Origin of the sequence: Streptomyces sp. Root431 (genome assembly GCF_001426585.1) — a bacterium.
Taxonomy (GTDB): Bacteria; Actinomycetota; Actinomycetes; order Streptomycetales; family Streptomycetaceae; genus Streptomyces; species Streptomyces stackebrandtii.
The window spans coordinates 57,431-113,957 of sequence record NZ_LMEI01000011.1 but is presented as its reverse complement, the minus strand read 5'-3'; the positions used below and the strand labels follow the sequence as shown (position 1 = coordinate 113,957).

51 protein-coding genes and 1 riboswitch (1 of these 52 only partly in view) are annotated in these 56,527 nt (G+C 71.7%); of the genes, 31 read left to right on the top strand and 20 right to left on the bottom strand.

Annotation, left to right across the window (positions count from 1 at the left end; translation table 11 throughout):
* Positions 1–41: 41 nt before the first annotated feature.
* The 4 genes from ASC82_RS20140 (at position 42) to ASC82_RS20125 (ending at position 3,453) form a co-directional block, all read left to right on the top strand.
* A complete protein-coding gene (locus ASC82_RS20140; protein ID WP_185909493.1) occupies positions 42–1,091 on the top strand; it encodes a sugar-binding domain-containing protein in 1,050 nt (349 codons plus the stop codon).
* 56 nt (positions 1,092–1,147) lie between these two features.
* Complete coding sequence (locus tag ASC82_RS20135) at positions 1,148–1,576, top strand: ribonuclease domain-containing protein (protein WP_056649873.1); 429 nt, start codon at positions 1,148–1,150, stop codon at positions 1,574–1,576.
* A complete protein-coding gene (locus ASC82_RS20130; RefSeq protein ID WP_056649868.1) occupies positions 1,573–1,905 on the top strand; it encodes a barstar family protein in 333 nt (110 codons plus the stop codon). The genes ASC82_RS20135 and ASC82_RS20130 overlap by 4 nt, the downstream gene beginning before the upstream one ends.
* 105 nt (positions 1,906–2,010) lie before the next feature.
* Positions 2,011–3,453: a GuaB1 family IMP dehydrogenase-related protein gene (locus ASC82_RS20125; RefSeq protein ID WP_056649865.1), complete on the top strand. Its 1,443-nt coding sequence runs from the start codon at positions 2,011–2,013 to the stop codon at positions 3,451–3,453.
* A 447-nt stretch (positions 3,454–3,900) separates the two neighbouring features.
* Here the strand turns inward: ASC82_RS20125 and ASC82_RS20120 are convergent, their stop codons facing one another.
* Complete coding sequence (locus tag ASC82_RS20120) at positions 3,901–4,896, bottom strand: GDSL-type esterase/lipase family protein (RefSeq protein WP_056649862.1); 996 nt, start codon at positions 4,894–4,896, stop codon at positions 3,901–3,903.
* Between the two features lie 368 nt (positions 4,897–5,264).
* Between ASC82_RS20120 and ASC82_RS20115 the strand changes: the two genes are divergently transcribed.
* Together ASC82_RS20115 and ASC82_RS20110 are read left to right on the top strand one after the other, a co-directional pair.
* Positions 5,265–6,755 (top strand): amino acid permease, encoded by a 1,491-nt coding sequence (locus ASC82_RS20115; protein WP_056649859.1) that lies wholly within the window; start codon positions 5,265–5,267, stop codon positions 6,753–6,755.
* A gap of 10 nt (positions 6,756–6,765) precedes the next feature.
* Positions 6,766–7,221, top strand: a complete 456-nt coding sequence (locus ASC82_RS20110) for an Lrp/AsnC family transcriptional regulator (RefSeq protein WP_015032260.1) — start codon at positions 6,766–6,768, stop codon at positions 7,219–7,221.
* Between the two features lie 81 nt (positions 7,222–7,302).
* Here ASC82_RS20110 and ASC82_RS20105 read toward each other — a convergent pair whose 3' ends face one another.
* Positions 7,303–7,869 carry a hypothetical protein gene (locus ASC82_RS20105; RefSeq protein WP_056649856.1) on the bottom strand — a complete coding sequence of 189 codons (567 nt, stop codon included), beginning with the start codon at positions 7,867–7,869 and terminating at the stop codon, positions 7,303–7,305.
* 291 nt (positions 7,870–8,160) lie between these two features.
* Here ASC82_RS20105 and ASC82_RS20100 point away from each other — a divergent pair, with 291 nt between their 5' ends.
* Both ASC82_RS20100 and ASC82_RS20095 read left to right on the top strand, forming a co-directional pair.
* A complete protein-coding gene (locus tag ASC82_RS20100; RefSeq protein ID WP_056649852.1) occupies positions 8,161–8,967 on the top strand; it encodes a carbon-nitrogen hydrolase family protein in 807 nt (268 codons plus the stop codon).
* Positions 8,968–9,027: 60 nt separating this feature from the next.
* On the top strand, positions 9,028–10,725 hold the full coding sequence (locus ASC82_RS20095) for an NAD(P)/FAD-dependent oxidoreductase (RefSeq protein ID WP_056649850.1): 1,698 nt from the start codon (positions 9,028–9,030) through the stop codon (positions 10,723–10,725).
* Positions 10,726–10,762: 37 nt separating this feature from the next.
* Here the strand turns inward: ASC82_RS20095 and ASC82_RS20090 are convergent, their stop codons facing one another.
* From ASC82_RS20090 to ASC82_RS20080, 3 genes are all read right to left on the bottom strand, one after another.
* The gene (locus ASC82_RS20090; protein ID WP_277914792.1) at positions 10,763–11,494 is read right to left on the bottom strand and encodes a DUF5995 family protein; all 732 of its coding nucleotides are present in this window, start codon (positions 11,492–11,494) and stop codon (positions 10,763–10,765) included.
* Between the two features lie 73 nt (positions 11,495–11,567).
* The gene (locus ASC82_RS20085; protein ID WP_056649847.1) at positions 11,568–12,968 is read right to left on the bottom strand and encodes a solute carrier family 23 protein; all 1,401 of its coding nucleotides are present in this window, start codon (positions 12,966–12,968) and stop codon (positions 11,568–11,570) included.
* A 110-nt stretch (positions 12,969–13,078) separates the two neighbouring features.
* A complete protein-coding gene (locus tag ASC82_RS20080; protein WP_056649844.1) occupies positions 13,079–14,302 on the bottom strand; it encodes an MFS transporter in 1,224 nt (407 codons plus the stop codon).
* A gap of 106 nt (positions 14,303–14,408) precedes the next feature.
* Between ASC82_RS20080 and ASC82_RS20075 the strand changes: the two genes are divergently transcribed.
* Positions 14,409–15,545: an ROK family transcriptional regulator gene (locus tag ASC82_RS20075; RefSeq protein ID WP_056649841.1), complete on the top strand. Its 1,137-nt coding sequence runs from the start codon at positions 14,409–14,411 to the stop codon at positions 15,543–15,545.
* Positions 15,546–15,561: 16 nt separating this feature from the next.
* Here ASC82_RS20075 and ASC82_RS20070 read toward each other — a convergent pair whose 3' ends face one another.
* On the bottom strand, positions 15,562–16,215 hold the full coding sequence (locus ASC82_RS20070) for a DUF1326 domain-containing protein (RefSeq protein WP_056649838.1): 654 nt from the start codon (positions 16,213–16,215) through the stop codon (positions 15,562–15,564).
* Between the two features lie 117 nt (positions 16,216–16,332).
* Between ASC82_RS20070 and ASC82_RS20065 the strand changes: the two genes are divergently transcribed.
* Positions 16,333–17,166: a DUF2182 domain-containing protein gene (locus ASC82_RS20065; RefSeq protein ID WP_056649834.1), complete on the top strand. Its 834-nt coding sequence runs from the start codon at positions 16,333–16,335 to the stop codon at positions 17,164–17,166.
* A 9-nt stretch (positions 17,167–17,175) separates the two neighbouring features.
* Here ASC82_RS20065 and ASC82_RS20060 read toward each other — a convergent pair whose 3' ends face one another.
* Both ASC82_RS20060 and ASC82_RS20055 read right to left on the bottom strand, forming a co-directional pair.
* A complete protein-coding gene (locus ASC82_RS20060; RefSeq protein ID WP_056649830.1) occupies positions 17,176–17,916 on the bottom strand; it encodes an SDR family oxidoreductase in 741 nt (246 codons plus the stop codon).
* Positions 17,917–18,071: 155 nt separating this feature from the next.
* Complete coding sequence (locus tag ASC82_RS20055; RefSeq protein WP_056649824.1) at positions 18,072–20,432, bottom strand: chitinase C-terminal domain-containing protein; 2,361 nt, start codon at positions 20,430–20,432, stop codon at positions 18,072–18,074.
* Positions 20,433–20,674: 242 nt separating this feature from the next.
* Positions 20,675–20,804: riboswitch (FMN riboswitch) on the top strand.
* A gap of 172 nt (positions 20,805–20,976) precedes the next feature.
* Between ASC82_RS20055 and ribD the strand changes: the two genes are divergently transcribed.
* The 10 genes from ribD (at position 20,977) to ASC82_RS20005 (ending at position 29,619) form a co-directional block, all read left to right on the top strand.
* A complete protein-coding gene (gene ribD, locus ASC82_RS20050; RefSeq protein ID WP_056649821.1) occupies positions 20,977–22,050 on the top strand; it encodes a bifunctional diaminohydroxyphosphoribosylaminopyrimidine deaminase/5-amino-6-(5-phosphoribosylamino)uracil reductase RibD in 1,074 nt (357 codons plus the stop codon).
* Between the two features lie 2 nt (positions 22,051–22,052).
* Complete coding sequence (locus ASC82_RS20045; protein WP_056649818.1) at positions 22,053–22,661, top strand: riboflavin synthase; 609 nt, start codon at positions 22,053–22,055, stop codon at positions 22,659–22,661.
* The gene (locus ASC82_RS20040; protein ID WP_056649817.1) at positions 22,658–23,293 is read left to right on the top strand and encodes a nicotinamide mononucleotide transporter family protein; all 636 of its coding nucleotides are present in this window, start codon (positions 22,658–22,660) and stop codon (positions 23,291–23,293) included. The genes ASC82_RS20045 and ASC82_RS20040 overlap by 4 nt, the downstream gene beginning before the upstream one ends.
* Positions 23,290–24,567: a bifunctional 3,4-dihydroxy-2-butanone-4-phosphate synthase/GTP cyclohydrolase II gene (locus tag ASC82_RS20035; RefSeq protein WP_056649814.1), complete on the top strand. Its 1,278-nt coding sequence runs from the start codon at positions 23,290–23,292 to the stop codon at positions 24,565–24,567. The genes ASC82_RS20040 and ASC82_RS20035 overlap by 4 nt, the downstream gene beginning before the upstream one ends.
* 30 nt (positions 24,568–24,597) lie before the next feature.
* Positions 24,598–25,083 carry a 6,7-dimethyl-8-ribityllumazine synthase gene (ribH, locus tag ASC82_RS20030; protein ID WP_024760819.1) on the top strand — a complete coding sequence of 162 codons (486 nt, stop codon included), beginning with the start codon at positions 24,598–24,600 and terminating at the stop codon, positions 25,081–25,083.
* A 35-nt stretch (positions 25,084–25,118) separates the two neighbouring features.
* Positions 25,119–25,391 carry a phosphoribosyl-ATP diphosphatase gene (locus tag ASC82_RS20025; RefSeq protein WP_030551960.1) on the top strand — a complete coding sequence of 91 codons (273 nt, stop codon included), beginning with the start codon at positions 25,119–25,121 and terminating at the stop codon, positions 25,389–25,391.
* A gap of 145 nt (positions 25,392–25,536) precedes the next feature.
* Entirely contained in the window at positions 25,537–26,385 is an 849-nt protein-coding gene (hisG, locus tag ASC82_RS20020) for an ATP phosphoribosyltransferase (RefSeq protein ID WP_024760817.1), read from the top strand.
* Positions 26,386–26,431: 46 nt separating this feature from the next.
* On the top strand, positions 26,432–26,884 hold the full coding sequence (locus ASC82_RS20015; protein ID WP_056649811.1) for a PH domain-containing protein: 453 nt from the start codon (positions 26,432–26,434) through the stop codon (positions 26,882–26,884).
* A 291-nt stretch (positions 26,885–27,175) separates the two neighbouring features.
* The gene (locus ASC82_RS20010) at positions 27,176–28,576 is read left to right on the top strand and encodes a hemolysin family protein (protein WP_056649806.1); all 1,401 of its coding nucleotides are present in this window, start codon (positions 27,176–27,178) and stop codon (positions 28,574–28,576) included.
* Positions 28,573–29,619 carry a hemolysin family protein gene (locus tag ASC82_RS20005; protein WP_056649803.1) on the top strand — a complete coding sequence of 349 codons (1,047 nt, stop codon included), beginning with the start codon at positions 28,573–28,575 and terminating at the stop codon, positions 29,617–29,619. The genes ASC82_RS20010 and ASC82_RS20005 overlap by 4 nt, the downstream gene beginning before the upstream one ends.
* On the opposite strand, the gene ASC82_RS20000 is transcribed toward ASC82_RS20005, so the two are convergent.
* On the bottom strand, positions 29,616–31,535 hold the full coding sequence (locus tag ASC82_RS20000; protein ID WP_056649800.1) for an AAA family ATPase: 1,920 nt from the start codon (positions 31,533–31,535) through the stop codon (positions 29,616–29,618). The genes ASC82_RS20005 and ASC82_RS20000 overlap by 4 nt on opposite strands.
* A gap of 309 nt (positions 31,536–31,844) precedes the next feature.
* The gene (locus tag ASC82_RS19995; protein ID WP_056649798.1) at positions 31,845–32,474 is read right to left on the bottom strand and encodes a hypothetical protein; all 630 of its coding nucleotides are present in this window, start codon (positions 32,472–32,474) and stop codon (positions 31,845–31,847) included.
* A gap of 182 nt (positions 32,475–32,656) precedes the next feature.
* On the opposite strand from ASC82_RS19995, the gene ASC82_RS19990 reads away from it, so the two are divergent.
* The gene (locus ASC82_RS19990; protein WP_056649795.1) at positions 32,657–34,060 is read left to right on the top strand and encodes a peptidase C39 family protein; all 1,404 of its coding nucleotides are present in this window, start codon (positions 32,657–32,659) and stop codon (positions 34,058–34,060) included.
* A gap of 49 nt (positions 34,061–34,109) precedes the next feature.
* On the opposite strand, the gene ASC82_RS19985 is transcribed toward ASC82_RS19990, so the two are convergent.
* Entirely contained in the window at positions 34,110–34,706 is a 597-nt protein-coding gene (locus ASC82_RS19985; protein WP_056649793.1) for a TetR/AcrR family transcriptional regulator, read from the bottom strand.
* A gap of 301 nt (positions 34,707–35,007) precedes the next feature.
* Here ASC82_RS19985 and ASC82_RS19980 point away from each other — a divergent pair, with 301 nt between their 5' ends.
* From ASC82_RS19980 to ASC82_RS19970, 3 genes are read left to right on the top strand one after another with little or no spacing between them, the layout of a single operon-like run.
* Positions 35,008–36,447 (top strand): APC family permease, encoded by a 1,440-nt coding sequence (locus ASC82_RS19980; protein WP_242427717.1) that lies wholly within the window; start codon positions 35,008–35,010, stop codon positions 36,445–36,447.
* A 5-nt stretch (positions 36,448–36,452) separates the two neighbouring features.
* Positions 36,453–37,334 carry a carbon-nitrogen hydrolase family protein gene (locus ASC82_RS19975; protein ID WP_056649790.1) on the top strand — a complete coding sequence of 294 codons (882 nt, stop codon included), beginning with the start codon at positions 36,453–36,455 and terminating at the stop codon, positions 37,332–37,334.
* 60 nt (positions 37,335–37,394) lie between these two features.
* Positions 37,395–37,826, top strand: a complete 432-nt coding sequence (locus tag ASC82_RS19970; protein ID WP_242427716.1) for an ATP-binding protein — start codon at positions 37,395–37,397, stop codon at positions 37,824–37,826.
* Positions 37,827–37,833: 7 nt separating this feature from the next.
* Here ASC82_RS19970 and ASC82_RS19965 read toward each other — a convergent pair whose 3' ends face one another.
* Positions 37,834–39,921, bottom strand: a complete 2,088-nt coding sequence (locus tag ASC82_RS19965; RefSeq protein ID WP_242427715.1) for a phospholipase C, phosphocholine-specific — start codon at positions 39,919–39,921, stop codon at positions 37,834–37,836.
* A 139-nt stretch (positions 39,922–40,060) separates the two neighbouring features.
* Positions 40,061–41,281 (bottom strand): RICIN domain-containing protein, encoded by a 1,221-nt coding sequence (locus ASC82_RS31415; protein WP_277914793.1) that lies wholly within the window; start codon positions 41,279–41,281, stop codon positions 40,061–40,063.
* A 1,676-nt stretch (positions 41,282–42,957) separates the two neighbouring features.
* Between ASC82_RS31415 and ASC82_RS19955 the strand changes: the two genes are divergently transcribed.
* Complete coding sequence (locus ASC82_RS19955; protein ID WP_056649787.1) at positions 42,958–43,959, top strand: LacI family DNA-binding transcriptional regulator; 1,002 nt, start codon at positions 42,958–42,960, stop codon at positions 43,957–43,959.
* 24 nt (positions 43,960–43,983) lie between these two features.
* Here ASC82_RS19955 and ASC82_RS19950 read toward each other — a convergent pair whose 3' ends face one another.
* The 6 genes from ASC82_RS19950 to ASC82_RS19925 all read right to left on the bottom strand — a co-directional run bounded on the left by ASC82_RS19950 (position 43,984) and on the right by ASC82_RS19925 (position 50,110).
* Positions 43,984–44,820: a class II fructose-bisphosphate aldolase gene (locus ASC82_RS19950; RefSeq protein ID WP_056649783.1), complete on the bottom strand. Its 837-nt coding sequence runs from the start codon at positions 44,818–44,820 to the stop codon at positions 43,984–43,986.
* Positions 44,811–45,794 (bottom strand): hexose kinase, encoded by a 984-nt coding sequence (locus ASC82_RS19945; RefSeq protein WP_056649779.1) that lies wholly within the window; start codon positions 45,792–45,794, stop codon positions 44,811–44,813. The genes ASC82_RS19950 and ASC82_RS19945 overlap by 10 nt, the downstream gene beginning before the upstream one ends.
* Positions 45,791–46,759: a hypothetical protein gene (locus ASC82_RS19940; protein ID WP_056649776.1), complete on the bottom strand. Its 969-nt coding sequence runs from the start codon at positions 46,757–46,759 to the stop codon at positions 45,791–45,793. Before ASC82_RS19940 ends, ASC82_RS19945 begins: the two co-directional genes overlap by 4 nt.
* Before the next feature lie 88 nt (positions 46,760–46,847).
* Positions 46,848–47,726, bottom strand: a complete 879-nt coding sequence (locus tag ASC82_RS19935; RefSeq protein ID WP_056649773.1) for a carbohydrate ABC transporter permease — start codon at positions 47,724–47,726, stop codon at positions 46,848–46,850.
* Positions 47,723–48,541, bottom strand: a complete 819-nt coding sequence (locus ASC82_RS19930) for a sugar ABC transporter permease (RefSeq protein ID WP_199862587.1) — start codon at positions 48,539–48,541, stop codon at positions 47,723–47,725. Before ASC82_RS19930 ends, ASC82_RS19935 begins: the two co-directional genes overlap by 4 nt.
* Before the next feature lie 294 nt (positions 48,542–48,835).
* A complete protein-coding gene (locus ASC82_RS19925) occupies positions 48,836–50,110 on the bottom strand; it encodes a sugar ABC transporter substrate-binding protein (RefSeq protein WP_242427714.1) in 1,275 nt (424 codons plus the stop codon).
* A 258-nt stretch (positions 50,111–50,368) separates the two neighbouring features.
* Between ASC82_RS19925 and ASC82_RS19920 the strand changes: the two genes are divergently transcribed.
* The 5 genes from ASC82_RS19920 to ASC82_RS19905 all read left to right on the top strand — a co-directional run bounded on the left by ASC82_RS19920 (position 50,369) and on the right by ASC82_RS19905 (position 55,141).
* Positions 50,369–51,403, top strand: a complete 1,035-nt coding sequence (locus ASC82_RS19920) for a LacI family DNA-binding transcriptional regulator (RefSeq protein ID WP_056649762.1) — start codon at positions 50,369–50,371, stop codon at positions 51,401–51,403.
* Between the two features lie 106 nt (positions 51,404–51,509).
* Complete coding sequence (locus ASC82_RS19915) at positions 51,510–52,571, top strand: cobalamin-independent methionine synthase II family protein (RefSeq protein WP_056649759.1); 1,062 nt, start codon at positions 51,510–51,512, stop codon at positions 52,569–52,571.
* Between the two features lie 79 nt (positions 52,572–52,650).
* On the top strand, positions 52,651–53,433 hold the full coding sequence (locus ASC82_RS19910) for an SAM-dependent methyltransferase (RefSeq protein ID WP_056649757.1): 783 nt from the start codon (positions 52,651–52,653) through the stop codon (positions 53,431–53,433).
* A gap of 290 nt (positions 53,434–53,723) precedes the next feature.
* Complete coding sequence (locus ASC82_RS30080; protein ID WP_107105930.1) at positions 53,724–53,873, top strand: SCO1431 family membrane protein; 150 nt, start codon at positions 53,724–53,726, stop codon at positions 53,871–53,873.
* Between the two features lie 95 nt (positions 53,874–53,968).
* Complete coding sequence (locus tag ASC82_RS19905; protein WP_024760810.1) at positions 53,969–55,141, top strand: acyl-CoA dehydrogenase family protein; 1,173 nt, start codon at positions 53,969–53,971, stop codon at positions 55,139–55,141.
* Here the strand turns inward: ASC82_RS19905 and ASC82_RS30415 are convergent.
* A complete protein-coding gene (locus ASC82_RS30415) occupies positions 55,104–55,370 on the bottom strand; it encodes a hypothetical protein (protein ID WP_056649755.1) in 267 nt (88 codons plus the stop codon). The two genes, ASC82_RS19905 and ASC82_RS30415, sit on opposite strands and share 38 nt — an antisense overlap.
* Positions 55,371–55,637: 267 nt before the next feature.
* Here ASC82_RS30415 and ASC82_RS19895 point away from each other — a divergent pair, with 267 nt between their 5' ends.
* On the top strand, positions 55,638–56,527 hold the 5' portion of the coding sequence (locus tag ASC82_RS19895; protein WP_056649753.1) for a hypothetical protein. The gene runs 247 nt beyond the window's last position; only the first 890 of its 1,137 coding nucleotides appear in the window; the start codon lies at positions 55,638–55,640; its stop codon lies off the right edge, out of view.

The following is a 56,527-nucleotide window of genomic DNA, read 5'->3' as shown; positions in this document are numbered from 1 at the left end:
AGTCCAGAGTGTGAACGACAGCCGTATGTGAACAGCGGTACGTGAACAGCAGTGAGGAGATCGCGGTGGCCGGTATGTCGGCGGGACGGTCAGCCCTGCGGATGGGCCCCGCGGAGCTGGTGCAGGCGGCGGCCATGGCGCGCCGCTTCTACCTGGAGGGCAAGTCCAAGATCCAGATCGCCGAGGAGTTCGGCGTGAGCCGCTTCAAGGTGGCGAGGGTCCTGGAGACCGCCCTGGAGCGCGACCTCGTACGCATCGAGATCCGCGTGCCGGCCGAGCTGGACGCCGAGCGCTCCGACGCGCTCCGCGCCCGCTACGGACTCCGCCACGCCGTCGTCGTCGAATCCCCCGCGGAGGGCGAGGACGAGTCGCCCGACCCGGAGAACCTCGGCGAGGTCGCGGCCGACCTGCTCGGCGAGCTGGTCACCGAGGGCGACGTCCTGGGCCTCGCCTGGGGCCGCTCCACCATCCACATGGCGGCGGCGCTCGACCGGCTGCCGCCCTGCACGGTCGTGCAGCTCACCGGCGTGTACGACGCCGGGACCGCCGAGCGCGGCTCGGTCGAGGCGGTACGGCGCGCCGCCCAGGTCTCCGGCGGCGAGGCGCACCCGATCTACGCGCCCATGCTGCTGCCGGACCCGGCGACCGCGGCGGCGCTGCGCAGCCAGACCGGCATCGCGCGGGCCTTCGAGTACTTCGACAAGGTGACGGTCGCCTGCGTCTCCATCGGCTCCTGGGAGCCCGGCATCTCGACCGTGCACGACATGCTCTCCGACGCGGAGCGCGCCCACTACGCCTCGCTGGGCGTCGCCGCCGAGATGTCCGCCCACCTCTTCGACGCCGAGGGCCGCCGCGTGGGCCGCGACCTCGGCGAGCGGTGCATCACCGTCGAGGCGGACCGGCTGCGCCGCATCCCCGAGGTCGTGGCGATCGCCGGCGGGCAGCGCAAGGCGGCGGCCATCGGGGCGGTCCTGCGCTCCGGGCTCGTCACCAGCCTGGTGACGGACCGCGCCGCCGCGGACTACCTCCTGACCGAGTCCAGCCCGGGCACGCACCCGGCGCTCGACCGGACGGACCCCGACGGCAGCTGAGCCGACGCCACGCGATTTCAGGGGCTGGAGCCATCCCGTAACGGTATGTTCGGGACATGTTGCTCCGGCCCCTTCGCGTACTCCTCGCGCTCGTCCTGTGCGTCTTCCTGGCCGGATGCTCCGCCGCGAGCGACACCGTCTCCACGGGGTCGACCGCCGCGGCCCCCGCGACCTCCGCACCGGCCGCCGACGCCACCGGGACCTCGGGGCTGCCCACCGTACGGGCCGCGGACCTGCCGTCCGAGGCACGCAGGACGCTCGGCCTCATCGCGCGCGGCGGCCCCTACCCGTACGCCAAGGACGGCGCCGTCTTCTCGAACTTCGAGCGGCTCCTGCCCCGCAAGGAACGCGGCTACTACCGCGAGTACACCGTGAAGACCCCCGGCGAGCGCGACCGCGGGGCGCGCCGGATCGTCACCGGGCGGGACGGCGAGATCTACTGGACCGACGACCACTACGAGAGCTTCCGGGAGGTGCTCGGATGAGACTCGCCGACGCCGTCGTCCTCGACCTGGCCGGCGTCACGGACAAGGCCGCCCTCATGGACCGGTGCGCCGTGGCCCTGGAGCTGCCCGCGTGGTTCGGCCGGAACTGGGACGCCCTCGCCGACTGCCTCACCGACCTCCCCGCGCCCGTCACCCTCGTCGTCACCGGCTGGCAGGGATACGCCAGAACGCGCCCCCGCGAGTGGCAGACCGCCCAGGACGTCTTCGCCACATCGGTCGACGAGCGCCCCGGTCACCTCACCGTCCTCCTCGCCCTGGGGGAGGGCTTCGTAGGATCCGACGAAGCTCCTCCCGCAAGCCTCGGATGAATCGCCCGGGGCTGGTATTCGTACTGACGTGGGACAATGAACTACGTGCTTTTTCCCCTGGCTGAAATGCCTAGGGGCCGATCCGAACGACTGGGATGTCAGCACGTGCGTTTCCTCAATGACGTCAAGCCGCCCTACGACCTGACGTACGACGATGTGTTCATGGTGCCGAGCCGCTCGGCCGTCGGTTCCCGCCAGGCGGTGGACCTCTCCTCGCCGGACGGAACCGGGACGACGATCCCGCTCGTCGTGGCCAACATGACCGCCATCGCCGGCCGTCGCATGGCCGAGACCGTCGCCCGACGCGGCGGCCTGGTCGTCATCCCCCAGGACATCCCGATCGAGGTCGTCACCGACGTCATCTCGTGGGTCAAGAGCCGCCACCACGTGCTCGACACCCCGATCGTCCTGGAGCCCCACCAGACCGTCGCCGACGCGCTCTCCCTGCTGCCGAAGCGGGCCCACGGCGCCGGCGTCGTCGTCGACGAGCACCGTCGCCCCATCGGTGTCGTCACCGACGCCGACCTGTCCGGCGTGGACCGCTTCACCCAGCTGTCCGAGGTCATGTCGAAGGACCTGCTCCTCCTCGACGCCGACATCGAGCCGCGCGAGGCGTTCAACACGCTGGACCACGCCAACCGCCGCTACGCCCCGGCCGTCGACAAGGACGGCAAGCTGGTCGGCATCCTCACCCGCAAGGGCGCCCTCCGCGCGACCCTGTACACCCCCGCCACCGACGCCGAGGGCAAGCTGCGCATCGCCGCCGCCGTCGGCATCAACGGCGACTTCGTGGGCAAGGCCAAGCAGCTCCTCGACGCGGGCGTGGACACGCTCGTCATCGACACGGCGCACGGCCACCAGGAATCGATGATCGCCGCGATCAAGGCCGTCCGGGCGCTCGACCCGCAGGTCCCGATCGTCGCGGGCAACATCGTCGCCGCCGAGGGCGTCAAGGACCTCATCGAGGCGGGCGCCGACATCATCAAGGTCGGCGTCGGACCCGGCGCCATGTGCACCACCCGCATGATGACCGGCGTCGGCCGGCCGCAGTTCTCCGCCGTCCTGGAGTGCGCCGCCGAGGCGAAGAAGTACGGCAAGCACGTCTGGGCCGACGGTGGCGTCCGGCACCCGCGCGATGTCGCCATGGCGCTCGCCGCCGGCGCGTCGAACGTGATGATCGGCTCCTGGTTCGCCGGGACGTACGAGTCCCCGGGCGACCTCCAGCAGGACGCCAACGGCCGGCTCTACAAGGAGTCGTTCGGCATGGCCTCCGCGCGCGCCGTCAAGAACCGCACGAGCGAGGAGTCCGCCTACGACCGCGCCCGCAAGGCGCTGTTCGAGGAGGGCATCTCCACCTCGCGCATGTTCCTCGACCCGACCCGTCCGGGCGTCGAGGACCTGATCGACTCGATCATCGCGGGCGTCCGCTCCTCCTGCACCTACGCCGGTGCGGGCTCGCTCGCCGAGTTCGAGGAGAAGTCCGTGGTCGGCATCCAGTCCGCCGCGGGCTACGCCGAGGGCAAGCCGCTGCACGCCAGCTGGAGCTAGCACCTGCCGTTTCGCCACGCCGTGGGCCCCTGGGACTCTTCCTGGGGGCCCACGGCGTTTTCTGGCCCGGTGCGGGGCGGCCCCCCCCGCTGCGGACCTCCGCCGTGCTGGGCGGCGCCCCGGCCCGTCGTGCCACCGGACCGGGGCCCCGGAATGCCCAGCCCCTCCGTTTCGGACCGCCGTCGTCCTGGGCAGCACCCCCCGTTGTGGGCATGCGTCCCGCCGGGGCGGGACGGGTGGGCACAACGGGACGGCGCCCCTTGCCGGGCCTAGGCTTCCGCGCCCTGACCCGCACCCCGTGTGCGGCGTACGGGGGGTGCGGTCCAGGCGCAGAAGGCGGAGGCGCCGCGAAGGGCGCCGTCCCGTGTGCCCACCCGTCCCGCCCAGCGGGACGATTGCCCACACGGGGGGTACCGGCCTGCGGGGCGCGGGCCAACGCGGGGGCCCTCACTGGGGCGGGTTCAAGGATCCCCGCAAGGTTTCCGCCACCGCCGTCGCGATTCTGGCGTGGCCCCGGTCGTTCGGGTGCAGGCCGTCCGCCAGGTGTTCCGGGCCCAGTAGGGAGCGGCCCGGGAGGAGCAGGAGGTGGGGGTCGCCCTCGGCCGCCAGGTCGTGGGCCGCGCGTTCCATGGCCCTGCGGAGCTCCGTGAGGGTGGCTCCCAGGGCGTTGCGGGTGTGTTCGGCCTCCGGGCGCAGGACGGGCGAGACGATCAGGAGCGGCGCGGCCGGGTGGCCCCGGCGGACCAGGCCGACGAAGGCCCGGACCGTCGCGTACAGCCAGTCGGCCGTCGCGGGCACCCGGGACCAGCAGTTCGTGCCGAAGGCGAGGGTGACCACCTCGCCCGGGAGCCGCGCGAGGTGCTCGGCCAGCGGGAGCTCGCCGCGCGCCCCGCCCGCGTACCCCAGATTGACCGGGTCGAGCCCGAGCAGCCGTCCCGCCGTGGCGGGCCAGGAGTGCGCGGGGCGGGTCGCCCACCAGCCCTCGGTGATCGAGTCGCCGTGGACGAGCCAGCGGGGCCGGGCCGGGGCGGGGGAGAGGCGGCCGCCGACGGCCCGCAGGGCGAGCGGGACCGGTGACTGGCCCTCCGGGAGGTGGACGGTGAAGACACCGCCGCACGGGGGCAGCGGGAGGCTGACCGTGCCCTCCGGCGCGGGGACGGCGCAGGTCTCGCCGACGAGCCGCCGGCCCTGCCAGAGCGCGAAGCAGTGGCGCAGGGCCGCGAGCGGGTCGTCCGGCTCCGGGACGGCCGCCCGGTAGCGCAGCTCCACCGCGCGCGTCCCGGGCTCCGCCGTGAACTCGACGCGTACGCCGATGGGCAGCGCGGCCCGCTCGGCGATGTCCCACGGGAGCCGTTCCAGATCGGTCGGGTCGGCCCGTACCGGCCGGTCCCCGTCGAGCCAGGCCGTGCCGCGCAGGAAGGGCGCCGGGGCGAGCCAGCCCACCGAGGCCTCCGATCGTGGGGTTGCCGGGGGCTCGCAGCGTGGGTCATCGGGCACGAGGAGTCAAGGCACGTGCACCCGCGCGTGCGGAGGCCCTCGGAGACACCCACCGGAGACCCCAATGTGCCGATTCATGCAGGGGCGCGCAATGTTTCCCCGCTTGTGCCGCGAGCGCGCAATGATCATCCGGCAGTGCGCAACAACCCTGCATTACGAGTGCGAACCACCTCCCCTTAGGCTCGTGCCCCGTACCAGGAGTGGCGGCGACCGCCTGCTCGGCGGTTCCCCTCCCCCCGTGGGCTTGCTTCGGCATGCCCGCGTGCCGCCGTGGTCGTCCCACCGCCTACAGGCAGCGATAAGGAGCCTCCGCAGTGCTGGACCACGGCGCAGCCCCACCGGTCGTCGAATCGACCACCCCCAAGACCTCCGCGCTCGGCGCACTCACCCGGCGCAAGCCGGTGGAACGCCTGGTCATGGAGGGTGGGCAGGGTGAGGGCGGCAGCCTCCGCCGCTCGCTCTCCATGTGGCAGCTGACCATGATCAGCATCGGTGCCACGCTCGGCACCGGCATCTTCGTCGTCCTCGGCGACGCCGTCCCGCAGGCCGGCCCGGCCGTCACCCTGGCCTTCGTGATCGCCGGTCTCACCGCGCTCTTCTCGGCCCTCTCGTACGCCGAGCTGGCCGGCACGATCCCGGTCGCCGGCTCGTCCTACTCGTACGCGTACGCAACGATGGGCGAACTCGTCGCCTGGGTCTGCGGCTGGTGCCTGGTCCTGGAGTACGGCGTCTCCGTCGCCGCCGTGGCCGTCGGCTGGGGCGAGTACGTCAACGAGCTCCTCGACGGCACCATCGGCGTCACCATCCCCGACGCGCTCTCCTCCGCGCCCGGCGAGGGCGGCATCATCAACCTGCCGGCCCTGATCGTCGTCCTGCTCGCGATGGTCTTCCTGCTCGGCGGCGCGAAGGAGTCGGCCCGCGCCAACACGATCATGGTCGTGGTGAAGATCGCCGCGCTCGTGCTCTTCTGCACCATCGGCTTCATGGGCTTCAAGTCCGGCAACTACTCGGACTTCATGCCGCTCGGCATGGCCGGGGTCAGCGCCGCCGGTGCCAGCCTCTTCTTCTCGTACATCGGCTTCGACGCCGCCTCCACCGCCGGTGAAGAGGCGAAGAACCCGCAGCGCGACCTGCCGCGGGCGATCATGCTCTCGCTGATCATCGTCACCGCCCTGTACGTCCTCGTCGCCGCCGTCGCCGTCGGCGCGTGGAACTGGAAGGACTTCGAGGGCTCCGAGGCCTCCCTCGCCGCGATCATGAACGACGTGAGCGGCCAGGCCTTCTGGGGCACGCTGCTCGCCGCCGGCGCCGTCATCTCCATCGCGAGCGTCGTCCTGACCGTCCTCTACGGCCAGACCCGCGTCCTCTTCGCCATGTCCCGCGACGGCCTCGTCCCGAAGGTCTTCGGCAAGGTCAGCCCCAAGACCGGCACCCCGCGGGTGAACACCGTGATCGTCTCGGTCTTCTGCGGTGTCCTCGCGGCGGCCATCCCGCTCGGCGAGCTCGTCGACGCCACCAGCATCGGCACCCTCTTCGCCTTCGCCCTGGTCAACATCGCGGTCGTCATCCTCCGCAAGACCCGCCCCGACATGAAGCGCACCTTCCGCGTCCCGCTCGGCTGGCTCTTCCCGGTCCTCGGCTTCGGCTTCTGCGTGTACAACATGCTCAGCCTCGGCGCCACCACCTGGACGGTCTTCGGTTGCTGGATGGCCGCCGGGCTCGTGTTCTACTTCCTGTACGGAATGCGCCGCTCCCGACTGGCCACCGCGGCGCCCGCAGAATCAGCGGCATCGACAGAGAAGTGATCCACCCGTAGTGCGACTCAACGACCTCGACGAACGCATCGTCCACGCCCTCGCGGAAGACGCCCGCCGCAGCTACGCCGACATCGGCTCGCTCGTCGGACTCTCCGCACCCGCCGTGAAACGGCGCGTGGACCGGCTCAGGGCCGAGGGCGCCATCACCGGATTCACCGTACGGGTGGACCCGGCGGCGCTCGGCTGGGAGACCGAGGGCTTCGTCGAGATCTACTGCCGCCACAACACCTCGCCGGACGACATCCGGCGAGGTCTGGAGCGGTACCCCGAGGTGGTGTCCGCGTCGACCGTCACCGGTGACGCGGACGCCGTCGTCCAGGTCTTCGCCTCGGACATGCGCCACTTCGAGCGCGTCCTGGAGCGGATCGCGGGCGAGCCCTTCGTGGAGCGCACCAAGTCCGTCCTGGTGCTCTCGCCGCTGCTGCGGCGCTTCTCCTCGGGCTCGCCCGCGTAGACCCGCGCGGTGTGGACTGTCGAGGCGGTGCGGGCCGTGGTTCCCGCACCGCCTCTTCGCCGCCCACCCCCGTGGGGCGGTCTACTCGGTCGGGTAGACGAACTCCCACGGCGTGACCTTGAAGTCGCCCGTCCCCTCCTTGACCTTCTCGAACGGCGCGCCGCTGAGGCACGGCTGCACCTTGTCCTTCTGCGGGTCGGCGGTCATCCAGGTGTAGCCGAGCCGGTCGCCGTTGGCGTCGTCGTGCACGGTGACCCCGACGCGCGCCTTCCGGAACTCCTTCACGTCGGTCTTGGTGACGACGCCGGACACGACGGCCACCTTGCCGCCCGTGGCCAGGCAGTCGACCTTCACCTCCGCGTAGCCGCCCCAGTCGCCCTTGTAGTGGCTGAAGCGGAACGTGCCGGTGGCCTTCTGCGGATCCTGCTGGTCCTTGTCGGCGAGATGGGCGTCGAAGGTGAAGGTGATGTCGTCACCGGCCGGCCGGTACAGCTTCGCGGTGCCGGTCAGCGCGGCGGCCTCCTTGACGGTGGCCGTGGCGGCGGCCGGGGCGGGAGCGTCGTCCGCCGAGGCGGCGGCGATGCCCCCGGCTCCCAGGGTGAGCAGGACGGCGGCGGCGACGGCGACGGTCTTGGTACGGCGGTTCATGGCTTTCCCGGTCCTCTCGGCAGGTCGTCCGGCAGGTCTTCCGGACGAGGACAACTCTTCCGCGCGGACCGCGCCGGGACGTCGGGCCGCAGAACGGTCCTCGTCTCCGCCGTGCGGCGGGGAGCCCTACGACCCCGGGCGGAGCCGTACGCAACGAATCGCCGCCGCCCGGGGCGATCGCGCAACGGTTCGTTGGTCGGTCCGCAACGCTGCCGTCTTGTCCCGACGGAGTGCGAAACCGTACCGTTTTTGACGTCTTCCCCCTGTACTTCGACCCCCCGAGGATCACGCATGCCCGCGCTGCGCACCGCCCTGCTCCAGAGCTCCGGCGAGCTCGGTGACGTGGCCGCCAACCTCAAGATCCTCGACGAGGCCGCCGCCCGCGCCGCAGCCGCCGGAGCGGGCGTGCTGCTCGCCCCCGAGCTGTTCCTCACCGGCTACGCCATCGGCGCCGACATCGCGCGCCTGGCCGAGCCGGCCGACGGCCCCTCCGCCCGCGCCGTCGCGGCGATCGCCGTGCGCCACGGCCTCGCCGTCGGCTACGGCTACCCGGAGCGGGACACCGAGCGCCACGGGGTCCTCTACAACTCCGCGCAGCTCATCGGCGCCGACGGCGCCCCGCTCGCGCACTACCGCAAGACCCACCTCTTCGGCGACTTCGAGCTGCAGTGGTTCACCGCCGGCGACCAGGCCGTCGTCCAGACGGAGATCGACGGCATCACCGTCGGCATGATGATCTGCTACGACGTCGAGTTCCCCGAGAACGTACGGGCGCACGCGCTGGCCGGTACGGACCTCCTCCTCGTACCGACGGCGCTGATGCACCCCGCCGAGATCGTGCCCCTGTCCGTGGTGCCGGTCCGTGCCTTCGAGAACCAGCTCTACATCGCGTACGCCAACCGGACCGGCCCCGAGGGCGCCTTCGAGTTCGTCGGCCTCTCCGCCCTCGCCGGCCCCGACGGCACCGCCCGGGCCCGGGCCGGGCGCGGTGAGGACCTCGTCATCGGCGACGTCGACCCCGACTTCCTGGCGGCCTCCCGCGCAGAGAACCCCTACCTCCGCGACCGGCGCCCGGGCCTCTACGGCCCCCTCGTCTGAGCCGCCGGCCCTCCGCCTTCCCGACCTGCCTCACCTTTCCGCGCAAGGAGTCCGTACCCCATGACGTCCACGGTGCCCACGACCGCCGTCCCCCACAGCGACGGCCAGCCGCCCATCACCATGTTCGGCCCGGACTTCCCGTACGCGTACGACGACTTCCTGGCCCACCCGGCGGGGCTCGGCCAGATACCGGCCACCGAGCACGGCACCGAGGTCGCCGTGATCGGCGGCGGCCTCTCGGGGATCATCGCCGCGTACGAGCTGATGAAGATGGGCCTCAAGCCCGTCGTCTACGAGGCCGACCAGATCGGCGGCCGCCTGCGCACCGTGGGCTTCGAGGGCACCGCCACCGAGGGCCTCACCGCGGAGATGGGCGCGATGCGCTTCCCGCCGTCCTCGACGGCGCTCCAGCACTACATCGACCTCGTCGGCCTGGAGACCACGCCCTTCCCGAACCCGCTGGCCGAGTCGACCCCGTCGACCGTCGTCGACCTCAAGGGCGAGTCGCACTACGCCACCACCGTCGACGACCTCCCGCAGGTCTACCGCGACGTGATGAACGCGTGGAACGCCTGTCTGGACGAGGGCGCCGACTTCTCCGACATGAACCAGGCCATGCGCGAGCGCGACGTCCCGCGCATCCGCGAGATCTGGTCGAAGCTCGTCGAGAAGCTCGACAACCAGACCTTCTACGGCTTCCTCTGCGAGTCGGAGTCCTTCAAGTCCTTCCGGCACCGCGAGATCTTCGGCCAGGTCGGCTTCGGCACCGGCGGCTGGGACACCGACTTCCCCAACTCCATCCTGGAGATCCTCCGCGTCGTCTACACCGAGGCGGACGACCACCACCGGGGCATCGTGGGCGGCTCGCAGCAGCTGCCGCTGCGCCTGTGGGAGCGCGAGCCGCAGAAGATCGTCCACTGGGCGCCGGGCACCTCGCTCAGCTCCCTGCACGAGGGCGCCCCGAAGCCGGCCGTGACCCGGCTGAACCGCACCGCCGGCAACCGGATCACCGTCACCGACGCCTCCGGCGACATCCGTACGTACCAAGCGGCGATCTTCACCGCCCAGTCCTGGATGCTGCTCTCCAAGATCGCCTGTGACGACTCGCTCTTCCCGATCGACCACTGGACGGCGATCGAGCGCACCCACTACATGGAGTCCTCGAAGCTCTTCGTGCCCGTGGACCGGCCGTTCTGGCTGGACAAGGACGAGGAGACCGGCCGCGACGTCATGTCGATGACGCTGACCGACCGGATGACCCGCGGCACGTACCTCCTGGACGACGGCCCGGACAAGCCGGCCACCATCTGCCTCTCGTACACCTGGTGCGACGACAGCCTTAAGTGGCTGCCGCTCTCCGCCAACGAGCGGATGGAGGTCATGCTGAAGTCGCTCGGCGAGATCTACCCGAAGGTCGACATCCGGAAGCACATCATCGGCAACCCGGTGACGGTCTCCTGGGAGAACGAGCCGTACTTCATGGGCGCCTTCAAGGCGAACCTGCCGGGCCACTACCGCTACCAGCGCCGCCTGTTCACGCACTTCATGCAGGACCGGCTGCCCGAGGACAAGCGGGGCATCTTCCTCGCCGGCGACGACATCTCCTGGACGGCCGGCTGGGCCGAGGGCGCGGTGCAGACGGCGCTCAACGCGGTGTGGGGCGTGATGCACCACTTCGGCGGCGGCACCGACGCCACCAACCCGGGCCCGGGCGACGTCTACGAGGAGATCGCCCCGGTCGAGCTGCCGGAGGACTGATCCGCCGGAGGACCCGTCCCCGAGAAGGCCACGCGGGTCACGGCCTGGTGAGCGGCGTGAGCAGCATCCGCCCCACCAGGCCCACCGACCGGTCGAGGCGTTCCGTGAACTCCCCGGCCAGCTCCGGCAGCCCGCGCAGCTGCCAGAGCGAGCGAGCCGCCAGCCAGGCCCCGTCGCGGGCCCGGTCCAGGCTCCAGCAGCCGAGCAGATGCGTCAGCGGGTCCGCGATCTCCAGGAGGTCCGGGCCCGGCATCAGTTCCTCCCTGATGCGCTCCTCCAGGAGGACGAGGATGTCGCCGACCCGGTCGAACTCGTCCTCCAGATCGACGGGCGCGCACTCCAGGATCCGGCAGGAGTCGACCACCGCGAGCGCCAGGTCGTGGCCGACGTGGGCGTTGATCCCGGCGAGCGCGAACTGGAGCGGGCGTACGCCGGGGTGGCGCCGGTAGCGGAAGAGCGGACGCCAGCAGGCGGGCGCCGGGCCGCCGGTGGCGACGGTGTCGACCGCCGCGAGGTAGCGCTCGGCGAAGCGCACGTCGAGGGTGGCGGCGGCCCGGCGGTCGGCGAAGGTGCCCGCCTCGATGGCGTGGCGGATCTCCTCGGTGACCGTCAGATAGACCCGGTTGAAGACGGCGACGCCGTCGGCCGGATGCCAGGTGGAGCGGAGCGTCCGCATCCGGTCCACCACGGGGTCGACCGCCAGGAACTGCCCGAGGTCCTGCCGGATGTCCTGCGTGAGGTCCTGCCCGATCTGCTGGGTCTGCGCCATGGGGGCAGGCTCCCAGCCGCCGGGCCCGGAGGGAACTCCCACGGGCCCGGCTTACCCAGAACGGGCGAATCACTCAGTTCTTCGGAGCGGGCTCCTCGCTCGGGGTGCTCTCGTACGAGCTCGTGCCCGAGTCGAGGAGCGGTTCCTGCTCCTTGAGGTGGGCCGGGGCGAAGGCCCGCAGCACGTGGTAGCCGGTGATGACGACGATGGTGCCGAGCGCGATGCCGCCCAGCTCGAAGGTGTCGGTGAAAGTGAGCTTCACGCCGCCGACGCCGATGATGATGCCGGCGGCGGCCGGGACCAGGTTGAGCGGGTTGCGCAGGTCGACCTTGGCGTTGATCCAGATCTGGGCGCCGAGCAGGCCGATCATGCCGTAGAGGATCACGGTGATGCCGCCGAGGACCCCGCCGGGGATGGCGGCGACGATCGCGCCGAACTTCGGGCAGAGGCCGAAGAGGAGCGCGAAGCCGGCCGCGGCCCAATAGGCGGCGGTGGAGTAGACGCGGGTCGCGGCCATGACGCCGATGTTCTCGGAGTACGTGGTGTTCGGCGGGCCGCCGACGGCCGTGGACAGCATCGAGGCGGCGCCGTCGGCGGCGATCGCGGTGCCGAGCTTGTCGTCCAGGTTGTCGCCGGTCATCTCGCCGACGGCCTTGACGTGGCCGGCGTTCTCGGCGATCAGCGCGATGACGACGGGCAGCGCGACCAGGATCGCGGACCACTCGAAGCTGGGTCCGTGGAAGGACGGCAGTCCGATCCAGTCGGCCTTCGACACGCCGGAGAGGTCCAGCCGCCAGTGGTCGGTGATCTGACCGCTCGGGGACATCGAGTGGATCTTGCCGAAGACGAGGTCGAAGATCCAGGAGATGGCGTAGCCGAAGATCAGGCCGAGGAAGATCGCGATCCGCGACCAGAAGCCGCGCAGACAGACCACGGCCAGACCCGTGAACAGCATGACGAGCAGTGCCGTCCACTGGTCCTGCGGCCAGTACGTCGACGCGGTGACCGGGGCCAGGTTGAAGCCGATCAGCATGACGACGGCGCCGGTCACGATCGGGGGCATCGCCGCGTGGATGATCCGCGCGCCGAACTTCCGTACCGCGAGGCCCGCGAGGAAGAGCACCCCGCCGACGACGAGGATCGCGCCGGTCACGGTCGCGCTGGTGCCGCCCGAGGCCCGGATCGCGGCGGCGACGCCGACGAAGGAGAGCGAGCAGCCCAGGTAGGACGGGACGGTGCCGCGGGTCGCGAGGAGGAAGATCGCGGTCGCGACACCGGACATCATGATCGCGAGGTTCGGGTCCAGACCCATCAGTACCGGGGCTACGAAGGACGCCCCGAACATGGCGACGACGTGCTGGGCGCCGAGGCCGGCGGTGCGAGGCCAGGAGAGCCGCTCGTCCGGCCGGACGACGGCCCCGGGAGCGGGTGTTCTCCCGTCGCCGTGCAGAGTCCAGCGCACGCCGAGGTTCATGAGGTCGCTCCCGTTCCGAGGTTCCGGCGGCCGTGTCGCGACCGCAAAAGATCAGCCACATGGTATGCGCCGCGGCCTGCCGGAGTCGTTCGTCCGCCCCTCGGCGGCGGTTACGCGACCGGGCCGGAGCTCTTCGCGGGGGCGCCGTCCGCCTTGGCCGCCGCCTTCGTCCCGCGCGCGCCCGGCCTGAGGACGCCCGCGCCGAGCACGAGACCCAGTGCCAGCAGGGTGACCAGGCCGAACGAGAAGACCAGGGAGGTCGCGTCGGCGATGCCGCCGATCGCCGAGGGGGCGATGAGACCCGAGGTGTACGTGATGGTGGCGACGCCCGCGATGGCCTGGCTGGGGTTCGGGCCGCTGCGGGCCGCGGCGGCGAAGGCGAGCGGGACGACGACCGCGACGCCGAGCCCGATGAGACCGAAACCGGCCATCGCGACGGCGGCGTGCGGGGCGAGGACGACCAGGAGCCCGCCGAGGGTGGCGACGGCGCCGCCGACCCGTACCGTACGGACCGCGCCGAAGCGGTCCACGACGCGGTCGCCGGCCAGTCGTGCCACGGCCATCGTCAGCGCGAAGGCGGTCGTCGACGCGGCCGCGAGCCCGGCCGAGCTGCCCAGCTCGTCCCGGAGGTAGACGGCCGACCAGTCGAGACTGGCGCCCTCCGCGAACACCGCGCAGAAGCCGATGGCGCCGATGATCAGCGCGGCCTTCGGCGGCAGCGAGAACCGCGGCGGCGCCTCCTCGTCCTCGGTGCTGTGGACGTCGAGGACGCCCTGGCAGCAGATCAGGCCGAGCGCGGTGAGGGCGAGGGCCGCGATCAGGTGGTGGGTTCGGGCGTCGCCGCCGATGTGGGCGGCGACCGTGCCGGCGGCCGAGCCGAGCAGCGCGCCCACGCTCCACATGCCGTGCAGGCTCGACATGATGGACTTGTCGAGCCGGTTCTCGGTCTCGACGCCGAGCGCGTTCATCGCCACGTCCGACATGCCCGCGGTCGCGCCGTACACGAAGAGCGCGCCGCAGAGCCCCCAGATGTTCGGGGCCAGTGAGGGCAGCGTCAGCGAGAGCGTCCACAGGGCGAGCAGGCCGCGCAGGGCCGTGCGGGCGCCGAAGCGGTGGCTGATGGCACCGGCCAGCGGCATCGCGAGGGAGGCGCCGAGTGCCGGGAAGGCGAGCGCGAGCCCGAGCTGTCCGGCGCTGACGCCCGCGTGCTCCTGGATCCACGGGATGCGGGTCGCGAAGCTGCCGGTCACCGCGCCGTGGACGCAGAAGACCGCGGCGACGGCGAAGCGTGCCCGCCGCAGCCGCTCGGTGCTGAAGACGGTCTGCGCCGCCATGTGCCCTCCCGGGGTCGTGGTGTGGGCGTAAACTATCAGGGACCCTGCCTGATAAATAGTCCGCAGGGAGAGACCGCACGGGAATCGAGTCTGAGAGGATCGCCGCATGGCCGCATCCCCGAGCACCGCCCGAGCCATCAACGACCGGCTCGCCCTGCGACTGCTCCAGGACGAGGGACCGTTGACGGCCACTCAGCTCAAGACGCTCACCGGACTCTCCCGCCCCACCGTCGCCGACCTCGTCGAGCGGCTCCGGGAGTCCGGGCTCGTCCATGTCGTGGGGGAGTCCGGGGCGGAACGCCGCGGACCCAACGCCAAGCTGTACGGGATCGTCGCCGACCGCGCGCACCTCGCCGCGCTCGACGTGCGCACCCGCTCCGTCTCCGTGGTCGTCACCGACCTCCTCGGCACCACCCTCGCCGAGGCCTCCGCGACCGTCGGCGACGACAGCGGCACGGGCCCGGCCGTCGACACGGCGGTCACGCTCCTGGAGCGCACCGCGAAGGAGGCAGGCGCCGACCGGCTGCACACCGTCGCCGTCGGCGCCCCCGGCCTCATCGACCCGGCCACGGGCGAACTGCGCGACTCCTCGGGACTGCCCGCCTGGCACCGCAGGCTCGTCGGCGTCCTCCAGGAACGCCTGCCGGCCCGGGTCCTCGTCGAGAACGAGACCAACCTCGCCGCCTTCGCCGAACTACGGGAGGGCGCGGCCCGCGACCGCGAGGACTTCGTCCTCCTCTGGCTCGGCCAGGGCGTCGGCGCCGCCGTCGTCCTCGACGGCAGACTGCGCCGCGGGGCCTCCGGCGGCGCGGGCGAGATCGGCTTCCTGCCGGTGCCGGGCACGTCCGGGCTCCCCTCGGCCACCGGCTGCGACGGCGGATTCCACGAACTGGCCTGCACGGCAGCGGTCGAGGCCCTCGCCGCCGAGCACGGCCTCGACCCGTCATCGGCGCTCGCCGACGGCCCCTTCCTCGACGCCCTGGCCGGGCGGCTGGCCGTCGGCGCGGCAGCGGTCGCCTCCGTCCTCGACCCCGGCTGCGTGGTCCTCGGCGGGGAGACCGGCCACCAGGGCGGCACCGCGCTCGCCGCCCGCGTCGAATCGGCGGTCGCGGCCCTCTCCCCGCTGCGTACGGAGGTCCGCCCGACCACCCTGGGCGACACGGCCGTGCTGCGCGGCGCCCTCCTCCTCGCCCGCGACGCGGCGCAGGACGTGCTCTTCGGCTCGCCGCCGGAGCGTGTCTAGAAGACCTCGGGCCGGGTCACGGGCCGGCCCAGTCGAAGGGGATGTGCTTGCTGGAGCGGCCGTCCCAGTTCCACTGGAAGCCGAAGGCGTCGGCGCGGTCGGCCGTTGCCCGGCCCCAGGTCACGACCTGACCCGGTCCGGTCTCCGCCCCGGGGAGGTTCGTCGACTGCACGCGCGCACCCTCCGGCGTCGTCGGCCCCGTGAGGGCTTCCCCGCTCGCCTCGACCCGGCCGGGCACGGACGCCCGCCAGCTCGACAGGTCGTCCGCCACCTCGAACTCGATCGGGGCGAAGTCCATGCCGCGCATCTCCGCGCCGAACATCTCCCCGAACTGCGCGGGCCAGCTGCCCGCCTGACCGCCGAAGATCATCTGCAGCGCCCCGCGCTGCGCCTCGTCGGCGCGCTCGTCGAGGAAGACCGCCGCGTAGGCGTCGGTGTGTTCATGGGCCCACACGTTGCCGACGAAGGAACCGAGCATCAGCACGTTGAGGCCGTCCAGCGGTACGTCGCCGTAGCGTCCGTCGCGGATGTGCCACACCAGGACCCCGTCGCACCGGTCGTACGTGGGCGCCTGGGCGAAGGAGCAGGGGCACGGCACGTCGCACCGGCAGGTGTCGAACCAGTCTCCCGCGGTGTGCCACCGCGGGACGGTCGCCGTCGTCTCGGACATCACGCCGCCTCCTCGGAGGGGGTCCCCACCTCCGATTTTCCTCCCCCGTCCCGTCCGATGCCAGAGCACGGGCGGACAGCTGTCGCGCCCCCGCGGCCACTGTGCTGAGCTGGAGGGGTGAGGCTCGACCGGAAGACCCTCGCGCCGCCCCTGAGAACGGCGAACCTGCTGTCGGCGAGGGACCTCGCGCTCGCCTGGTCCCTGATGGCGACGCTCGCGGTGCTCGCCTGGGTCCTGGTGGTCGCCCAGGCCCGCGACATGGGGATCGAGCCCGGCACGATGGGCATGGGCGTCCCGCTGTTCCTGCTGCTGTGGCTGATCATGATGATCGCCATGATGTTCCCGTCCGTGGCACCGGTGGCCCTCACCTGGGCCCGGTCCATCGGCCGCCGGTCGACCGGCATCGCGCGAGCCTCCCGCCTGACCCAGTTCGTCGGCGGCTACCTGCTGGCCTGGACGGCCTTCGGCCTCCTGGCGTACGGGCTCCTCGCCCTGACCGGCACCCTGGTCGCGGACCACCCCGACGCCGGGCGCTGGATCGGCGCCTCCGCGTTCCTGCTCGCCGGGCTGCACCAGTTCGGCCCGCTGAAGACGGCCTGCCTCCTGCACTGCCGCAGCCCCATGGGCACCCTCGTGCGGTACGCCGGATTCAAGCCCTGGGCCCGGGACCTGCGGGTCGGGCTGCACCACGGCCTGTACTGCGTCGGCTGCTGCTGGGGACTGATGATCGTCCTCGTCCCGCTCGGCGTCATGAACGTCCTCGCGATGGCGGTGCTGGCCGGGGTGATCTTCGTCGAGAAGCTGTGGCGGCTCGGCCCGGTCTTCTCGGTCGTCGTCGGCGTTGCCTTCCTGGCCCTCGCCGTCCTGTCCCTGTTCCAGAGCTGGCCGCTGCCGGGCCTGGAGGAACCGGCGACGCCGATGACGGAGACGGATATGGACATGGCCTGGTGAGCGCCCGGGCTACGGAGCGAACCGGCGCGCCAGGAACTCGTCGAACGTCACCCGGCCCACCGCCCGGTCCGGCGCCAGGTGCTCGCCGCGCCGCAGCCCCCGGTAGGCGCGTCCGGGCAGCGGCACCTCCACGAGGCGGCGCCGCCGGCCGCTCGCGCGCAGATAGGACCCGGCCAGCTCGGCGAAGGTGCGGATCTCGGGGCCGGCCATGTCCTCGACCCGGCCGACGGGAGGCCCCGCGGCCAGCTCGGCGAGGCGCGCGGCCGCCTCCGTCACCTCCAGCGGCTGGTCCCGCACGTCCTTGGGCAGCAGCATCACGGGCGGTTTGGCGAGGCCCTGGAGCAGCCGGAGGATCAGGTCGTGGAACTGGGTGGTGCGCAGCAGGGTCCAGCCGAGGCCCGAGCCCTGGATCATGCGCTCCACGGCGTACTTGGTGCGGTAGTAGCCGAGCGGCACCCGGTCGACGCCGACGATCGAGATGTACAGCAGGTGGGGCACCTCGGCCCGCCGCGCGGCCTCGATCAGGACGCGGGCGGCGTCCCGGTCGCCGCGCAGGATGTTGCTGCAGTGGACGACCGCGTCCACCCCGGCGACCGCCCGGTCGAGCAGGGGGCCGCCCTGCCGAAGGTCGACCGCGTACGGAGGCGAGTGCCTGCTGAGGACCCGCACCTCGTGACCGCCCGCACGCAGCCGTTCGACGACGGGCCGGCCGAGGGTTCCCGTGCCGCCGGTGACCAGGATCGTGCTCATGTCTCCAGCCTGACCGCCCTCGACCCGGTCCGCACACGCGGAGCGCCGCGCCCCGGACAGGGGGGCGCGGCGCTGTGGGAGCCCGGCGGCGGCAAGGGCCGTGAGATTCCGCCGCCGGGGGTCTTTCCGAGGTGGTACGTCGGTGGGTCGGGCACTCAGCAGGCGCCGAGGTCCTTCCAGACGCCCCAGTCGCCGGTCGTGCCCGGCGTCTCGTTCTGGGTCCACCACTGGGCCTTGTACTTGCGGCCGTTGTGGGAGACCTCGTTGCCCGCGTTGTAGATCGTGCCGCCGCAGCCCGTGGGCGGCGTCGTCGGAGGCGTGGTCGGGGGAGTCGTCGGCGGGGTCGTCGGCGGGGTGGTGGGAGGCGTGGTCGGCGGGGTGGTCGGCGGCGTGGTGGAGCCGGGCTCCACGACCGTCGTGCCGCGCGCCAGGTCACCGGCGAGGGCGTACGTCGTGCCGTTGATGTTCACCGTCCAGTTGGAGGGGGTGGACACCGGCAGGTAGTAGTTGAACGCCAGGTCGACCGAGGCGCCGGGGGCCAGCGACTGCCAGGCCGGGAGCTTCAGGGAGACGCGGTGGAAGTCGCCCTTCAGGCCGCCCACGTTGCCGCCCGTGTGGTCGCTGCTGATGACCTTCGTGCCGAAGCCCGACTGGTCGGAGGCGTTGCTCGGCGCCGAGGTGCCGTAGTCGAACTGGAACTCCGTGCCGCCCGGCAGCGCCGTCGCGGTGTTGTTGGTGATCTTGATCTTCGGGGTGATCGGGTAGTTCGAGTCGCCCAGCTTGAACTCGGTGAACTGGGTGTCGATCTTCACGGCCTGCGTCGGCAGCGCCTTGTTGGACTTCTTCGCGCCGTACGGGGTGGCCGCCTTGAACTTGTCGTACATCAGCGAGGTGAGCGTGGAGCCCATCTCGTACTGGCCCTTCGTGGCGTTCCAGGCGTAGTCGCCGGCCATCTCCCAGACCATGGTGCCGCCGATGCCGCGGTCGACCACGTAGTCGGCCTTGGCGGCCACGGACTGCTCGTCCTCGGTGGAGAGGAAGACCTTCTTCTCGGCGTTCCACAGCCACGGCGCGACCAGGGTCGAGTCGTACTTGCGGGCGTAGGTGCCGGTCAGGGTGGTGTTCGCCGGGAAGCCGTACTGCGTGACGTAGTCGCCGACGATCCCCTTCTCGAGGTTCTTGGCGTGCCACATCGGGTTGGAGCCGGCGGGCGACTCCTTGCCCGCGGTGTCCTTGTCGTGCCACAGGTTGTCGATGCCGACGGCACCGTCACCGCACTTGGTCAGACCGGCGCCGGCCGGGCAGGTGCTCGCGGAGGCCTTGCCCCACAGGCCGTCGGTGCCGCCCTGGACGTTCTTGTGGCCGCGGGTGTAGTAGGGCAGGCCGATGTTGATGCGGCCGGCCGGCATGGAGCCGCGGAAGTAGTGGTAGGCCCAGTCGGTGTTGAGGTACCCGATGTTGCCGTACTGCGCCGAGCCGTAGACGTTGGCGGCGGCGAGCTCGCCGTCCTTGCCGTCGTCGAAGAGCGAGGCGTTGGGGCCGACGTACTCGTTCCAGGCGCCGTGCAGGTCGTAGGACATGATGTTGACGTAGTCCAGATACTTCTGCATCTGGAAGGTCTCCATGCCGCGCAGCAGGTAGCCGGAGGAGGGGGCGGCGACGGTCAGCAGGTAGTGCTTGCCGTCGGCGGCGCCGGCCGCGTCCAGCTTCTCGCGCAGGGACTTCATGAGGGCCGCGTAGCCCTGCACGAGCCCGGCGCGGCGCGCGTTCGCGAGCTGCCAGTCGAGCGGGTTGCCGGCGTCCTTCATCGTGGTCGGGTACTCGTAGTCGATGTCGACGCCGTTGAACCCGTACTTGCGGATGAAGTCGACGGACGAGGCCGCGAAGGTGTCGATCCCGGCCTGGTTGACCGAACCGTCGGCGTTGGTGGCCATCGAGTAGAAGCCGCCGGAGTTCACCCGGTCGCCGTTGTCCGCGAAGTAGCCGCCGGTCTCCGCCCAGCCGCCGACCGAGATCAGCGTCTTGACGTTCGGGTGCTGCTTCTTGAACTTGTTGAGCAGGTTGAAGTGCCCCTTGTACGCGTAGGCCGGGTCCATCTCGGCACCCGCGACACCGGGCCAGGTCATCCCGGTGGCGGCGTTGTTCGGACCGTCCGTACCCACGGAGAGCTTGTTGTCGCTGCCGATGTGGCCGAAGGCGTAGTTGATGTGGGTGATCTTCTCCCACGGGATGTCCTTGGCGAGGTACGCGGGCTCGCCGTTCTTGCCGGTACGCCAGCCGGTGAAGTAGCCGATGACGCGGCGCTGGTGGTCCGCGCCCATCTTCTCGCGGCCCTCGGTGTCGTAGACCGAGCAGTACGGGACGTCGACGCCCGGGGTCTTGTACAGCCCGTCGGGGCGACAGGACTCGTTGTCGGCGGCGTACGAGACGCCACCGGCGAGCGAGCTGAGCAGCAGCCCGGCGACGGCTGCGCCGGAGGAGAGCAGCGAGGCTCTTTTCGCGGTGGGGGACAACACGATCGGGTCCTCCTGGGGAGGTCATGGAACACAACGAACAAGGGGGTGGGTCGTGTTGGGCCCGTGGAGTGCGCACGCCGCCGGGCCGTTCCTAGGAGGTGACACGGAGATTAAGAGGACTAGACCAGTGCGTCAATAGGTCTGGACCATCGAAGAGTTCTGTGGGACTCTGTGAGCCAGACCACAGGATCTCGGCCACATCGCTTCGCGCGGCTCGTGGCAGACTGGCCCTGTATCAGCAGCAGCGCACTCCGGGGTCGGTGTAATTCCGAACCGGCGGTATAGTCCGCGACCCGTCCGCAGCCAGCGGCCGGTTGACCAGGTGAAACTCCTGGACCGACGGTGAAAGTCCGGATGGGAGGCAGTGCGCGGCGGGCGACCCCTGTCAGGGGTGTGTCAGCCGTACGTCCGCTGGTCGCCGTATCGGAACCGATCGGCGTCCCCAGAGGACTCGGCCTCGGCGCACCCTGCGCGAGGCGTCTCACCCGCTCTCTGTCGTCATCGACAGCCCCGGAGTCCGTGCCCGAAGAGGCAGGAGGACCCGGTGGCCCAGCAGGCCGACATCACCGCCATGCGACGCGCCGTCGAGCTCGCCGCACGCGGTCTCGGCGCCACCAGCCCCAACCCGGTCGTCGGGTGCGTCATCACCGACGCCTCGGGCCACCAGGTCGGCGAAGGCTTCCACCAGCGCGCCGGCGGCCCGCACGCCGAGGTCCACGCCCTGCGCGAGGCCGGCGTCCTGGCCCGCGGCGGCACCGCGTACGTCACCCTCGAACCCTGCAACCACACCGGCCGCACCGGCCCCTGCGCCCAGGCCCTCGTCGAGGCCGGGATCAGCCGGGTCGTGTACGCGGTCGGCGACCCGAACCCGCAGGCCACGGGCGGTGCCGACACCCTCCGCGCCGCGGGCGTCGACGTCACGGGCGGCCTCCTGGAGGCCGAGGCCGAGGCGGTCAACATCGCCTGGCTCACCTCCGTGCGCCACGGCCGGCCCTTCGTCCGGTGGAAGTACGCCGCCACCCTCGACGGCCGGATCGCCGCCGCCGACGGCACCTCCCGCTGGATCACCTCCGCCGAGTCCCGCGCCGACGTCCACCGGCTGCGCGCCGAGTCCGACGCCGTCGTCGTCGGCTCCGGCACCGCCCGCGCCGACGACCCCCATCTGGCCGTACGGGGCGTCGAAGGCGCCGTACAGCCGCTGCGGGTGGTCGTCGACACCGAGGCGACCGCAGTGAAGCCCGGCGCCCGGATCCTCGACGACGCGGCCCCCACCCTGATCGCCGTCGCCGAGGACGCCGAGTCGGACCTGCCCGACGTCGTACGCCTCCCCAGGGCCGAGCGCGGCCTGTCCGTGCCCGCCCTCCTGGACGCCCTGCACGAGCGCGGCGTCCGCTCCGTCCTCCTCGAAGGCGGCCCCACCCTCGCGGGCGCCTTCGTCGCCGCGGGCGCAGTCGACCAGGTCGTCGGCTATCTCGCCCCGGTCCTCCTCGGCGCGGGCCCGCAGGCCCTCGCCGACGCAGGAATCGGCACCATCACCGAAGCGTTGCGGCTCGACGTCACCGAGACCGTCCGCATCGGCCCCGACATCCGCATCACCGCCACCCCCAAGGAGCGCTGACCGTGTTCACCGGAATCGTCGAAGAACTGGGCGAGGTCGTCGCCGTCGAGCAGCTGGAGGACGCCTCCCGCTTCCGACTGCGCGGCCCCCTGGTCACGGAAGGCGCCCAGCACGGCGACTCCATCGCCGTCAACGGTGTCTGTCTCACGGTCGTCGAGTTCGGCGACGGCGAGTTCACGGCCGACGTCATGGCCGAGACCCTCAAGCGGTCCAGCCTCGGCGCCCTCGCGGCCGGCTCGCGCGTCAACCTGGAGCGGCCCATGGCCGTGGGCGACCGCCTCGGCGGCCACATCGTCCAGGGACACGTCGACGGCACGGGCACGATCCTCGACCGGACCCCGTCCGAGCACTGGGAGCTCGTCAAGGTCGGCCTGCCCGCCCACCTCTCGCGCTACGTCGTCGAGAAGGGCTCGATCACGGTCGACGGCGTCAGCCTCACCGTCGTCGAGGTCACCGACGACTGGTTCACCATCAGCCTCATCCCCACCACCCTCGCCCTGACCACGCTCGGCATCAAGCAGAGCGGCGACCCGGTCAACCTCGAAGTGGACGTCATCGCCAAGTACGTCGAGCGGCTGCTCGGCCCGAACGCCCAGGAGACCGGCAAGTGAACTGGCTCAACTCCGAGGCGTTCACCGTCCTCGACCAGCACATCATGTGGTCCGACATGATCGGCAACATATTCGGGCTCGTCGCCCTCGCCCTCGGCTGGCGCCGCAACGTCTGGACCTGGCCCGTGCAGTTCCTCGCCGGCCTCATCCTCTTCGGCGCCTTCTACGGCCACCTCGCCGGCAGCGCCGGCAAGCAGGCCGTCGTCGTGGTCGTGGCGCTCTACGGCTGGTGGCAGTGGCAGCGCGGCAAGGGGCAGGACAAGGGCGGTGACCTCACGGTGCGCTTCGCCACCTGGCGCGAGCGCGTCGCCATGATCGCCGCAGCCGCCGTCGGCACCGTCGCGGTGGCCCTGCTCTTCGAGGCCTTCCCGAAGCTGTCCTGGGACCCGTGGCCCGACGCCTACATCTTCGTCGGCACCATCGTGGCCATGTACGCCCAGGCCCGGGGCATGGTCGAGTTCTGGTTCGCCTGGCTGCTCGTCGACCTCGTCGGCGTCCCGCTGAACTTCGCCAACGGCTACGCCTTCTCCGGCTTCGTCTACGTCGTCTACGGCGCGCTCGTCCTGTGGGGCATGCGCGACTGGTGGCTGCGCTCCCGCAGCACCACCGTCCTGGAAGGAGCCCACGCATGAGCACGCATCCCCTCTGGGACGCCACCGACCTCGCCCTCGACCCCGTCGAGCAGGCCATCCGTGACATCGCCGCAGGCCGCCCCGTCGTCGTCGTCGACGACGAGGACCGCGAGAACGAGGGCGACCTCGTCATCGCCGCCGAGAAGGCGACCCCCGAGATCGTCGCCTTCATGATGAGCGAGTGCCGCGGCCTGATCTGCGCGCCCATGGAGGACGACGAGCTGGAGCGCCTCCAGCTCCCGCAGATGGTCGAGCACAACACCGAGTCGATGCGGACGGCCTTCACCGTCTCCGTCGACGCGTCCCCCGCGCACGGCGTCACCACCGGCATCTCCGCCGCCGACCGCGCCACCACCCTGCGGATGCTGGCGAGCGGCAGCCACGAGCCCACCGACTTCGTCCGCCCCGGCCACGTCTTCCCGCTGCGCGCCAAGGCCGGCGGCGTCCTCGCCCGCAACGGCCACACCGAGGCCGCCGTCGACCTCGCCCGCCTCGCGGGCCTCCGCCCGGCCGGCGCGATCGTCGAGATCGCCGGTGAGGACGGCGTCATGCTGCGCCTGCCCGAGCTGGTGCCCTTCGCCCGCAAGCACGGCCTCACGATCATCTCCATCGAGGACCTGATCGCCTACCGGCGCTCCGCCGAGCCGACCGTCCGCCGCGAGGCCGAGGTCCGGCTCCCCACCGCGCACGGCGACTTCACCGCGTACGGCTACCGCTCCACCGTCGACGGCGTCGAGCACGTCGCCCTCGTCCACGGCGAGATCGGCGACGGCGAGGACCTGCTCGTCCGGGTCCACTCCGAGTGCCTGACCGGCGACATCTTCCACTCGCTGCGCTGCGACTGCGGCCCCCAGCTCCAGGCCTCCATGGACCGCATCCAGGAAGCCGGCCGCGGTGTCGTCGTCTACCTGCGCGGTCACGAGGGCCGCGGCATCGGCCTGCTTTCCAAGCTCCGCGCGTACGAGCTCCAGGAGCAGGGCCGCGACACCCTCGACGCCAACCTGGAGCTCGGGCTGCCCGCCGACGCCCGCGACTACGCGGCCGGCGCCCAGATCCTCGTCGACCTCGGCGTCCGCGGCCTGCGCCTGATGACCAACAACCCCGACAAGATCGAGGCCCTGACCCGCTACGGCCTCAGGGTCGAGGGCCGCGAGCCCATGCCGGTCCAGGCCGGCGAGCACAACCTCCGCTACCTGCGCACCAAGCGGGACCGGATGGGCCACGACCTGCCCTGGCTGGACGGCTCCCCGGCCTCCACCTGCGGCAACCAGTAATCACGTACGTACGACCGGCTAGGAGAATCAATGAGCGGCAAGGGCGCACCCGTCCTCAGCGTGAAGAACTGCGGCGACCTGCGGGTCGCGGTCATCGCGGCCCAGTGGCACGAGAAGATCATGGACGGCCTCGTCGACGGCGCCCTGCGCGCCCTGAGCGAGCTCGGCATCGACGAGCCGACCCTCCTGCGCGTCCCCGGCAGCTTCGAGCTCCCGGTCGTGGCGAAGGTCCTCGCCGGTCGCGGCTACGATGCCATCGTCGCGCTCGGAGTCGTCATCCGCGGCGGAACCCCGCACTTCGAGTACGTGTGCCAGGGCGTGACCCACGGCCTCACCCAGGTCTCGATCGACACCGGCGTACCCGTCGGATTCGGCGTCCTCACCGTCGACAACGAAGAGCAGGCCCTCGACCGGGCCGGCCTCGAAGGCTCCTCCGAGGACAAGGGCCACGAAGCGGTCACCGCCGCCGTCGCCACCGCCACCACGCTGCGCACGGTCAGCGAACCCTGGCGCTGAGTGGCGCACCCGCACCCCGTACCCTTAGGACCATCATGGCGAACAAAACCTTCGAAGAGCTCTTCGCCGAGCTCAAGCTCAAGGCCGAGACCGGCGACCCGGCCACCTCCCGCACCGCGGAACTGGTGGACAAGGGCGTCCATGCCATCGGCAAGAAGGTCGTCGAGGAGGCCGCAGAGGTCTGGATGGCCGCGGAGTACGAGGGCAAGGAAGCCGCCGCCGAGGAGATCTCGCAGCTGCTGTACCACGTCCAGGTGATGATGGTCGCGCGCGGGATCTCGCTCGACGACGTCTACGCCCATCTCTGAGCACGACCTCCGAGCAAGACCTCTGAGCAGGACCTCCGAGTACGACCTCTGAGCAGGACCTCCGAGTACGACCTCTGAGCAGGACCTCCGAGTACGACCTCTGAGCACGTCTCCCCACCACTCCCAGGCAAAGGAAGCTCACCCCATGCTGCGCATCGCCGTTCCCAACAAGGGTTCCCTCTCCGGACCTGCGTCGGCAATGCTCCATGAGGCCGGCTACCGCCAGCGCAAGGAGTCCAAGGAGCTCGTCGTCATCGACCCCGACAACGAGGTCGAGTTCTTCTACCTGCGGCCGAAGGACATCGCGATCTACGTCGCCTCCGGGAAGCTGGACATCGGCATCACCGGCCGTGACCTGCTCCTGGACTCCGGAGCCAGCGCCGAGGAGATCCTCGCGCTGAACTTCGGCCGCTCCACCTTCCGCTACGCCACGCGTCCCGGCACGGCGAACGGCCCGGAGGACTTCGGTGGCATGACCATCGCGACCTCCTACGAGGGCATCGTCGCCAAGCACCTCGCCGACCAGGGGATCGACGCCTCCGTCGTCCACCTGGACGGCGCGGTCGAGACCGCGATCCAGCTCGGCGTCGCCCAGGTCATCGCCGACGTCGTGGAGACCGGCACCAGCCTGCGCAACGCCGGTCTGGAGGTCATCGGCGAGCCGATCCTGACCTCCGAGGCCGTCGTCGTCCGCCGCCACGGCGCCTCGGACGACCACCCGCAGGTCCAGCAGTTCCTGCGCCGCCTCCAGGGCGTCCTCGTCGCCCGCTCGTACGTGATGATGGACTACGACTGCCGCGCCGAGCACCTGGAGCAGGCCGTCGCCCTCACCCCGGGCCTCGAATCGCCGACCGTCTCCCCGCTGCACAACGAGGGCTGGGTCGCCGTCCGCGCGATGGTCCCCGCCAAGGAGGCGCAGCGGATCATGGACGACCTGTACGAGATCGGCGCCCGCGCCATCCTCACCACCGCCATCCACGCCTGCCGCCTCTGACGGCTACCCGGCCCGTACGCCCCCCGAGGCACGGAGGAAACCCCCGATGTCCCAGTCACCGCTGCCCACCCTCCCGGTCACCTTCCGTCCGGGGCGCACCCGGGCGGTCCTGCTGACCATCGGGACCGTGATGTTCGTCGTCATCACCGTCGTCGCGCTGATGCTGGAGCGACTGGGGCCGGGCGAGCGCGTCAGCTTCGTCTTCACCGCCGCGCTGCTCTTCGGGGTCCTCATCATGCTGAGCCGCCCCAAGGTCGTCGCCGACGACGAGGGCGTCACGGTCGTCAACATCACCCGGACCCGGCGGCTCGCCTGGGCGGAGATCCTCAAGGTCAACCTCCGCCCCGGCGACCCGTGGGTCTTCCTTGACCTGAGCGACGGCACCAGCATGCCCGCGCTCGGCATCCAGCCCGGCATCGCCAAGGAAGCGGCGATCCGGGACGCCCGCGCCCTGCGTGCCCTGGCCGACAGCCGGGGGACGGTCGCCGAGACGGTCTGAGACACGGGGGCGGTTCCGCGGCCGGGGAGCGGGTCCGAGACCCGGCCCCGGCGAACGGATCCCGGGCGGGAGAACCCGGATCCGTCCCCCATCCGGGGCCGACCCCCTGCCACGCGGGGCGTTCGCGTGACTACTCTGGAGGCGGTGGTGCCGAGCGGCACCACCGCCTCGCATGTGCAGGGCCGCCGTCGCGGCCCGCGGGGCCGCCCTTCGACCCGAGGAGTGACTCCCTCCAGCAATGGACGGATCGTCCGGTAGTACCTGCGCCGCCCCCTCCCAGGAGGCGGCGGCATGATCGTCTCCCTGCTGCTGCTCGCAGCGGCCTTTCTCCTGATCCTCGCCAACGGCTTCTTCGTGGCCGCCGAGTTCGGTCTCGTGACCGTCGAGCGCGCCGAGGCCGAGCGGGCCGCGGCCGCCGGTGACCGGCGCGCCCGCACCGTCGTCACCGCGCTGCGCGAGCTGTCCTTCCAGCTCTCCGGCACCCAGCTCGGCATCACGCTCACCTCGCTCGTCGTCGGCATGCTCGCGCAGCCCGCGCTCGCCGGACTGCTGCACGGGCCGCTCACCGCGACCGGACTGCCCGAGGGGGCCGTCTCCGGGGTCTCGGTGGTGATCGGGATGCTGCTCGCCTCCGCCGTCCAGATGGTGGTCGGCGAGCTCGTACCGAAGAACTGGGCGGTCTCCCGGCCGCTCCAGGTCGCTCGCTTCGTCGCCACCCCGCAGCGCCGCTTCTCCGCGCTCTTCCGGCCGGTGATCGCCCTGCTCAACCGGGTCGCCAACCGGCTGGTCCGGCTCCTGGGCGTCGAGCCCACCGACGAGCTGGACTCCGTCCGAACCCCCGGCGAGCTCGTCGCGCTCGCCCGGCACTCCGCCCTGGCCGGCGCGCTCGAACAGGACACCGCCGACCTCTTCGTACGGACCCTCTCGCTCGGCGGCCTCACCGCCGAGCAGGTCATGACCCCGCGCGTGAAGGTGTCCGCCCTGCAGTGGGACGCCACCGCGGCCGACGTCCTCAACCTCACCCGGGCCACCGGCCTCTCGCGCTTCCCGGTCTACCGCGACCGCATCGACGAGATCGTCGGCATGGTCCACCTCAAGGACGCGCTCGCCGTCGCCCCGCACGCCCGGCTGCGCACCCGCGTCGGCCGGATCGCGGTCCCGCCGCTCCTCGTCCCCGAGTCGCTGCCCGCCCAGGCCCTCCTGGAGCGGCTGCGCAGGGAGCAGCCGATCGCGGTGGTCGTCGACGAGTACGGCGGCACGGCCGGCGTCGTCACCCTGGAGGACATCGTCGAGGAGCTCGTCGGCGAGGTCCGCGACGAGCACGACACCCTCGCCGACGGCCGCCCCGAGCTGGCCGCCGCGCCCGCCGAGGACGGCCGGCCCGTCTGGGAGGCCGACGGCTCCTGCCGGGTCCACACCCTGCGCCGGATAGGCCTCGACGTGCCCGACGGGCCGTACGAGACGGTGGCCGGGCTCGTCGCCGACCTCCTCGGGCGCATCCCCGCCCCCGGCGACCGGGTCGAGCTCCCCGGCTGGCGGCTCTCGGTGCGCCAGGTCGACCGCTACCGGGCCGAGCGAGTCCGGCTCGTCCGGACGGGCCCGGGCCCGGAGCCCGGCCCGGACGCGGAGCCGTACGCCGACCCGTGCGCGGTGGACCGCGCAGCCCCGCTGGTCGCGGAGGGCGTCCGATGAGCACCCTCCAGCTTCTCCTCGCTCTCCTCCTGGTCCTGGCCAACGGCTTCTTCGTCGGAGCCGAGTTCGCGCTCGTCTCCGTCCGCCGCAGCCAGATCGAACCGCTCGGCGGGGCCCGCGCCCAGAAGGTCCTGTACGGACTGGAGAACCTGCCGCAGATGATGGCGGCGGCGCAGTTCGGCATCACCGTCTGCTCGCTGACCCTCGGAGCCGTCGCCGAGCCGACCGTGGCCCACCTCCTCGAACCGGTCTTCCACGCCGTCGGGGTCCCGGCGGGCCTGATCCACCCGCTCGGCTACGTCATCGCCCTCGCCGCGGTCGTCGTGCTCCACCTCGTCATCGGCGAGATGGTCCCGAAGAACCTGGCGATGGCCGCGCCCGAGCGGACCGCGCTCTGGCTCGCCCCGGCCCTGGTCGGCTTCGCCCGGCTCTGCCGGCCGGTGACGGTCGCGCTGGGCGCCTGTGCCCGGCTCGTCCTGCGGGCGTTCAAGGTCGAGCCGAAGGACGAGGTGGAGGCGGTCTTCACCCGGACGCAGCTCGGCCGGCTCGTGGAGGACGCCGGACAGGCCGGGCTGCTCGACCCGGCCGAGCAGGAGCGCCTGGAGGACGCGCTCGAACTGGGCAGCCGCCCGGTGACGGACGTCCTCATCGCCCCGGCCTCCCTGGTGACCGTCCCGCCGTCCGTCACCCCTCGCGAGATCGAGGAGCTGACCGTACGGACCGGGTACTCCCGCTTTCCGGTGCGCGCCGAGGCGCGCGGCACCTTCATGGGCTTCGTGCACGTGAAGGACGTCCTCGACCTGGAGGAGCGGGAGCGGGCGGTGCCGCACCAGCTGTGGCGGCCCATGGCGACGCTCCGCGCGGAGCTGCCGCTGGACGACGCCCTCACCGTGATGCGCCGCGCCGCCACCCATCTGGCGCAGGTCGCGGACGGCTCGGGCCGGGTCCTCGGCCTGGTCGCCCTGGAGGACGTCCTGGAGATGCTGGTGGGCGAGGTCCGCGACCCTGCCCACCGCATGACGCCGGCGCCCGCCCCGGCCTAGTACCCCGGGGGCTCCTGCTGCGGGCCGCGGTCGATCGGACCGCGGCCCGACAGCACCTCGCCGTACGCCTGCATCAGGTCGGCGAGCCGGAGGGTCGCGAGGTCGTCGCGGGTCGGCGTGCCCGGGTAGCCGGAGAGGCGCAGGTCCCGGTAGGCGCAGGACTTCTCGTACAGGGTGCGCAGGAAGCGGCCGTTGCCGAGCTCGTCGATCCAGCCCTGCTCCACGACGTGCCCGCTGATCGAGCCGAGCTCGTCGCGGGCCTCGTCGTCCCAGCAGTCGCCGTTGGCCGCGGCCAGGACCTCGCCGATCGCGCTGAGTTCGAGCGGGCGGTACGAGGGGAAGTCGACCCGCGTGGTGAAGCGGGAGGACAGACCGGGGTTGGTGGTGAGCAGCCGGTCCATGCCCTCGGGGTAGCCGGCGAGGATGACCACCAGATGGTCGCGGTTGTCCTCGGCGCGTTTGAGGAGGACCTGGAGGGCCTCGTCCCCGTAGGCGTCGCCCTTGCTGTAGCCCGTGTTGGAGAGGGCGTACGCCTCGTCGACGAAGAGGACCCCGCCGAGCGCCGAGTCGATGAGCTCGTTGGCCTTGACCGCCGTCTGGCCGAGGAACTCGCCGACGAGATCGGCCCGCTGGGCCTCCACGAGATGGTCGCCGCCGAGCAGCCCGAGCGCGTAGAAGACCCGCCCCAGGATGCGGGCGACCGTCGTCTTCCCGGTGCCGGAGGGACCGGAGAAGACGAAGTGGCGCTTGGGCGGCTGGACGGGCAGCCCCTGGTCCGCACGGAGGCGCGCCATCTCCAGCTGTGCGGAGAGCGCCTTGACCTGGCGCTTCACCGGGTCGAGCCCGACCATGCCCTCCAACTCGGCGAGCGCCTCCGCGAGCAGGACCGGGTCGGTGGGCCCGGCGGGGAAGCGCGGCGGCCCCGGCTGCGAGGGCAGCGGCGTCTTCTGACGTACGGTCTCGGGCGGAGCGGCGGGAACGATCGGCGGTACGGGCTCGGGCGCGAGCCGCAGCCCGTCGCCGAGCGGCCCGGCGTCGGGGTCGGCGCCCGGGGCGGTGTCCACCGTCTCCTGGCCGAGGCCGCCGCCGACGGTGCCGAGGGCGACCGTCGCGAGCCCGGACGGGTCGTCCACGCCGTCGTACCCCTCGAAGCCGTCGTACTCGGCGATGGCCGCGAGCCGGGCGGCCGTGTCCATGAACGCCGGGTCGATCCGGTGCACGGCCCGGTAGAGCGGCAGGGCCGCGGCGCTGCGCCCGGTGCCCTCGTGGGCGCGGGCGAGCCAGTAGCGGAGCTCCTTGCGCTGCGGCTGCTCGCTGCGGCAGCGCATCAGGGAGGCCGAGAGCAGCGGCTCCGCCTGGCCGTACATCTCCAGGCGGACCCGGGCCATGCCGCCGAAGAGGCCCGCCTCGATGCCGAGCAGCGGGTCGTCGACGAGGGTCTCCGTATGGCGGACGAGCTGGTCCCAGTCCTTGACGAGATAGGCGCGGCAGGCGTGCAGGAAGCGGACCTGCGGGTCGGTGTCGACCGGGGGGAGCCCGGCGAGCGCCCGGTCCAGCTCCGGCACGTGGCGCCCGTCGAGCCAGTGGGAGGCGTGGGCGAGCAGCAGGTCGCGCGGGCTCTCCAGGACGGGCTGGACCCACCAGCCCAGCCAGTACCAGGAGTTCAGCGTGCGGCGGTGCCGGGCGCGCTGCTCGCCGAACCGTTCTCGATTGCGGTACATGCGCAACAGCGCCGTCGTCGTGTCGACCCGGAGCGCGTGCAGCCCGAGCCAGGCGTCCGCCATCCCGGGATCGATCCGTACCGCCGTCCGGAACTCGTCCTCCGCCTGCGGGTAGGCGCCCATCGTGTAGGCGTCGACTCCGCGCAGCCAGGCGAGCTCGGCGGGGGCCAGTGAGCCCTGCGTGCCGATGTCCATCGGGTCCCCCACAACCGTCTTCGCATGGACGGGATTTGACCGCACCTGCGGGCATCGTACCTGCGCAGGGGGTGTGCGCTTAAGGAGAAGCGCATGATCCGGAAGCAGTGACCCTGGGTGAGCGAAAGAGGTCGCGCAGGGGCTCCGGTGAGGGTGATCGGGGCGGAACGAAGCCCCCGATCACGGGGGAACAACCGGGGGCTTCGTGTCCGCGGCGGCTCCGAAAAGCCGCACATTGAGAACGTAAGACCTGTACGCCCCTTGGGTCAAGCGCAGTTCAGGCACTTGCGGAAGTGGACTTCCGGGCCCTCAATTCACCGACAGGAAGCCGTCACCCTGTGTGATGATCTGGTCCGGGCCCGCTGTCACAGAGGGCCCGGGAAGCCAGTCGTACCCCTCGGGACGCTCCCGTACCAGGGTGTCGGCGAAGGGCCGGGAGGGGTCCTGCGCGAAGTGGCGAGTCTCCGCCAAGGTCCATCCGTCCCAGAAATCGGCTTGTTCCGGGCCGTCCCTGCGCCGCCCCCGGGTCCAGGACTCCTCGGGGCCTCGCTCCATCCACAGCAGCCACGCCAGGAACGGCCGCACGGCCTTCCGGCCCGCGCCGACGCCCTCGACGAGGACGACCGGGGCCGGCGGCAGCGCGCGGGGCTCGCCGAAGTCCCGGCGGTTCCAGTCGTACGGCCGGTAGCGCGCGGTCTCGCCGCGGGAGAGCGGCTCCAGGACCTGGTGACGCAGCCTGCCGGTCCACGCGAAGAGCTCCTCGTGGGTGGCGAGATCGTCGAGGTGGAGGACGGGGGCGTCGCCGAGGGCGGTGGCGAGGCGGGCCGCGAGCGTGGACTTGCCGGAGCCCGCGTGGCCGTCGACCGCGACCAGCCGCACCGGTCCGCAGGAGGGCGGGAGGCGGAGCAGGGCGTGTGCCGCGCGGTCGAGGTCGGTCATGGGCCCAGGGTAGGGGAGTGGCGGACCGCCGCAGGTCAGGGAGGTGCCACCGTCAGTGGTCGAGACCAATATTGGTACGGCGACGCGGCGCGAAGTGCTGGCGGAGGCCCCGCGCGACCGGGATAGTGGGCCCGCGCAGCCCTGTCCGTACGCCCGCCGTTCTCGACTGGGGGTCACCGCCCATGACCAGCTCCACCCCGCGCAGAACCGTCCTCGCCGCGGCTCTCGCGGCCGCCGCGGGAACGGCCGCGGCCGGCGCCGCCCCCGCCTCGGCCGCGACCTCCGACGGCGCCGCCGGAGCGCGCGTCCGCCCGGCTCCGGCCGACGGAGCCGACCGGGGCCACGCCCCGGCACCCGGGCTCGTCGACAACCGCTTCTGGTCCTCGTACACCGACTGGCGGTGCGGCAGCGCGGCCGGGACGAAGGCCGTCGCCGGTCACCGCCCCGGCCTGGTCCTCGCCACCCCCGCGGGCCGTACCGAGTACACCGACCCGCACACCGGCCGGACCTCGGCCTGGGAGTACGCGAGCTGGACCTCGCCCGTGCACGCGTCGACCGTGCCCGCCACCGAGGTCATCGCCTCCTGGAACGCCCACACGCCGCCGGGCACCTGGCTCCAGGTCGAGCTCTCCGGCACGTACTCCGACGCCACCGCCACCCCCTGGTACGTGCTGGGGCGCTGGGCCTCCGGCGACGCCGACGTCCGGCGCACCTCGGTCGACGACCAGACCGACGGCAAGAGCACCGTCTGGACCGACACCTTCGCGATCGACGACACGGCGAGTGGCCTGCGGCTGAGCTCGTACCGCCTCCGGCTCACCCTCTACCGCACCCCGGGGACCGACCTCACCCCGATCGTCCGGCGGCTCGGCGCCATGGCCTCGGACGTCCCGGACCGCTTCACCGTCCCCGCCTCGGAGCCCGGCCCCGCCCACGAGCTGAGCGTCCCGCGCTACTCGCAGAACACCCACGTCGGGCAGTACCCCGAGTACGACAACGGCGGCGAGGCCTGGTGCAGCCCGACCTCCTCCCAGATGATCGTCGAGTACTGGGGGCGCCGCCCCTCGGCCGAGGAACTCGCCTGGGTGAACCCGGACTTCGCCGACCCCCAGGTCTGCCACGCGGCCCGCTTCACCTACGACCACCAGTACGAGGGCTGCGGCAACTGGCCCTTCAACGCCGCCTACGCGGCCACGTACCCCGACATGAACGCGGTGGTGACCCGGCTGCGCTCGCTCACGGAGCTCGAAGCCCTGGTCCGTGCGGGCATCCCGGCCATAACGTCCCAGTCCTTCCGCAAGGAGGAACTGACCGGCGCCGGCTACGGCACCTCCGGCCACCTCATGACCGTCGTCGGCTTCACCGCCGACGGCGACGTCATCGCCAACGACCCGGCCTCGCCCAGCAACGAGGCGGTCCGCCGGGTCTACGACCGCCGCGAATGGGAGAACATCTGGCTCCGCACCAAGCGCTACGACGCGAACGGCAAGGTCAGGAGTGGTACGGGCGGTGTCTGCTACCTCTACTGGGCCGGCAGGCCGACGGGGAGCCGGCTCCGGGTGCTGCGGGCGCTCGGTCTGGTGTGAGCGTCGGCGCGGGCGTCGGCCCAGGTCGAATCCGGTCACCGCGCGGGCGTCAGCCCAGGTCGAATCCGGTCACCGCGCGGGCGTAGGACCGCAGGGCGGTGACGACTTCCGCGCGGGTGCGGCGGCCCGCGAGGATCTCCATCTGGTAGCCGTCCTCCATGGCGATGAAGTTCGCCGCGAGCAGCCGGGCGGGGTCGGTGAGGGTGAAGTGGCCCTGGGCCTGACCCAGCACCAGGATGCCGTGGTACACGGCGATCTGACGTTCGGTCAGTGCGCTGTCGAGAGAGGCCGCCCTGGCGTCGCGCAGGCAGCGCGGCCAGTATTCGTAGAGCAGGCGGGTGAGGGTGTCGTCCGGGCCGGTGGCCGGGCCGAGGTCGATGCAGGCGCGCAGCTGTTCCCGGGCGTCGGTGTGCAGCTCCGCGGCCTGTTCCCGGTCCTGGCTGTAGCGCTCGATGGCCTGCTGGTAGGTCTCGTGGACGAGGGTGTCGAGGTCGCCGTAGTAGAGCACGGCCGCCGGTGTCACGCCGGCCTCCTCGGCGACGTCGCGTAGGCGCAGTCCGTCCAGGCCGCGTGTGAGCAGTGCTCGCTGCACGGCGGCGTTCAGCTCCGCCCGGCGGGCCTCCTTGCCCTGCTTCCCTCGCGCCATGCCCCGCCCATCTCTCGTGGTGCGGTCAATCGTATCCACGCCCCGGCCAGAGGCCGGGCGGCGGGGCTCCTGTGCCTTCCTGAGGGGGGAGTGGGCCGATCGTTACGCGATCTTCAATTCGTGTTTAGTCACAAGACTGCAGCTCTTGACGTGTGTGAAGCGCAGTTCTTAAATCTGTGTTTAACAGATGCGTCTCCCGTGAGGAGTCTCCGCCGTGACGCTCGATTCGCAAGACATCTCTCCCGGCCCCAGAGCCGCCGCTTCCCCCGTCCCGGCCGGAAAGGGCCTACGCAGTGGCAGCGTGGGACTGCTCGGCGCCGTCGCGCTGGGGCTGTCCTCCACCGCCCCCGCCTACTCCATCGCCGTCACCCTCGGTCTGGTGACCATGACCGTGGGGCAGCTGGCGCCTGCGGCCCTGCTGATCGGCTTCGTGCCCATCCTTCTCACCGCCTTCGCCTTCCGTGAGCTCAACCGGGACATGCCGGACTGCGGCACCACCTTCGTCTGGACCACCCGCGCCTTCGGTCCCTGGGCGGGCTGGCTCGTCGGGAGCTGGGTGCCGACCATGGCCACGCTCTTCGCGATGACCGCGCTCGCCCAGGTCAGCGCCACATACCTGCTGACGGTCCTCGGCCTGGACGAGCTCGCGGGCGACGGCGCGGCCGTGACCGTCACCGGTCTCGTCCTGCTCGCCGGCGCGACCGTACTGGCCCGCCGAGGCCTGCGGATCGCCACCGGTGTCCAGTACGCGCTGCTCGGACTGCAACTGGTGGCCCTTTTCGGGCTCGGATACGCGGCCTTCACCCGGCCCGGCGCCGCCACACCGTCGCTGTCCTGGTTCAACCCCTTCGCCTTCGACGGTGTCGGCCCGTTCGCCGAGGCGGTGCTGCTGTGTCTCTTCATCTACTGGGGCTGGGACGCCCTGGTCACGGTGAACGAGGAGACCAGCGACGCCGACCGTGTTCCGGGCCGGGCCGTGCTGATCTCCACGTTCGTCCTGCTCGGCACCTACCTGTTCACGGCGGTGGCCGCGGTCGGCTACGCCGGTACCGGCACCACCGGCATCGGCCTCGGCAACCCCGACAACGCCACGGACTTCCTGGCGGCCCTCGCACCGCCGCTCCTCGGCGGCTCCCTGGCCACCGTCGTCCAGCTCGCCGTCTGCGTCAGCGCCCTGTCCGCGATGCTGACCTGCCTGGTCGGCAGCGGTCGCGGCTTCCTGTCCCTGAGCAGCCACGGCGCACTGCCGAAGGCGTTCGGGCGCATCCACCCGCGCTACCGGACGCCCACCGTCGGCACGGTCTTCTTCGGCGCCGCCACCGCCGTGACGCTGGTGGTCCTGAAGCTGGCCTCGCCCCGCTTCCTGGGCGACGCGATCCTCTCCATCGGCCTGCTGATCGCCTGCTACTACGGCGCCACCGCGTTCGCCTGCGTCTGGCGCTTCCGCCACCGACTGCTCGACTCGAAGCGCGACCTGCTGTTCAAGGGCGTGCTGCCGCTGCTCGGCGGCCTGATGATGGTCGCCGCCCTCGCCCGCAGCGCCTACGACATGGTCGCCCCCGACTACGGCAGCACCTCCTTCCTCGGCATCGGCGGAGTCTTCCTCCTCGGCGTCGGCGCCGTCGCCCTCGGCCTCCCGGTCGTCCTGCTGATCCGCGCCAAGTTCCCCCGCTTCTTCCGCGAGGGCAAGACCTCCGTCGTCGCACCGACGGCCACCGAATCCATCCCGAACGAGAGCTGACACCGATGCGTACCCTCGCCATTGCCGCCGTTCAGACCGCACCCGTGCCGTACGACCTCGACGCCACCTGGTCCCGCTTCGCCCATCAGGTCCGGACCGTCCGCGAGCTCTTCCCGCATGTGCAGATGGTCGTCGTGCCGGAACTGCTCCTCGCCGCGGAGGGGCCGCTGCTCGGCGAGCACCCGGAGGACTGGATGGAGCAGGCCGCGGTCACCATTCCCGGACCGCTCACCGACCGCCTTGCCGGACTCGCGAGGGAGACCGGGCTGTGGCTCGTGCCCGGCACCGTCTTCGAGCGCGCGGCCGACGGCACGATCCACAACACCGCACTCGCGATCTCGCCCGAGGGCGAGATCGCCGCCCGCTACCGCAAGGTCTTCCCCTGGCAGCCGTACGAGCAGGCCGTACCCGGCACCTCGTTCACCGTCTTCGAGGTCCCCGGGGTGGGCCGCGTCGGCCTGGCCATCTGTTACGACGGCTCCTTCCCCGAGACGATGCGCCAGCTCGCCTGGCTCGGCGCCGAGGTCGTCATCCAGCCGACCCTGACCACCACCCGCGACCGGGAGATGGAACTGGTCTGCGCCCGGGCCAACGCCTGGACCAACCAGATCTACGTGGTCAACGTCAACGCCTCCGATCCGGCGGGCGTCGGTGAGAGCACCATCGTCGACCCCGAGGGCATCGTCCGCCAGCAGGCCGGTACCGGCGAGGAGGTCCTGGTCGACGTCCTGGACCTGGACGCCGTCACCCGGACCCGCCGTTACGGCTCGGCGGGCGTCAACCGCCCCTGGAGCCAGCTCGCCCGTTACGGGTCGACCATCGAACTGCCGATGTACGGCGGCGCGTTCCGCACGCCCGACTGGGCCAAGGACACAGACGGGCAATGAGCCCGGGGCCCGCCCCGGGGGCACTCCTCCGGGGCGGGTTCACCTCCGGAGGAGAACGCCATGACCGATCGGCCGACGTATCGCATGGACAGCTGGATGATCGCCGCGGAGCCGGACCTGGTCGCCAAGACCCGCCGGCAGGTCCTCGACACGGCTCGTCAGTGGGGCTCGTGCCCGACCGGAGAGTCCGCGGACGATCTCCGGCTGCTGATCTCCGAACTGGTCACCAACGGGGTCCGGCACACCCCGGCGTGCGTGCTGACCCTGACCCTGGTCGCTCACGGCCGCCACCTGTACTTCGAGGTGATGGACGGGGGTACGGGGGGCGTGCCCGTCGTCGAACGGCCCGACGCCGATCAGGAGCACGGGCGGGGAATGCTCCTGGTCGACGCACTGGCGACCTGCTGGGGTTACCGGCAGACTCCGTCGGGCAACGCCGTCTGGTTCATCCTCACGCTCCCCGCGCCGGAGCCACCCGCCACCTCTCCGTGACGCCGGGTCAGCCGGTGATGCTCGTGGCGCCGTACTCGATGTGCCCGGCGAATCTCTCCGACCAGGCCGTGTCGTTGTCCACCGTGATGGTGAAGTCGTACCAGCCCTGCTGGTACGCGACGGCGTTGAAGAACTCGGTGGTCGTGCCTCCGGCGGCTACGGAGTAGGTGCTGTCCCAGGTGCGGTACTGGTTGGACCTGATGCGGAAGGTGACGCCCTGGGTGCCGTGGTTCTTCATGGAGAAGACGACGGCCAGTTTGCCGGTGGACGGGTGCACTTCGAAGGTCGACTTGACGGTGACGTGCCGGCCGAGGGCGATTCCGGAGGCGTCTCCCGTGAAGCGGCGCAAGAACCGGTTGGGACCGGTCACCGTGAAGTCGTACGCGCCGTTTCCGTAACCGCTGCCGACGTTGAAGAAGTCCTCCGTACCGCTGTCCGGATCGACGGTGTACTGCCAGGGGCCGCCGGTGCGGTAGGCGTTGGCGTACACGCTGAAGTGCGCGGCGCTGGTGGCGTGGATCCCCTGGTTCTGCAGGGCGACCCAGATCAGCGTGGTGCCGCCGCCGACCTCGACGCGGTCGAGGTGGGCATTGCTCTGGTACGGCAGCGCGCACGCCGTCTTGGTGCCGGATTCCTGAGGCGGCGGGGTGTTCGTGCTCGGGGGCACGGGCGCGGTGCCGATGGTTCCGGGCGTCTGCCCCGCCGGGGCCGCGCCGCCGAGCGCCGGCAGGGTGTAAGTGGACGCGTCCTTGCTGAAGTCGAAGACGCTTGTCAGGTCACCGGACACCTTGCGCCGCCAGGCGGTGATGTTCCCGCACACCGCCGGTTTGCCCAGGGCCGCGGTCCACTTCTCCAGGAACCGGAGCATGGAGGTGTGGTCGAAGGTCTGTGAGCAGACGCGACCGCCGGTGGTCCACGGGGACACGACGATCATGGGGACGCGGGCGCCCAGTCCCACCGGTCCGGAGACGTTGCCGTAGGTGGCCCACTCGTTCGTCGCGTCGGTCGAGCCCTGTTGCGGGAACGGGGGCGGAACGTGGTCGAAGAACCCGTCGTTCTCGTCGTACGTGAGGAACAGCGCCGTGGACCTGAGGACCTCCGCGTCGGCGCTCAGGGCGTCGAGCAGGCGCTTCACGAAGACCGCCCCGCGGCTGGGCGTCTCGTCCGAGTGCTCGGAGTGGGATTCGTCCGTGACCACCCAGGAGACCTGGCGCAGGGTGCCGCCCACGACGTCCTGGCGGAACGCCTCGATGATCCGGTCGGCCGTACTGCCTCCGCCGGGCAGCGGGGGCACGGACCTGACACCGGCGTCGTACAACGGGCCGGAGCCGAAGCCCGCGAAGTACTCCAGCGCGTTGTCCCCGTAGTTGTCGGTCTCGACGTTGTAGGTGCGCCAGGTGACACCGGCGTTCTGGAGCTCCTCCGCGTAGGCCGTCCACGGTTGGTTCTCACCCTCGAAGTCCCCGCCGTTCAGGTGCGGAGGGGATATCAGCCCGACCCCGGTGGAGCCGCTCCAGAAGTAGTTGCGGTTGGGGCCGGTCGAGCCGAGCACCGAGCAGTGGTAGGCGTCGCAGATCGTGAAGGCGTCCGCCAGGTCGTAGTGGAACGGCAGGTCGGCGCGGGTGAAGTAGCCCATGGTGAGCTGCCCCTTCTCCGCGATCCACCGGTCGAGGCGCCCGCCGTTCCACGCGCGATGGCCGTCGGTCCAGCTGTGTGCCGTACCCACCCCCTGCGCGTTCCTCCAGCCGTCGGGACCCCCTCGGTTCAGGGCCCACGGGTATCGCCAGGACGAACCGTCGGGCTGCTGGAAGACCGACTTTCCCGCAGGCGCGCCGAGCGTGCCCGGGAGGTCGATGGTGCTCTTGTCGCCGAAACCGCGCACCCCCTTCAGCGCGCCGAAGTAGTGATCGAAGCTGCGGTTCTCCTGCATGAGGACGACCACGTGCTTGATCTTGGTCAGGTCGCTTGCCGACGTGGCGGCGACCGGCGCGGCGTCCGTTCCGAGGAGTTCTTGTGGCGGCGTCTTCGCCGTCAGATGGGGAAGCGATACCGCTGCGGCGCCGGCCGCTGAGACGAGGAACTTCCGGCGGTCCATGGGAACCATGGCATGACCTCACGAATCAGTTGGCGGATGTCGGGGTGGGGGACAAGAGCCGTGGGGAGAGCGGTACGAAGGCTGCCGGAGCCCCGTGTGCTGCACGAGGCTCCGGCAGGTCGTCACGCCCGCGGCAGCGTCAGTTGACGGTCCACTGCTGGAGGGCGCTGCCGGTGTCGGGCTGCTGGGTGACGACCGCTCCGTCGGCGGAGGAGGCGGTGGTCAGGAGCAGTCCGCTGGCCACGGAGGCGACGGTGTAGCCGCCGTTGGCCAGCCGGGTGACGTTCCAGCGCTGGTTGGTGCCGGCGTTGCAGGTCCACTGGATGATCGCCGCGCCGGCGCTGGTGGAGCCGCTGTGGACGTCGACGCACAGGCCGGACTCGAGGTTCTTGATCTCGTAGGTGCCGTCGGTCTGCCGGGTGAACGTCCAGTTCTGGTTGGCGCCGCCGGTGGCCGTCCAGGTGATGAGCTGGGTGCCGGCGCTGCTGCTGTGGTCGGGGTTGTCGAGAGCCCGGCCTCCGGCGGTGAGGGTGTGGACGCCGTCGAGCGTCGCGGGGGCCTGGCCGGTCGGGGTGAGCGTCAGGGTCTGCTCGCCGGCCGTGCGGGTGCCGCCGACCGCGTTGCCGGTGGTGTTGGTCCAGCTGCGGGTGGGCGTGGTCTCCGCGAGGCGGCCGGAGTCGGCGGAGAGGCCGATGACGAGTCCGCTGTACCGGTTGACGATCTTGAATGTGCCGGTGGGGGTGCCGCCGGTGGGCGAGGTGCCGCCGATGACGAACCACTGCTGTCCGACGCTGGGCCCGCCGGTTCCGGCCGTGGTGACGGTGGGCTTGGTGCCCCAGGCGCGGGTGCTCGTCGCGGTGGCGCCCACTCCCAGGAGCCCGCCGGTGTCGGAGTTGGCGATGCGGTAGGAGCCGTCACCGTTGGAGGTGAAGATCCACGACTCGAGGCCGGAGCCGGTGGCGGCGGCGAGCGAGGTGGTGGCCGAGCTGCCGGAGACCTGGGCCAGGACCCGGCCGCCGGCGGAGATGCGGTAGGCCTTGGTGGTGTCGACCGGGGCGGCCGGCTGGGTCGTGTTGATCGTCAGGTTGACGTACTCGCTCGACGTACCGCCGGAGCAGCCGAAGGAGCAGTACGAGCGGAAGTCCTTGCCGACGATGGTGGAGCTGGTCTTGTTGGCGCTGTCGAGGAACCAGCGGTACCAGGAGGCGTTCTTGTAGCTGCCGGTGTCACCGAGGCGGAACCACTTCTGGGTCGCCAGGTTGTCGGTGGCGTAGATCTCCTGGGAGGCGTTGCCGCTCTGGTCGACCGCCTGGGGCTGGCCGATGTACAGGCCGAGGTGGGCGTTGTAGGTGATGTCCATGACGAACATCGGGGACGTCGGGGGCGTGAGTCCGGCGGCGACCTGCTGGCTCACCGAGCCGCTGTTGGCGGGGTTGTACTCCTTGGACGTCGGCGTGTATCCCGTCGTGTTGCCGGAGCCGACCGGGACCATGTTGCTCTCGCGGCCGCCGACGCCGGGCTGGGACCAGGCGCCGTCGTACCACTTCTGCCATGTGCCGGGCGCCATCTTGCCCGAGATCGGGGCGCGGGCGACGTGTCCGTAGAACGCGGCCCAGCCGCCTCCGTAGCCCTTGTTCACGATGCGGGAGCCGTAGAAGGCGTAGAAGTAGCCCGAGGCGGTGTCGACGAAGAGCCGCTGGTCACCGGTGCCGTAGTGGTACGTCTGCTGTGGGAAGGCGGCGGTGTCACCGCGCTTGGTGCTGTACGGCGAGGTGATGACGTGGTCCTTGATGGACCAGGTCCGGCCCTGGTCCTTGGACACGGCGTAGTCGATGCCGTCNTGTCACCGCGCTTGGTGCTGTACGGCGAGGTGATGACGTGGTCCTTGATGGACCAGGTCCGGCCCTGGTCCTTGGACACGGCGTAGTCGATGCCGTCGAAGTGGGAGCCGTCGCCGAAGGGCTCCGGAGTGAACTCGTTGTGCACCAGGCCGTACCAGTCACCGGTGTCCGGATCGACCCAGACGCCGGCGAGGTCGCAGTAGTTGCGGTGCGCGTAGGTGGTGGTGACGGGCGATTGGGTGGCCTCGACGCCGGTCGGGCTGTAGTTGCAGCGCCAGGTGGTGTTGTTGTTGCGGTCGTCGGAGTTGGCCGGGTTGACGGCGTCGCTGATCGCGCTGGAACGGGTGGCGGTGTCGATGTTCGTTCCGGTGTAGAAGGTCCACTTGCGCGGGTCGTTCGCGCCGTAAAGGGCGTGGGCCTGCTGGAAGTAGAAGGTGCCGTCCTTGTCGATGTACGTGCCGGCGGGCGTGTCGTCCGCGTACGTCCATGAGCCCTTGGCGCCGACGGAGACGGTGTAGGAGGCGGCGCTCGTCTCCGCGGATGCCGTGGGCATCGTCAGCGTGCTGCCGCCTGTGACGACCAGCGCGGCTGCGACGAGCGCTCCGGCCAGTCTGGTGCGAGGAGCGTTCATGAGAACTCCTTGAACGGAGGAGCCGAGGGGAGGGCTCCGTGGGAGGTCCGGCGTCCTTCGGGACGGCGGTGTGATGCGGGACGGCCGAGAGGCGTCCCGGGTTCGGCTGCGTCTCGCCCTGGGACGGCGTACCGCGCGGGGCCGGTCCGGCCGGGGGCGTTTCGGGGAGGGGGGATACGGCATGCGCGGTCCGGCTCAGGGAGGGCCGGGGCGGGGCATGCGGGTGGGGGGATCCGGTCGTGGCCGGGTGGTGCGGGAGTGGGGGGGTGGGGCGTGGCGCGGAGACCGAGGCCCGTGCGGTTCAGGTGTCCGCTCCGCGGCGCGAGGGGGGCGCCGCATCCGTCCGGCGACCGGGTCTCGGTTGCCGTCGGTGGGTGGACCGTACGGCCAATTTGACCGGTAAAACAAGAGCCTCGGGCGGAAAACTTCAGCTTTCTCGGAACCGGTGCCTCCGGCGCCTCCGGTGCTGCCCCGCCTTCGTGGGGCCGGGGTGGCGATGTTGACCGCTTCCCCGTCCCGGCAGTACGTTGCATCCGCTTTTGGATCGGTAAAATCGAGGTAGTCATGGCGACGATGCAGGACGTGGCGGACCTGGCCGGCGTCACCAAGCAGACGGTCTCCAACGTGCTCTCCGGCCGTGTCGCCGTTCGGCCCGCCACCGAGGCCCGGGTCCGCGAGGCCATCGCCGAACTCGGCTACGTCCCCAATCTGGTGGCCCGGTCGCTCGCCACCGGCAGCACGCGCACGGTGGGCCTCTTCGTCCCGACCGTGTCCACCGCCTTCTACGCGGAACTCGTCGAAGAGGCGGAGGACGTCCTCGGCGAGCACGGCTACCGCCTGCTGCTCTGCACCACCCGCCGCGACGGAGAGCGCGCCAGGAGACATCTCGCGGGGCTGACCAGCCGGTCCGTCGACGCCCTGCTCATCGCGGGCGACGAGGGGCTGACCGACCACCTCCCGTTGCTGTCGCGCACCCGCTTCCCCGTCGTCCTGTGCGCCTGGGAGGGCGCGCGGGCTCCCGCCCGCTTCCCGGTCGTCACCATCGACTACGAGCACGGCGGATACCTCGCCGGGCGCCACCTCCGGGATCTCGGCCACGAGAACGTGGCCGTCCTCGCCGGCCCGGCCCACATGATGCGGGTGAGCGGTTTCCGGCGCGCCTTCGCCGAGGACGGCCTGGACGTCCCGGACTCCGCCGTGCGCCTCGTGCCGGAGCCGTCGCTCAAGGGCGGGATCGCGGCAGCCGCAGAGGCGATGACGGCGCGGCCGGCGGCGACCGCGCTGTTCGCCACGCACGACGTGCTCGCCGTCGGCGCGCTCCAGGCAGCCCAGGACAAGGGCTGTTCGATCCCGGCCGACCTGTCGATCGTGGCCCATGACGACACGCCGGAGGGGCCGTTGACCCGTCCGGCCCTCACCAGCGTCGCCCTGCCCACCCGGGAGATGACCCGCGAAGCCATCGGACTGCTCCTCGGAGCGGTCTCCGGTGCCCCGTCCGACGCACCGCATCGGCGTCTCCTGCTCCCGCGGCTCATCGTCCGCGACAGCACCGCTCCGCCCGCCTGACGCGCCCGCTCCGCCGCGTAGGTGTCAGGCGAGCGCCAGGACGTTCAGGAGGCGTGCGACCTCCGTCGCGACGGCCTCGCGGGCCGGACCGATGTACTTCCGGGAGTCGCTGACGGCCGGCAGGCGGTCCAGTTCCCGCCTCACGGTGTGGGAGAAGATGCCGTTGAGATGGGTGGAGATGTTGACCTTCGTCATGCCGGCCCGCACGGCACGGGCGAGGTCCGTGTCCGAGACGCCCGAGGAGCCGTGCAGGACGAGGGGTACGCCGACGCTGCCGCGCAGGCGGGCGATCAGGCCGAAGTCGAGCTCGGCGTCGCGTGTGGCCATCGCGTGCGAGCTGCCGACGGCGACCGCGAGGCAGTCCACCGCCGTCGCGGCGGCGAACTCGCGGGCTTCGTCCGGGTCCGTGCGGACCCCTGGCGCATGGGCGCCGTCCTTGCCGCCCACCTCGCCGAGTTCGGCCTCGACGAGTACGTCGCCCCTGTGCCCGTACTCCGTGACGGCCCGGGTCACGGCCACGTTCCGCTCGTAGGGCAGCCGGGAGGCGTCGAACATCACGGACGTGAAGCCGAGCCGGACTGCTTCGCGTACGAGGTCCTCGGACTCGGCGTGATCCAGGTGGACGGCCACCGGCACCGTCGCCTCCTCGGCCAGGGCCAGTGCGGCGCGGCCGATCGGGGCCAGGGACCCGTGGTAGCGGACGGTGTTCTCGCTGATCTGGAGGATCACGGGCAGGTTCGCCCGGTGCGCGCCGTCCACGATGGCCTCGGCGTGCTCCAGCTGGACGACGTTGAAGGCTCCGACACCACGGTTGTGGGCGTGGGCGGGGCCGATGATGTCGTCCGTGGGGGTCAGGGGCATGGGGGTGTCTCCAACGGGGTCGTCTCCAAAGGAGCTGGCTCCAGCGGGGGTGCGGCCAACAGGGTCGTCTCCACGCTCACTTCGGTACGGAACTGCTCGTACAGGACGCGGTCGAAGTCGCCGGCGAGCGGCGCCGCGACCGCGGCCGCCGACAGGGCGACGGCCTCCCGGAGGATCTCCGGCCAGGGCAGGCCGGCCGCGAGCCCTGCCGCCAGGGCGGCGACGCACGCGTCGCCGGCGCCGGTCGGATTGCCGCGGAGTCGGGCGGGCGGGACCGCGCGGTGGCGTCCGTCCCGGGTGACGGCGTAGAGGCCCCGCGGGCCGTCGGAGGCGGCGACCGCGCGTGCTCCGCGCGCCTGGAGCTCGGCTGCCGCCTGCGCGAGGTCCGAGCGGCCGGTGGCATCGATGATCTCCGCCGCGTTGGGCTTGATCACGTCGGGCCGCGCGGCCAGCGCCGCGAGCAGGGCGGGGCCGCTGGTGTCGAGGACGGTGACGGCTCCGGCCGCGCGGGCGGTCTCCACCAGCCCCGCGTACGCGTCGTCGGGCAGGCCCGGCGGGAGGCTCCCGGCGAGGACCACGACCGTGGCCTGCCCGACGAGTTCGGCGTACCGCCGGGTGAACTCGGCCCAGGAGCGCAGGTCGACGTGCGGCCCGGCCTGGTTGAACACGGTGGCGTCGCCGCTGCGTTGCGAGACGACGGTGACGGTTCTGCGGGATTCCCCCAGGACGGGCACGAGTGCGTCCCGCAGACCGGCCGCACGGAGGTCCTCCCTCACCGACTGCCCGGTGGTTCCTCCCACCAGCCCGGTGGCGAGCACGGGGTGCCCCAGCGCGGCCAGGACGCGGGACACGTTGATGCCCTTGCCCCCGGCGCGTTCGACGGTCCGCTCGACGCGGTGCGAGGTGTGCGGCGTCACTTCGTCGACGAAGTACGTGACGTCCAGCGCCGCGTTCAGGGTGACGGTCAGGATCACTGGGCGACAGGTGCGTCGGCCAGCACCACCGAGCGGGTCAGGGCCCGCGGGCGGTCCGGGTCGAGCCCCCGCGTACCGGCGAGGTGCACGGCGAGGCGCTGTGCCCGTATGAGGTCGGCCATCGGGTCCATCGCGCCGGTGCCGCCGCCGGATTCGGCGACGTACGCACCGCCGGTACGGGCGACGTCGTCGGCCAGGCCGTTCGGGGCCTGCCCGAAGACCCAGGTGGCACGCCCTGGCGCGGTGATGCTGATGGGGCCGTGGCGGTACTCCATCGCCGGGTACGCCTCCGTCCAGGAGCCGGCCGCCTCCCGCATCTTCAGGCCGGCCTCCAGCGCGAGACCGTAGGCCCAGCCGTCGCCCAGGAAGGTGATCTGCTCCGCCGCGCAAAGGTCGCCGGGCAAGGGCACGACGACCGCCCGCTCCGCGTCCTCGGCGGCCTCGGCGATCGTGCGAACGCCCTCGGGGAGGGGGCCCTGGCCCTCCAGATGGGCCCGGAGAAGAGCGAGGGCCGTGGTGGCGAACCTGGTCTGCACGACCGACTTCTCGTCGGCGTGGTCGAGCACGATGACGCTGTCGGCGACGTCGGCCACGGGAGTGGTGCCGTCGGCGGTGACGACCGTGACCGAGGCCTGGCCGCGTACCCGGGCCAGGAGGTCCACGACCTCGGTGGTCGTACCGGAGCGGGTCAGCGCCACGATGCGGTCGTAGCGGCGGCCGACGGGGAACAGGGAGGCGGCGAACGCGTCCGTCTCGCCGTGACCTGCCTGCTCACGCAGTTCGGCGTAGGCCAGGGCCATGAACCAGGAGGTGCCGCAGCCCACGACGGCGACGCGCTCACCGCGGCCGGGCAGCGCGGCGCCGTGATCCGCGGCGGCGGCAGCGGCCTTGCGCCAGCAGTCGGGTTGGGTGGTGATCTCGTGGGCGGTGTGGGAGGGGTACGCGGCGCTGTCAGGGCTGGACATCGGTACGGGTTCCTTTCGGGCGGCGAACGGGCCGGGGGATCGGGGCGGTGGTGCGCGGCGTGTCGGCCGGCGCTCCTCTACGGAGGGGTCATTTGACGGCTCCCGCGGTCATGCCCGCGCGCCAGAACCGCTGGAGCGAGAGGAAGGCGATCAGGAGCGGCGCGATGGACACCAGCGAACCGATGACGACGAGGGGCGGGGGCACGGCGACGTGGCTGGCGTTCCAGCCGACGAGGCCGACCGTGACGGGCTGCAGCCGGTCGTCGCCCAGGACCATGGCGGGCAGGAGGTAGTTGTTCCAGATCTCCACGAACTGGAAGAGGAAGATCGTGACCAGGGCGGGCAGCATCATCCGCACCGCGACCGTGCGGAAGAGGCGGAACTCCCCGGCGCCGTCGAGCCGGCCGGCTTCGAGGACCTCGTCGGGCACGCTCTGTTCGGCGAAGACCCGGGCGAGGTAGACGCCGAAGGGGCTGACGACGCTCGGCAGCAGGACCGCGAGGGGATTGTCGATCAGATGGACGCCCGAGAACATCAGGTACAGCGGCAGCGTGAACAGCACCTTGGGCACGAGGACGGCCGCCAGGACCAGCGAGAACAGCGCCCCGCGGCCGGGAAAGTCGTACTTGGCCAGCGCGTAGCCGGTGAGGGCGGAGAGGAGTGTGCCGATCAGCGCTCCGACGCCGCAGTACAGGACGCTGTTGAGCATCCAGCGCCAGAAGATGCCGCCGTCGTGACCGCCGAGCCGCGCGATGTTGTCGAACAGGCCGAAGCCGTCGAACCACAGGCCGCTGCCGCCGAACTGCTCCCCGAAGGGTTTGGTCGCCGCCACCAGCAGCCACCACAGCGGGAAGAGGAAGTAGAACGCGGACAGTCCCAGCAGGGCGAGCACGGTGAGGCGACTCGCGGGGCTCGTCTCGCGCCGGGGCCGGATCCGGGCGGCGGGGGCGGGGATCACCGTGGTCATGCGTGGTCTCCTCGGCGGGTCAGCTTGAAGAAGATGAGCGACACCATGCCCACGGCGACCGCGAGCAGGACCGACTGGGCGGCTGCGTAGGGGTAGTTGCCGGCCGCGACCGCGCTCTGGGCCGACATCAGAGGGGTGAACGCGGAGGAGATCGATCCGCCCGAGACCGGCTGCAGCACGGCCGGCTCGTTGTACAGCTGGGCCGAGCCGATGATCGAGAACACCGTGGTCAGCACCAGCGCGCCCCGCACCGCGGGGATCTTGATGCTCCAGGCGATCCGCAGGGCGGACGCCCCGTCCATCCGTGCGGCTTCGAGGACTTCGGCGGGGATGGACTGGAGGGCCGCGTAGATGATGATCATGTTGTAGCCGGCCCAGCTCCAGGTGACGATGTTGGCCACGGACCAGAGCACGACGTCCTCGTCGAAGAAGGGGACGGTGACGGCGAGCGGTTCGAGCAGCCGGTTGAGCGGGCTCGACGTCGACGAGTACATGAACGACCACACGAGTGCGGCGCTGACGCCCGGAATCGCGTACGGGACGAAGCTCGTCAGGCGGAAGAAGCCCTTGCCCCGCGCGGACTTGGAGTCGATGAGCAGTGCGAGCGCGAGGGCGAGCCCCAGCATGAGCGGCACCTGTACGACGCCGAAGAGGGCCACGCGGCCCAGCGAGGCCGTGAACGAGCCGTCGTGCAGGGCCCGCGCGTAGTTGTCCAGAGGTGCGAAGACCTCCGTGGGCGCGGTCAGGCCCAGGCCGGAGCGGCGGATGGTGAAGAGGCTGTTGTAGGCCGCGTACAGGATCGGCGCGATGTACATGGCGACGAACAGGACGACGAAGGGGGCGCAGAAGAGCAGCGGGCCGAGTCGTCGGGGGCGTCCGGGGGGTGTCTCACGCGTCCGGCGGGACGGGGTGGTGGTTGCCGGGCGCCGTGCGGGGGCGCGGTGCGCGGCGGGGGCATGGGTCACGGGCGTTCCTCACTGCGGCGTCGCCGGAACGGTGGCGGGAATCCCGGCGACGGTCGGGCGGACAGGGGCGGCTACCGCCCCGGTCGGGCGGACAGGGCGGCTACCGCCGGGCGGGGGCATGGGACACCGCCCGGCGGGCCTGCTCTACGGGGCGACGGCCAGACCCTGCTTGCGCATCTCGGCGACGGTGGAGTCCTGCGCGTGACTCAGCGCCTGCGCGATGGTGCCCTTGCCGGTCCACGCCTTGCCGAGGCCGTCGTTGAGGTCCGTGACCGTGGAGGTCATCAGCGGGCCCCAGGTCCACTCCGGGTCGACATCGGGAGTGGCGGCGGCGAAGACCTCGTAGATCTGCTGTCCACCGAAGTACGGGTCGGCCTTCAGCTGCGGCAGGTACAGCAGGTCACTGGCGGCCGGGTAGAGCGACGCCTTCTCGATCAGCTTGCCGAAGGCGTCCTTGTCGGTGCCCAGCCAGTGGGCGAACTCCCACGCCGCCGCGGTGTTCTTGCAGCCGTTGAGGACGGCCGTGGCGGAGCCGCCGGCGTTGCCGACCTTCTTGTCGCCCTTCTCCCACTGCGGCATGGGGGCGACGGCCCACTGGCCCGCACCCTCCTTGGCGCCGCCCTTGATGACGCCGGCCTGCCAGACCGCTCCGACGACCGTGGCGATGGTGCCGTTGCCGAGGCCGGTGTACCAGGCCTGGTCGTACATGGGGGCGCTGCTGATCAGGTCCTTGTCGACGAGGCCCTGCCAGTAGTCGGCGACCTTCTTGTTCTCCGCGGAGGCCATGCTGACCTTCCAGGCGTCCTTCTCGACCCCGAACCAGTCCGCCCCCGCCTGCCAGGCGAGGCCTGCGTAGTCGTAGTCCTGGTAGGGCGAGGAGATGAACCGCTTCGGGTCGGAGGCGTGGATCTTCTCGCCCGCCGCGCGGTACTCGGCCCAGGTGGTCGGGGGCTTCAGACCGAGCGAGTCGAACAGCTTCTTGTTGTAGAAGAGGGCCATCGGGCCGGTGTCCACGGGAGCCCCGTAGACCGCGTTCGAGAGGGTCACGGAGTTCCAGGCGGCGGACTGGTACTCGCTCTTGGCGGGGGCCGCGTGCTCCGCCACGTCCTGCAGCGCGCCCTGGGCGGCGAAGCTGGGCATCGTCTCGTACCCCACCTGGGCCAGGCAGGGGGCGTTCCCGGCCTTCACGGCGTTCAGCATCTTCTGGTAGCCGCCCTTCGCGCCGGGCTGCACCGTCTGGTAGGTGACCTCGATGCCCGGGTGGGAGGCGTTGAACGCCTTGACGGCGTCCTCGTAGCCCGGAGCCCAGCCCCAGAATGTTATCGATGCTTTCTGGTCGGGCGCGGAGTCGGAGCCGGAGCTCGATCCGGTGCAGCCAGTGGCCGCGAGGGCGAGAGTCAGAGCCCCGCCAATGCCCACAAAACGGATGAAACTACGCTTCACAGCTCCTCCTGAGTGCCGCAAGCAAGAAACAGAACCGACACGTCCTACGCGGCCGCACGGCCGAAAGGTCGCCGCCGACGCCCTGCGTCCGGCTCGTATCGATGGCCGAACTATGGCAGAGAATGTTATCGATGCCAATGTCTCTCATCGGAGGAACTTGCTGCCGCTGAAACTTCACTTCAGCGGCATGCATGGCGATACCATCGACGGGGTTGATCGCGAGGAAGGGACCTCATGGGAAAGCACGGTGACGCCGACCTCGGGGGGCGCCCGCCCGGCATGACGGACGTGGCGCGCGTCGCCGGCGTGTCGGCGCAGACCGTCTCGCGCGCGCTCGCCGGACACCCGAACGTGCAGGAGAAGACCCGCGCGAAGGTGCTGGCCGCGGTCGACCAGCTCGGCTACCGGCGGAACAACGCCGCCCGGATGCTCTCCTCGGGCCGCAGCCGGACCATCGGCGTCGTGACCCTCCAGACGAACTTCTACTCCCGGGCCGCCGTCACCTCCGGCATCGAGAACACCGCCCGCGAGTCGGGGTACGCCGTCAGCACCGCCACCACCACCTCGCTCGACACCTACGCCATCGAGAACGCCCTTTCGCGGCTCGCCGACCAGGGCGTGGAGGGCATCATCCTGTCGGTGCCGCTCATCCACTCCAGCAGCCGGATCGAGCAGCTCACCCGCTCCACCCCGACCGTCACCATCGACGGCTCACGCACCGACGCGACCGCGATCCTCGCCATCGACCAGGCGCAGGCCGCCCGCACCGCCACCCAGCACCTCCTGGACCTCGGACACGAGACGGTCTGGCACATCTCCGGTCCTGCGGAGTGGCTCGAATCGGCGCAGCGCCGCGACGGCTGGCAGGCCGCACTCGAGGCCGCGGGGCGCACCGTCCCCCCGCCCCTGGAGGGCGACTGGTCGCCGGGCTCCGGCTACCGCAACGGACTCGTCCTCGCCCGGATCCCCGACGTCACCGCCATCTTCGTGGCGAGCGACGAGATGGCCTTCGGGGTGATCCGGGCCCTCCACGAGGCCGGGCTGCGCGTCCCGGACGACATCTCGGTCGTCGGATTCGACGACATCGAGCTCGCCGAGTACTGCTCCCCCTCCCTCACCACCATCGCCCAGCCCTTCGAGCACATGGGCGCCCTCGCGGTGACCCATCTGCTCCGCCGGATCGAGGCGCCCGGGCCCCTGCCCGAGCCGCGCTCCGTCGAGCCGCGCCTCGTCGTCCGCGCCAGCACGGCCACGGCTCCCCGCCGCTGACCGAGGAGGTCAACCGCACGCCGCCCCATGCCCTGAAAGTGGCCGATCAGGCCCTCGCGGACGTGTCGGCGGAGGCCTGCGCCGCCCCTCCTCCTACGCTGCCGCCGTGATTCCTACTGAACTCATCGGCAGCATCCCGCGTACGCCCGAACTGCTGGCCGCGCTTTCGGACTTCGAGAAGGGGCGGATCGACGGAGCCGCCTTCGCCGAGGCGCAGGGCCGGGCCACTCGCGAGACCATCGAGCGCCTGGAGGCCGCCGGCTCGCCGGTGGTCACCGACGGCGAGCAGGCCAAGCCCAGCTTCCTCACGTATCCGGTGGAGGGGCTTTCCGACCTGGCCGCCGACGGGGTCGTCATCCCGTTCGCGGACGGCCACACGCGGCAGCTGCCCCGCCTCACCTCCGGGCCCTTCCGCTTCAAGACGCACGCGGAGGAGTACCTGCGGGCCGCGAAGAAGCACACGAAGTCCCCGGTGAAGCAGGCCGTCGCCGCCCCCTCGGCCCTCAGCCTGCTCTACCCGCACGACGGGATCGCCGGCTACCCGCGCGAGCAGTTCCTCGACGACCTGGCGAACGAGGCGGAGACGGACATCCGCGGCTGCCTGGACGCCGGCGCGCACGTCGTCCAGCTGGACTTCGAGGAAGCCCGCCTGTCGCTCAAGCTGGACCCGAGCGGCGGGCTGCTGGAGGAATTCATCGGCCTGAACAACAAGGTGCTGTCCCGCTTCACCGAGGCCGAGCGCGCCCGGATCGGTGTCTACACCGGCCCTGGAGCCGACCAGGACTCCACCCACAGCCTCGACGTCGACTACGCCGAGCTGCTGCCTCGGCTGTTCAAGCTCACCGTCGGCAACTTCTACCTCCAGCTGGCCGGTGAGCCCGACCGCGCCCGCGTCCTGAGCGTCATCGCCGACCAAATGCGGCCCGGCATCCGGGTCTTCGTCGGCGTGACCGACCCGCTGGACCCGCGCGTGGAGACGGCCCAGGAGGTCCACGACCGCGTCCTGGAGGCCGCCCGATACATCCCGGTGGAGCAGCTCGGCACCTGCGACGACGCCGGTTTCGCGCCGTACGCCGACGACACGTCGACCTCCCGCGATGTCGCGTTCGCCAAGATCCGGGCCCGCGTGGAGGGCACCGCGCTCGCCGCGCGCGAGCTGGGCGTCTAAGGCGTGCAAAAAGTGAACGACGGGTGCAATGTGTCAGCTCCCTAAGGGAGTTGACGGCGCGCTGCGCTACGTTGCGGGAGTGACCGACATAGCATCGCGCATCGACACCTCGCGGCCCCACACCGCCCGGATCTGGAACTACTGGACCGGCGGGAAGGACAACTACCCCGTCGACCGGGAGGCCGGCGACCGGATCCGGGACCTGCATCCCGGAATCGGGGAGTACGCGAAGGCGGACCGGCTGTTCCTCGGGCGGGCGGTCCGCCACCTGGCCGAGCAGGAGGGCATCCGGCAGTTCCTGGACATCGGGACGGGGCTGCCGAGCGCCGACAACACCCACGAGGTCGCCCAGCGCGTCGCCCCCGACGCGCGGGTCGTGTACGTGGACAACGACCCGCTCGTCCTGGCGCACGCCCGCGCCCTGCTGGTCGGGACGCCCGAGGGCCGCACCGACTACCTGGACGCCGACCTGCGGGACGTCGACGCGATCCTGGCCGCCGCATCGAAGACGCTGGACTTCTCCCAGCCGGTCGCGCTGATGCTGCTCGGGGTCGTCATCTTCATCGAGGACGACGAGGAGTCGTACGCGATCGTCCGCCGGCTCCTGGACGCGCTCGCCCCCGGCAGCTACCTCGTCCTCTCCCACACGGTCACCCACCCCGACATGCCGGACGTCGACGCGGCGGTGGCGTTCTGGAACGAGCACGGCACCCCGAAGCTCACCCAGCGGACCCCGACCGCCGTCGCGCGCTACTTCGACGGCCTGGAACTGCTGCCGCCCGGCGTGGTGTCCTGCTCCGCGTGGCGGCCGGAGACACCCTCCGCCGACGTCGCGATGTACGCGGGCGTCGGCCGCAAGTGACGGTGGCGAACCCCTGCGCCCCCTGCGCCGGGAGCGGCTCGCGCCGTAGGTAGGGGTTCCCTGCCTGCGGCGGAGGGCGCCGTCCGGCTCCCTACCGAGCGGTACGGCGCGAGCGGCCGAGTGGTCTCCGGCACAGGAGGGGCTGCCCCCTCTCCGGCCCGGACCGGCCGCCGCCCGTTCGGCGCAAGGCCCTCGCGGCCCCCGGCACCGTCCGGCCGCGCCGGGCGGCCCCGGGGGACGTGACCGACGTCTCTACCCCGGGGCCGTTCCCGTGCCGCACTGTGGTGGCCATGACCGCAACCACCTACGCCCGACTCCTCACCCGCGCCCGCACGGGCGGTCCGAAGGACGGCGACGGGCCCAAGATCCTGGAGCACGTGCTCGGCTGGACCCTGGTCGTCGTGCTCGCCGTCTTCGTCACCCGGGCGGGCCTCATGTGACGCCGGCCGTGTGATCCCCCGGGACGGAACGGGCATACTCCCCGCGACCTCGCGCGCGCCCGCTCGCGCCGCCCCGCAGGGAGGAGCACCCGGCCATGTCCGAAAGCCCCGCGGACGGCGTGGAACGCCGACTGCCCACCGACGAGGCCCGGGAGCTGCTCGCCCTGGTCCGCGACATCGCCCGGCGGGAGATCGCCCCGCGCGCCGCGGAGGAGGAGGCCGCCGGGGTCTTCCCCCGCGAGCTGTTCGCGCTGCTCTCCCGGTCGGGACTGCTCGGACTGCCGTACGACCCGGAGTACGGCGGGGGAGGACAGCCGTACGAGGTCTACCTCCAGGTCCTGGAGGAGCTCGCCGCGGCCCGGCTGACCGTGGGCCTCGGCGTCAGCGTCCACACGCTCTCCTGTCACGCGCTCGCGGGCTTCGGCACCGAGGAGCAGCGGGCCGAGCACCTGCCGGCGATGCTGGGCGGCGGTCTGCTCGGCGCGTACTGCCTCTCCGAGCCCTCCGCAGGCTCGGACGCGGCGGCGCTGAGGACCCGGGCCGTCCGGGACGGTGACTCCTGGGTGATCGACGGCACCAAGGCCTGGATCACCCACGGCGGGATCGCGGACTTCTGCACGGTCATGGCCCGCACCGGCGGTCCGGGGGCGCGCGGCATCACCGCCTTCCTGGTGCCGGGTGACGCCGAGGGGCTGAGCGCGGCCCCGCCCGAGCGGAAGATGGGCATGAAGGGCTCGCCCACCGCCCAACTGCACTTCGACGGGGTACGGGTCCCCGAGGCGCGGCGGCTCGGCGCGGAGGGGCAGGGCTTCGCGATCGCGCTCGCCGCCCTGGACTCGGGCCGGCTCGGCATCGCCGCCTGCGCGGTCGGGCTCGGCCGGGCGGCGCTGGACGAGGCCGTCGCGTACGCGCGGGAGCGCCGGCAGTTCGGGCGGCCGATCGCCGACTTCCAGGGGCTCCGCTTCCTGCTCGCCGACATGGCGACCCAGGTCGAGGCGGGCCGGGCGCTCTACCTGGAGGCGGCGCGGCTCCGGGACGAGGGGCGGGAGTTCGGGCGTACGGCAGCCATGGCGAAGCTCTTCTGCACGGACGCCGCCATGCGGATCACGACGGACGCGGTGCAGGTGCTCGGCGGGTACGGCTACACCGCGGACTTCCCCGTGGAGCGGTACCTGCGGGAGGCGAAGATGCTGCAGATCGTCGAGGGCACCAATCAGATCCAGCGGGTGGTCATCGCGCGCCACCTTGTCGGACCAGAGTCCCGCTGACGCGTACGGTGCGGTCGGCCCAGACGGGGCCCGAGGCGAGCCGGGTCCACTCCTGGTCGCGGTGGCCCGGGAGGGTGCGGCCCTCGCTGGCCCAGAGGCTGAGGACGTCCTGGTAGATGGGCGGGTCGGGGTGGACCTGGACGGGGACCGGCACCGGCACCGGCACCGGGGCCGGTACGGGAGCGGCGGGGGCGGAGAGGGGCGCGGGGGCGGGTGCCTGCGGCGGCACCGGCGCCTTCCGAGGAACCGATTCTTCAGCATGCGGTTCGGCCTGCCGGTGCCGACCGTAGCCGCTGGAAGTCGTGTGTTGCAGCGTGGTCATGCCCGGACCAACGCGCCCCGGCGGCCCGGGGTCACCCCCGAACGGATTCGAGCGGCAGTTCGCCCGGTACCCGGTGCGCGACTCTGGTCCCCCGGCATTTACCTGACGTACCGTCAGCTTCCATCGCGGAAGCATCCGCCGACGCGGTACCACCCGCCGATCAGGAGGTCAGCCATGTCGGTCAACCGGCACGTCGACGACCGGCCCGTCGCGCTCGACGAATACCCCGTGCACCAGGCCCCGCTCTCGATGAAGCACCACGTCAGCAGCGACCGCAACGCCTACGACCGCTGCATCTTCCACGTCTTCGACCACCAGGGCCGGGCCCTGCTCATCGCCGGCCTCGGCGTCTACCCGAACACCGGCGTCATCGACGCCTACGCGACCCTGCGCACCGGCGACCGGCTGCACGCCGTCCGCGCCTCCGACGCCCTCGGCGACGACCGCACGAACCTCTCGGTCGGACCCCTCACCATCACGGTCGACGAACCCCTCAAGCGCCTCTCCCTGCGCTGCGAGGCCGACCCGGACGACCCCGAAGGGCTCTCCTTCGACCTCACCTGGACCGGCGACTTCCCCACGGTCTGGGAGCCCCACCACACCCAGCGCCACGGCGGCCGCCTCACCCTCGAAGGCCGCCGCTTCGTCCAGGCCGGCCACTGCGCGGGCACGATCAGCGCCGGCGGCGAGGAGTTCACGGTCACCGCGGGGGAGTGGACCGGAACCCGCGACCGCAGCTGGGGAGTCCGCCCGATACCCGGCGAAGAACCCGGCCGCGCCGCCGAGTTCCGCCCCGAGGGCTTCCACTGGCTCTGGATCCCGATGCGCTTCGAGGACCGCTTCCTCATGGTCATCGCCCAGGAGGACGCGGACGGCTACCGCACCCTCAACGAAGCCCTGCTCGTACGCGACGGCCACCGCGACACCCAACTCGGCTGGCCCCGCACCGACATCACGTACCGCCCGGGCACCCGTCACCCCGAACGGGCCGTCGTCCACCTCGCCGACCCGGCCGGGAAGCCCCTGGAGATCGGCGTCGAGATCCTCGCCTCCTCACCCCTGGC

Bases quoted from the DNA above. Each gene is read 5' to 3' on its own strand.
- ASC82_RS20135 (WP_056649873.1), top strand. From the start codon at position 1,148: ATGTTGCTCCGGCCCCTTCGCGTACTCCTCGCGCTCGTCCTGTGCGTC.
- ASC82_RS20130 (WP_056649868.1), top strand. From the start codon at position 1,573: ATGAGACTCGCCGACGCCGTCGTCCTCGACCTGGCCGGCGTCACGGAC.
- ASC82_RS20105 (WP_056649856.1), bottom strand. From the start codon at position 7,869: ATGAACCGCCGTACCAAGACCGTCGCCGTCGCCGCCGCCGTCCTGCTC.
- ASC82_RS20100 (WP_056649852.1), top strand. From the start codon at position 8,161: ATGCCCGCGCTGCGCACCGCCCTGCTCCAGAGCTCCGGCGAGCTCGGT.
- ASC82_RS20095 (WP_056649850.1), top strand. From the start codon at position 9,028: ATGACGTCCACGGTGCCCACGACCGCCGTCCCCCACAGCGACGGCCAG.
- ASC82_RS20090 (WP_277914792.1), bottom strand. From the start codon at position 11,494: ATGGCGCAGACCCAGCAGATCGGGCAGGACCTCACGCAGGACATCCGG.
- ASC82_RS20085 (WP_056649847.1), bottom strand. From the start codon at position 12,968: ATGAACCTCGGCGTGCGCTGGACTCTGCACGGCGACGGGAGAACACCC.
- ASC82_RS20080 (WP_056649844.1), bottom strand. From the start codon at position 14,302: ATGGCGGCGCAGACCGTCTTCAGCACCGAGCGGCTGCGGCGGGCACGC.
- ASC82_RS20075 (WP_056649841.1), top strand. From the start codon at position 14,409: ATGGCCGCATCCCCGAGCACCGCCCGAGCCATCAACGACCGGCTCGCC.
- ASC82_RS20070 (WP_056649838.1), bottom strand. From the start codon at position 16,215: ATGTCCGAGACGACGGCGACCGTCCCGCGGTGGCACACCGCGGGAGAC.
- ASC82_RS20060 (WP_056649830.1), bottom strand. From the start codon at position 17,916: ATGAGCACGATCCTGGTCACCGGCGGCACGGGAACCCTCGGCCGGCCC.
- ASC82_RS20035 (WP_056649814.1), top strand. From the start codon at position 23,290: ATGAGCACGCATCCCCTCTGGGACGCCACCGACCTCGCCCTCGACCCC.
- ribH (WP_024760819.1), top strand. From the start codon at position 24,598: ATGAGCGGCAAGGGCGCACCCGTCCTCAGCGTGAAGAACTGCGGCGAC.
- ASC82_RS20025 (WP_030551960.1), top strand. From the start codon at position 25,119: ATGGCGAACAAAACCTTCGAAGAGCTCTTCGCCGAGCTCAAGCTCAAG.
- hisG (WP_024760817.1), top strand. From the start codon at position 25,537: ATGCTGCGCATCGCCGTTCCCAACAAGGGTTCCCTCTCCGGACCTGCG.
- ASC82_RS20015 (WP_056649811.1), top strand. From the start codon at position 26,432: ATGTCCCAGTCACCGCTGCCCACCCTCCCGGTCACCTTCCGTCCGGGG.
- ASC82_RS20010 (WP_056649806.1), top strand. From the start codon at position 27,176: ATGATCGTCTCCCTGCTGCTGCTCGCAGCGGCCTTTCTCCTGATCCTC.
- ASC82_RS20005 (WP_056649803.1), top strand. From the start codon at position 28,573: ATGAGCACCCTCCAGCTTCTCCTCGCTCTCCTCCTGGTCCTGGCCAAC.
- ASC82_RS20000 (WP_056649800.1), bottom strand. From the start codon at position 31,535: ATGGACATCGGCACGCAGGGCTCACTGGCCCCCGCCGAGCTCGCCTGG.
- ASC82_RS19995 (WP_056649798.1), bottom strand. From the start codon at position 32,474: ATGACCGACCTCGACCGCGCGGCACACGCCCTGCTCCGCCTCCCGCCC.
- ASC82_RS19990 (WP_056649795.1), top strand. From the start codon at position 32,657: ATGACCAGCTCCACCCCGCGCAGAACCGTCCTCGCCGCGGCTCTCGCG.
- ASC82_RS19985 (WP_056649793.1), bottom strand. From the start codon at position 34,706: ATGGCGCGAGGGAAGCAGGGCAAGGAGGCCCGCCGGGCGGAGCTGAAC.
- ASC82_RS19975 (WP_056649790.1), top strand. From the start codon at position 36,453: ATGCGTACCCTCGCCATTGCCGCCGTTCAGACCGCACCCGTGCCGTAC.
- ASC82_RS19970 (WP_242427716.1), top strand. From the start codon at position 37,395: ATGACCGATCGGCCGACGTATCGCATGGACAGCTGGATGATCGCCGCG.
- ASC82_RS19965 (WP_242427715.1), bottom strand. From the start codon at position 39,921: ATGGACCGCCGGAAGTTCCTCGTCTCAGCGGCCGGCGCCGCAGCGGTA.
- ASC82_RS31415 (WP_277914793.1), bottom strand. From the start codon at position 41,281: ATGGACATCACCTACAACGCCCACCTCGGCCTGTACATCGGCCAGCCC.
- ASC82_RS19955 (WP_056649787.1), top strand. From the start codon at position 42,958: ATGGCGACGATGCAGGACGTGGCGGACCTGGCCGGCGTCACCAAGCAG.
- ASC82_RS19950 (WP_056649783.1), bottom strand. From the start codon at position 44,820: ATGCCCCTGACCCCCACGGACGACATCATCGGCCCCGCCCACGCCCAC.
- ASC82_RS19940 (WP_056649776.1), bottom strand. From the start codon at position 46,759: ATGTCCAGCCCTGACAGCGCCGCGTACCCCTCCCACACCGCCCACGAG.
- ASC82_RS19935 (WP_056649773.1), bottom strand. From the start codon at position 47,726: ATGACCACGGTGATCCCCGCCCCCGCCGCCCGGATCCGGCCCCGGCGC.
- ASC82_RS19930 (WP_199862587.1), bottom strand. From the start codon at position 48,541: ATGTACATCGCGCCGATCCTGTACGCGGCCTACAACAGCCTCTTCACC.
- ASC82_RS19920 (WP_056649762.1), top strand. From the start codon at position 50,369: ATGGGAAAGCACGGTGACGCCGACCTCGGGGGGCGCCCGCCCGGCATG.
- ASC82_RS30080 (WP_107105930.1), top strand. From the start codon at position 53,724: ATGACCGCAACCACCTACGCCCGACTCCTCACCCGCGCCCGCACGGGC.
- ASC82_RS19905 (WP_024760810.1), top strand. From the start codon at position 53,969: ATGTCCGAAAGCCCCGCGGACGGCGTGGAACGCCGACTGCCCACCGAC.